The sequence below is a fragment of the Pseudomonas paraeruginosa PA7 genome (assembly GCF_000017205.1).
GTDB classification, from domain to species: domain Bacteria; phylum Pseudomonadota; class Gammaproteobacteria; order Pseudomonadales; family Pseudomonadaceae; genus Pseudomonas; species Pseudomonas paraeruginosa.
Map to the genome: position 1 here is coordinate 1 of NC_009656.1, position 57214 is coordinate 57214.

The 57214-nt window shown below is 65.5% G+C and carries 47 protein-coding genes and 3 pseudogenes (1 of these 50 cut by a window edge); 30 read left to right on the top strand and 20 right to left on the bottom strand.

Features of this window, described 5'->3' with window-relative positions; genetic code table 11:
- Positions 1-481: 481 nt before the first annotated feature.
- The 4 genes and pseudogenes from dnaA to gyrB all read left to right on the top strand — a co-directional run bounded on the left by dnaA (position 482) and on the right by gyrB (position 6694).
- A complete protein-coding gene (gene dnaA, locus PSPA7_RS00005; RefSeq protein ID WP_034080764.1) occupies positions 482-2026 on the top strand; it encodes a chromosomal replication initiator protein DnaA in 1545 nt (514 codons plus the stop codon).
- Positions 2027-2054: 28 nt separating this feature from the next.
- Positions 2055-3158: a DNA polymerase III subunit beta gene (gene dnaN, locus PSPA7_RS00010; protein WP_011979038.1), complete on the top strand. Its 1104-nt coding sequence runs from the start codon at positions 2055-2057 to the stop codon at positions 3156-3158.
- A gap of 9 nt (positions 3159-3167) precedes the next feature.
- Positions 3168-4270 (top strand): annotated as a pseudogene (gene recF / locus PSPA7_RS00015) (DNA replication/repair protein RecF).
- Between the two features lie 3 nt (positions 4271-4273).
- Entirely contained in the window at positions 4274-6694 is a 2421-nt protein-coding gene (gene gyrB, locus PSPA7_RS00020) for a DNA topoisomerase (ATP-hydrolyzing) subunit B (protein ID WP_011979039.1), read from the top strand.
- Positions 6695-7024: 330 nt separating this feature from the next.
- Here gyrB and PSPA7_RS00025 read toward each other — a convergent pair whose 3' ends face one another.
- Both PSPA7_RS00025 and gmhB read right to left on the bottom strand, forming a co-directional pair.
- Positions 7025-7798, bottom strand: coding sequence for a lysophospholipid acyltransferase family protein (locus tag PSPA7_RS00025; RefSeq protein ID WP_003150817.1), 774 nt, complete (start codon positions 7796-7798; stop codon positions 7025-7027).
- 11 nt (positions 7799-7809) lie between these two features.
- Positions 7810-8346, bottom strand: a complete 537-nt coding sequence (gene gmhB / locus PSPA7_RS00030) for a D-glycero-beta-D-manno-heptose 1,7-bisphosphate 7-phosphatase (protein WP_033997735.1) — start codon at positions 8344-8346, stop codon at positions 7810-7812.
- A 178-nt stretch (positions 8347-8524) separates the two neighbouring features.
- Here gmhB and PSPA7_RS32580 point away from each other — a divergent pair.
- Positions 8525-8635 (top strand): annotated as a pseudogene (locus tag PSPA7_RS32580) (hypothetical protein); the annotation flags it as partial.
- A gap of 55 nt (positions 8636-8690) precedes the next feature.
- Here PSPA7_RS32580 and glyS read toward each other — a convergent pair.
- Both glyS and glyQ read right to left on the bottom strand, forming a co-directional pair.
- On the bottom strand, positions 8691-10745 hold the full coding sequence (glyS, locus tag PSPA7_RS00035; RefSeq protein ID WP_033997702.1) for a glycine--tRNA ligase subunit beta: 2055 nt from the start codon (positions 10743-10745) through the stop codon (positions 8691-8693).
- The gene (gene glyQ, locus PSPA7_RS00040) at positions 10745-11692 is read right to left on the bottom strand and encodes a glycine--tRNA ligase subunit alpha (protein WP_011979042.1); all 948 of its coding nucleotides are present in this window, start codon (positions 11690-11692) and stop codon (positions 10745-10747) included. The genes glyS and glyQ overlap by 1 nt, the downstream gene beginning before the upstream one ends.
- Positions 11693-11796: 104 nt before the next feature.
- On the opposite strand from glyQ, the gene PSPA7_RS00045 reads away from it, so the two are divergent.
- The 4 genes from PSPA7_RS00045 (at position 11797) to PSPA7_RS00060 (ending at position 14655) form a co-directional block, all read left to right on the top strand.
- Positions 11797-12348, top strand: a complete 552-nt coding sequence (locus PSPA7_RS00045) for a DNA-3-methyladenine glycosylase I (RefSeq protein WP_003150821.1) — start codon at positions 11797-11799, stop codon at positions 12346-12348.
- Between the two features lie 276 nt (positions 12349-12624).
- Complete coding sequence (locus PSPA7_RS00050; RefSeq protein WP_003150822.1) at positions 12625-13512, top strand: lysophospholipid acyltransferase; 888 nt, start codon at positions 12625-12627, stop codon at positions 13510-13512.
- 76 nt (positions 13513-13588) lie between these two features.
- Positions 13589-13855 (top strand): PilZ domain-containing protein, encoded by a 267-nt coding sequence (locus PSPA7_RS00055; RefSeq protein WP_011979043.1) that lies wholly within the window; start codon positions 13589-13591, stop codon positions 13853-13855.
- Positions 13856-13998: 143 nt separating this feature from the next.
- Positions 13999-14655 (top strand): 7-cyano-7-deazaguanine/7-aminomethyl-7-deazaguanine transporter, encoded by a 657-nt coding sequence (locus PSPA7_RS00060; RefSeq protein ID WP_011979044.1) that lies wholly within the window; start codon positions 13999-14001, stop codon positions 14653-14655.
- 57 nt (positions 14656-14712) lie between these two features.
- Here the strand turns inward: PSPA7_RS00060 and PSPA7_RS00065 are convergent, their stop codons facing one another.
- The 7 genes from PSPA7_RS00065 to def form a co-directional block, all read right to left on the bottom strand.
- Positions 14713-14982 carry a hypothetical protein gene (locus tag PSPA7_RS00065; protein WP_011979045.1) on the bottom strand — a complete coding sequence of 90 codons (270 nt, stop codon included), beginning with the start codon at positions 14980-14982 and terminating at the stop codon, positions 14713-14715.
- A 305-nt stretch (positions 14983-15287) separates the two neighbouring features.
- Positions 15288-15602, bottom strand: coding sequence for a tetratricopeptide repeat protein (locus PSPA7_RS00070; RefSeq protein WP_003150831.1), 315 nt, complete (start codon positions 15600-15602; stop codon positions 15288-15290).
- Between the two features lie 54 nt (positions 15603-15656).
- On the bottom strand, positions 15657-17108 hold the full coding sequence (locus tag PSPA7_RS00075; protein WP_011979046.1) for a TrkH family potassium uptake protein: 1452 nt from the start codon (positions 17106-17108) through the stop codon (positions 15657-15659).
- A 136-nt stretch (positions 17109-17244) separates the two neighbouring features.
- Positions 17245-18618, bottom strand: a complete 1374-nt coding sequence (trkA, locus tag PSPA7_RS00080) for a Trk system potassium transporter TrkA (protein ID WP_011979047.1) — start codon at positions 18616-18618, stop codon at positions 17245-17247.
- 27 nt (positions 18619-18645) lie between these two features.
- A complete protein-coding gene (gene rsmB, locus PSPA7_RS00085; RefSeq protein WP_011979048.1) occupies positions 18646-19950 on the bottom strand; it encodes a 16S rRNA (cytosine(967)-C(5))-methyltransferase RsmB in 1305 nt (434 codons plus the stop codon).
- Complete coding sequence (gene fmt / locus PSPA7_RS00090; RefSeq protein ID WP_041025264.1) at positions 19947-20891, bottom strand: methionyl-tRNA formyltransferase; 945 nt, start codon at positions 20889-20891, stop codon at positions 19947-19949. The genes rsmB and fmt overlap by 4 nt, the downstream gene beginning before the upstream one ends.
- A 52-nt stretch (positions 20892-20943) precedes the next feature.
- Complete coding sequence (gene def / locus PSPA7_RS00095) at positions 20944-21450, bottom strand: peptide deformylase (protein WP_011979050.1); 507 nt, start codon at positions 21448-21450, stop codon at positions 20944-20946.
- Positions 21451-21588: 138 nt separating this feature from the next.
- On the opposite strand from def, the gene PSPA7_RS00100 reads away from it, so the two are divergent.
- The 3 genes from PSPA7_RS00100 (at position 21589) to tsaC (ending at position 24434) form a co-directional block, all read left to right on the top strand.
- Positions 21589-22614, top strand: coding sequence for a LysM peptidoglycan-binding domain-containing protein (locus tag PSPA7_RS00100; RefSeq protein ID WP_011979051.1), 1026 nt, complete (start codon positions 21589-21591; stop codon positions 22612-22614).
- 134 nt (positions 22615-22748) lie between these two features.
- Positions 22749-23837: a DNA-processing protein DprA gene (gene dprA / locus PSPA7_RS00105; RefSeq protein WP_011979052.1), complete on the top strand. Its 1089-nt coding sequence runs from the start codon at positions 22749-22751 to the stop codon at positions 23835-23837.
- Between the two features lie 39 nt (positions 23838-23876).
- Positions 23877-24434 (top strand): L-threonylcarbamoyladenylate synthase type 1 TsaC, encoded by a 558-nt coding sequence (gene tsaC, locus PSPA7_RS00110; RefSeq protein WP_011979053.1) that lies wholly within the window; start codon positions 23877-23879, stop codon positions 24432-24434.
- Between the two features lie 10 nt (positions 24435-24444).
- On the opposite strand, the gene PSPA7_RS00115 is transcribed toward tsaC, so the two are convergent.
- Complete coding sequence (locus PSPA7_RS00115; protein ID WP_011979054.1) at positions 24445-25422, bottom strand: NADPH:quinone reductase; 978 nt, start codon at positions 25420-25422, stop codon at positions 24445-24447.
- Positions 25423-25613: 191 nt separating this feature from the next.
- On the opposite strand from PSPA7_RS00115, the gene hemF reads away from it, so the two are divergent.
- From hemF to PSPA7_RS00140, 5 genes are all read left to right on the top strand, one after another.
- Positions 25614-26531, top strand: a complete 918-nt coding sequence (hemF, locus tag PSPA7_RS00120; protein WP_011979055.1) for an oxygen-dependent coproporphyrinogen oxidase — start codon at positions 25614-25616, stop codon at positions 26529-26531.
- A gap of 57 nt (positions 26532-26588) precedes the next feature.
- Complete coding sequence (gene aroE / locus PSPA7_RS00125; RefSeq protein ID WP_003156232.1) at positions 26589-27413, top strand: shikimate dehydrogenase; 825 nt, start codon at positions 26589-26591, stop codon at positions 27411-27413.
- A 111-nt stretch (positions 27414-27524) separates the two neighbouring features.
- Positions 27525-28511 (top strand): phospholipase C/P1 nuclease family protein, encoded by a 987-nt coding sequence (locus tag PSPA7_RS00130; RefSeq protein ID WP_011979056.1) that lies wholly within the window; start codon positions 27525-27527, stop codon positions 28509-28511.
- The gene (locus PSPA7_RS00135) at positions 28492-29778 is read left to right on the top strand and encodes a peptidylprolyl isomerase (protein ID WP_011979057.1); all 1287 of its coding nucleotides are present in this window, start codon (positions 28492-28494) and stop codon (positions 29776-29778) included. The genes PSPA7_RS00130 and PSPA7_RS00135 overlap by 20 nt, the downstream gene beginning before the upstream one ends.
- Entirely contained in the window at positions 29775-30377 is a 603-nt protein-coding gene (locus PSPA7_RS00140; RefSeq protein ID WP_011979058.1) for a hypothetical protein, read from the top strand. Before PSPA7_RS00135 ends, PSPA7_RS00140 begins: the two co-directional genes overlap by 4 nt.
- A gap of 3 nt (positions 30378-30380) precedes the next feature.
- On the opposite strand, the gene PSPA7_RS00145 is transcribed toward PSPA7_RS00140, so the two are convergent.
- The 3 genes from PSPA7_RS00145 to betC are packed head-to-tail and all read right to left on the bottom strand — an operon-like array spanning position 30381 to position 34391.
- Positions 30381-31934 (bottom strand): SulP family inorganic anion transporter, encoded by a 1554-nt coding sequence (locus tag PSPA7_RS00145; RefSeq protein WP_011979059.1) that lies wholly within the window; start codon positions 31932-31934, stop codon positions 30381-30383.
- 4 nt (positions 31935-31938) lie between these two features.
- On the bottom strand, positions 31939-32862 hold the full coding sequence (locus PSPA7_RS00150) for a choline ABC transporter substrate-binding protein (protein ID WP_011979060.1): 924 nt from the start codon (positions 32860-32862) through the stop codon (positions 31939-31941).
- 17 nt (positions 32863-32879) lie between these two features.
- Positions 32880-34391, bottom strand: a complete 1512-nt coding sequence (gene betC / locus PSPA7_RS00155; RefSeq protein WP_003157288.1) for a choline-sulfatase — start codon at positions 34389-34391, stop codon at positions 32880-32882.
- An 80-nt stretch (positions 34392-34471) separates the two neighbouring features.
- Between betC and PSPA7_RS00160 the strand changes: the two genes are divergently transcribed.
- Entirely contained in the window at positions 34472-35419 is a 948-nt protein-coding gene (locus PSPA7_RS00160; RefSeq protein WP_079262146.1) for a choline sulfate utilization transcriptional regulator, read from the top strand.
- A 10-nt stretch (positions 35420-35429) separates the two neighbouring features.
- On the top strand, positions 35430-35807 hold the full coding sequence (locus PSPA7_RS00165; protein ID WP_011979062.1) for a DOPA 4,5-dioxygenase family protein: 378 nt from the start codon (positions 35430-35432) through the stop codon (positions 35805-35807).
- On the opposite strand, the gene PSPA7_RS00170 is transcribed toward PSPA7_RS00165, so the two are convergent.
- The 4 genes from PSPA7_RS00170 to trpB form a co-directional block, all read right to left on the bottom strand.
- Positions 35786-36151 (bottom strand): Hpt domain-containing protein, encoded by a 366-nt coding sequence (locus PSPA7_RS00170; protein WP_011979063.1) that lies wholly within the window; start codon positions 36149-36151, stop codon positions 35786-35788. The two genes, PSPA7_RS00165 and PSPA7_RS00170, sit on opposite strands and share 22 nt — an antisense overlap.
- 7 nt (positions 36152-36158) lie before the next feature.
- Positions 36159-36782 carry a response regulator transcription factor gene (locus PSPA7_RS00175; RefSeq protein WP_003111192.1) on the bottom strand — a complete coding sequence of 208 codons (624 nt, stop codon included), beginning with the start codon at positions 36780-36782 and terminating at the stop codon, positions 36159-36161.
- Positions 36783-36966: 184 nt separating this feature from the next.
- The gene (gene trpA, locus PSPA7_RS00180; RefSeq protein ID WP_003157285.1) at positions 36967-37773 is read right to left on the bottom strand and encodes a tryptophan synthase subunit alpha; all 807 of its coding nucleotides are present in this window, start codon (positions 37771-37773) and stop codon (positions 36967-36969) included.
- Positions 37770-38978, bottom strand: a complete 1209-nt coding sequence (gene trpB / locus PSPA7_RS00185) for a tryptophan synthase subunit beta (protein ID WP_011979064.1) — start codon at positions 38976-38978, stop codon at positions 37770-37772. Before trpB ends, trpA begins: the two co-directional genes overlap by 4 nt.
- A 103-nt stretch (positions 38979-39081) precedes the next feature.
- On the opposite strand from trpB, the gene PSPA7_RS00190 reads away from it, so the two are divergent.
- The 11 genes and pseudogenes from PSPA7_RS00190 (at position 39082) to PSPA7_RS30535 (ending at position 56701) form a co-directional block, all read left to right on the top strand.
- On the top strand, positions 39082-39969 hold the full coding sequence (locus PSPA7_RS00190) for a LysR family transcriptional regulator (RefSeq protein ID WP_034080798.1): 888 nt from the start codon (positions 39082-39084) through the stop codon (positions 39967-39969).
- 101 nt (positions 39970-40070) lie between these two features.
- Positions 40071-40286, top strand: a complete 216-nt coding sequence (locus PSPA7_RS00195; protein WP_003157334.1) for a dodecin — start codon at positions 40071-40073, stop codon at positions 40284-40286.
- 111 nt (positions 40287-40397) lie between these two features.
- Positions 40398-40625 (top strand): DUF1161 domain-containing protein, encoded by a 228-nt coding sequence (locus PSPA7_RS00200; RefSeq protein WP_011979066.1) that lies wholly within the window; start codon positions 40398-40400, stop codon positions 40623-40625.
- Positions 40626-40917: 292 nt separating this feature from the next.
- A complete protein-coding gene (locus tag PSPA7_RS00205) occupies positions 40918-42606 on the top strand; it encodes a ShlB/FhaC/HecB family hemolysin secretion/activation protein (RefSeq protein ID WP_011979067.1) in 1689 nt (562 codons plus the stop codon).
- A gap of 112 nt (positions 42607-42718) precedes the next feature.
- Positions 42719-53214: pseudogene (gene tpsA2, locus PSPA7_RS32305) on the top strand (two-partner secretion system putative hemagglutinin TpsA2).
- Positions 53215-53223: 9 nt separating this feature from the next.
- Positions 53224-53757 carry a hypothetical protein gene (locus tag PSPA7_RS32310; protein ID WP_187152829.1) on the top strand — a complete coding sequence of 178 codons (534 nt, stop codon included), beginning with the start codon at positions 53224-53226 and terminating at the stop codon, positions 53755-53757.
- 214 nt (positions 53758-53971) lie between these two features.
- Positions 53972-54355, top strand: a complete 384-nt coding sequence (locus tag PSPA7_RS30525) for a CDI toxin immunity protein (protein WP_011979071.1) — start codon at positions 53972-53974, stop codon at positions 54353-54355.
- 217 nt (positions 54356-54572) lie between these two features.
- Positions 54573-54860, top strand: a complete 288-nt coding sequence (locus PSPA7_RS33125; protein WP_501037564.1) for a tRNase toxin domain-containing protein — start codon at positions 54573-54575, stop codon at positions 54858-54860.
- Positions 54861-54862: 2 nt separating this feature from the next.
- Complete coding sequence (locus tag PSPA7_RS31880; protein ID WP_123809540.1) at positions 54863-55075, top strand: hypothetical protein; 213 nt, start codon at positions 54863-54865, stop codon at positions 55073-55075.
- Positions 55076-55568: 493 nt separating this feature from the next.
- Entirely contained in the window at positions 55569-56261 is a 693-nt protein-coding gene (locus PSPA7_RS00215; RefSeq protein WP_041025265.1) for a transposase, read from the top strand.
- Between the two features lie 122 nt (positions 56262-56383).
- Positions 56384-56701 carry a MafI2 family immunity protein gene (locus PSPA7_RS30535; protein ID WP_071535402.1) on the top strand — a complete coding sequence of 106 codons (318 nt, stop codon included), beginning with the start codon at positions 56384-56386 and terminating at the stop codon, positions 56699-56701.
- A 446-nt stretch (positions 56702-57147) separates the two neighbouring features.
- Here the strand turns inward: PSPA7_RS30535 and PSPA7_RS00220 are convergent, their stop codons facing one another.
- A protein-coding gene (locus tag PSPA7_RS00220; RefSeq protein ID WP_003154008.1) for an MgtC/SapB family protein crosses the window boundary here: on the bottom strand, positions 57148-57214 show its 3' portion. The gene runs 1187 nt beyond the window's last position; the window shows 67 of its 1254 coding nt (coding positions 1188-1254); its start codon lies off the right edge, out of view — the gene reads right to left on this strand; its stop codon occupies positions 57148-57150.

A 57214-nucleotide genomic window follows, 5' to 3' on the forward strand; every position in this document is an offset into this window, starting at 1 on the left:
TTAAAGAGACCGGCGATTCTAGTGAAATCGAACGGGCAGGTCAATTTCCAACCAGCGACCACGTAATAGATAGATACAGGGAAGTCATTTTTCTTTTAAAGGATAGAAGCGGTTATTGCTCTTGGTTGGACCGGTTTCTGTGTATAACTCATTGAAAGCCATTAGGGGCGGGCATTTCCCATGGGCAAAAGGTTGTCGAGAAACGGTGGCGAGGCTGTTTCGATCCTGCGCGAAGCCTGGGGATGGATGTCCTGGTTATCCACAGGGCTTTTTTCCACATGCCGATCACCAGGGATGTACCCCCAGCGGCACAAGGGTTATCCACACAGTTCAGGATGACCGTCCGTCGGTCGGCCTGCTTTTATTAAGGTCTTGATTTGCTTGGGTGCTCGGCGCATCGGCATGTGGATAAGTCCGGCCCATACGGCTACAATAGGCGCTTCTTTCGTTGTGCCGCCTTTCCAATCTTTGGGGGATATCCGTGTCCGTGGAACTCTGGCAGCAGTGCGTGGATCTTCTCCGCGATGAGCTGCCGTCCCAACAATTCAACACCTGGATCCGTCCCTTGCAGGTCGAAGCCGAAGGCGACGAATTGCGTGTGTATGCACCCAACCGTTTCGTCCTCGATTGGGTGAACGAGAAGTACCTCGGTCGCCTCCTGGAACTGCTCGGTGAACGCGGCGAGGGGCAATTGCCCGCGCTTTCCTTATTAATAGGCAGCAAGCGCAGCCGCACCCCGCGTGCCGCCATCGTGCCATCGCAATCCCACGTGGCGCCCCCGCCTCCGGTCGCACCGCCGCCTGCGCCGGTACAGCCGGTGTCTGCCGCACCGGTCGTGGTTCCTCGCGAAGAGCTGCCGCCTGTGGCGGCGGTTTCCAGCGTCACGGCCGACTCCTACGAGGCGGAAGAACCGAGCATCGATCCGCTGGCCGTAGCCATGCCGGCTGGCGCCGCGCCGGCAATACGCACCGAGCGCAACGTCCAGGTCGAAGGCGCGCTGAAGCACACCAGCTACCTGAACCGCACCTTCACCTTCGAGAACTTCGTCGAGGGCAAGTCCAACCAACTGGCCCGTGCCGCGGCCTGGCAGGTGGCGGACAACCTCAAGCATGGCTACAACCCGCTGTTCCTCTATGGTGGGGTCGGCCTGGGCAAGACCCACCTGATGCATGCTGTAGGTAACCATCTGCTGAAGAAGAATCCGAACGCCAAGGTCGTCTACCTGCATTCGGAGCGCTTCGTCGCGGACATGGTCAAGGCCCTGCAGCTCAACGCCATCAACGAATTCAAGCGCTTCTACCGCTCGGTGGACGCGCTGCTGATCGACGATATCCAGTTCTTCGCCCGTAAGGAGCGCTCCCAGGAAGAGTTCTTCCACACCTTCAACGCCCTTCTCGAAGGCGGCCAGCAGGTGATCCTCACCAGCGACCGCTATCCGAAGGAAATCGAAGGCTTGGAAGAGCGGCTGAAATCCCGCTTCGGCTGGGGCCTGACGGTGGCCGTCGAGCCGCCGGAACTGGAAACCCGTGTCGCGATCCTGATGAAGAAGGCCGAGCAGGCCAAGATCGAACTGCCGCACGATGCGGCGTTCTTCATCGCCCAGCGCATCCGTTCCAACGTGCGCGAACTGGAAGGCGCGCTGAAGCGGGTGATCGCCCACTCGCACTTCATGGGTCGGCCGATCACCATCGAGCTGATCCGCGAGTCGCTGAAGGACCTGCTGGCCCTGCAGGACAAGCTGGTCAGCATCGACAACATCCAGCGCACCGTCGCCGAGTACTACAAGATCAAGATCTCCGATCTGTTGTCCAAGCGGCGTTCGCGTTCGGTGGCGCGTCCGCGCCAGGTGGCCATGGCGCTCTCCAAGGAGCTGACCAACCACAGCCTGCCGGAGATCGGCGTAGCCTTCGGCGGTCGGGATCACACCACCGTGTTGCACGCCTGTCGTAAGATCGCTCAACTTAGGGAATCCGACGCGGATATCCGCGAGGACTACAAGAACCTGCTGCGTACCCTGACTACCTGACGCAGCCCACGAGGCAAGGGACTAGACCATGCATTTCACCATTCAACGCGAAGCCCTGTTGAAACCGCTGCAACTGGTCGCCGGCGTCGTGGAACGCCGCCAGACATTGCCGGTTCTCTCCAACGTCCTGCTGGTGGTCGAAGGCCAGCAGCTGTCGCTGACCGGTACCGACCTCGAGGTCGAGCTGGTCGGTCGCGTGGTACTGGAGGATGCCGCCGAGCCCGGCGAGATCACCGTACCGGCGCGCAAGCTGATGGACATCTGCAAGAGCCTGCCCAGCGATGTGCTGATCGACATCCGTGTCGAAGAGCAGAAGCTCCTGGTGAAGGCCGGCCGCAGCCGTTTTACCCTCTCCACCCTGCCGGCCAACGACTTCCCCACCGTCGAGGAAGGCCCCGGTTCGCTGAACTTCAGCATCGCCCAGAGCAAGCTGCGTCGCCTGATCGATCGCACCAGCTTCGCCATGGCGCAGCAGGATGTGCGCTACTACCTCAACGGCATGCTCCTGGAAGTGAACGGTGGCGCCCTGCGCTCCGTCGCCACCGATGGGCACCGCCTGGCCATGTGCTCGCTGGACGCGCAGATCCCGTCGCAGGACCGCCACCAGGTGATCGTCCCGCGCAAGGGCATCCTCGAACTGGCGCGCCTGCTCACCGAGCAGGATGGCGAGGTCGGCATCGTCCTCGGCCAGCACCACATTCGCGCCACCACCGGCGAGTTCACCTTCACCTCGAAGCTGGTGGACGGCAAGTTCCCGGACTACGAGCGTGTGCTGCCGCGTGGCGGCGACAAACTGGTGATCGGTGATCGCCAGCAATTGCGCGAGGCCTTCAGCCGTACCGCGATCCTCTCCAACGAGAAGTACCGCGGTATTCGCCTGCAGCTGTCCAACGGTCTGCTGAAGATCCAGGCGAACAACCCGGAACAGGAAGAGGCCGAGGAAGAAGTGCAGGTCGAGTACAACGGCGGGAACCTGGAGATTGGCTTCAACGTCAGCTACCTGCTCGACGTGCTGGGTGTGATCGGTACCGAACAGGTCCGCTTCATTCTCTCCGACTCCAACAGCAGCGCCCTGGTCCACGAGGCCGACAATGACGATTCCGCCTACGTCGTCATGCCGATGCGCCTCTAATCACGCTGAATGTCCCTGACCCGCGTTTCGGTCACCGCGGTGCGCAACCTGCACCCGGTGACCCTCTCCCCCTCCCCCCGCATCAACATCCTTTACGGCGACAACGGCAGCGGCAAGACCAGCGTGCTCGAAGCGATCCACCTGCTGGGCCTGGCGCGCTCGTTCCGCAGCGCTCGCCTGCAGCCGGTGATCCAGTACGAGGAAGCGGCCTGCACTGTATTCGGCCAAGTGATGTTGGCCAATGGCATAGCCAGCAATCTCGGGATTTCCCGTGAACGCCAGGGCGAGTTCACCATCCGCATCGATGGGCAGAACGCCCGAAGTGCTGCTCAGTTGGCGGAAACCCTTCCATTGCAACTGATCAATCCGGACAGCTTTCGCCTTCTCGAGGGCGCGCCGAAAATTCGTCGGCAGTTCCTCGATTGGGGAGTGTTCCACGTGGAACCTCGCTTCCTGCCCGTCTGGCAACGCTTGCAGAAGGCGTTGCGCCAGCGGAACTCCTGGCTCCGGCATGGTAAACTGGACCCCGCGTCGCAAGCGGCCTGGGACCGGGAGTTGAGCCTGGCCAGCGATGAGATCGATGCCTACCGCAGAAGCTATATCCAGGCGCTGAAACCGGTGTTCGAGGAAACCCTCGCCGAGCTGGTTTCGCTGGATGACCTGACCCTGAGCTACTACCGAGGCTGGGACAAGGACCGGGACCTCCAGGACGTCCTGGCCTCCAGCCTGTTGCGCGACCAGCAGATGGGCCACACCCAGGCGGGACCGCAGCGTGCGGATCTTCGCATACGGTTGGCGGGTCATAACGCAGCCGAGATTCTCTCGCGCGGACAGCAGAAGCTGGTGGTATGCGCCCTGCGCATCGCCCAGGGGCATCTGATCAATCGCGCCAAGCGCGGACAGTGCGTCTACCTGGTGGACGACCTGCCCTCGGAACTGGATGAGCAGCATCGAATGGCTCTTTGCCGCTTGCTTGAAGATTTGGGTTGCCAGGTATTCATCACCTGCGTGGACCCGCAACTATTGAAAGACGGCTGGCGCACGGATACGCCGGTAGCCATGTTCCACGTGGAACATGGAAAAGTCTCTCAGACCACGACCATCGGGAGTGAAGCATGAGCGAGAACAACACGTACGACTCTTCCAGCATCAAGGTGCTGAAGGGGCTGGATGCCGTACGCAAGCGCCCCGGCATGTACATCGGCGACACCGACGATGGCACCGGTCTGCACCACATGGTGTTCGAGGTGGTGGACAACTCCATCGACGAAGCGCTGGCCGGCTATTGCAGCGAAATCAGCATCACCATCCATACGGACGAGTCGATCACCGTCCGTGACAACGGGCGCGGCATTCCGGTGGATATCCACAAGGAAGAAGGGGTTTCTGCGGCGGAAGTGATCATGACCGTCCTCCACGCCGGCGGCAAGTTCGACGACAACACCTACAAGGTGTCCGGCGGCCTGCACGGTGTGGGCGTCTCGGTGGTGAACGCGCTGTCCCATGAATTGCGCCTGACCATCCGTCGCCACAACAAGGTCTGGGAACAGGTCTACCACCACGGCGTGCCGCAATTCCCGCTGCGCGAGGTGGGCGAAACCGACGGCTCCGGTACCGAGGTGCACTTCAAGCCGTCGCCGGAGACCTTCAGCAACATCCATTTCAGCTGGGACATCCTGGCCAAGCGGATCCGCGAATTGTCCTTCCTCAATTCCGGCGTCGGCATCCTGTTGCGTGACGAACGCACCGGCAAGGAAGAGCTGTTCAAGTACGAGGGCGGCCTGAAGGCCTTCGTCGAGTACCTGAACACCAACAAGTCCGCGGTGAACCAGGTCTTCCACTTCAATGTCCAGCGCGAAGAAGACGGCGTGGGCGTGGAAGTCGCCCTGCAGTGGAACGACAGCTTCAACGAGAACATCCTCTGCTTCACCAACAACATCCCGCAGCGTGACGGCGGCACCCACCTGGCCGGCTTCCGCTCGGCGCTGACGCGTAACCTGAACAACTACATCGAGGCCGAGGGCCTGGCGAAGAAATTCAAGATCGCCACCACCGGCGACGACGCCCGCGAAGGCCTCACCGCGATCATCTCGGTGAAGGTGCCGGATCCGAAATTCAGCTCGCAGACCAAGGACAAGCTGGTCTCCTCCGAGGTGAAGACCGCGGTGGAACAGGAAATGGGCAAGTACTTCGCCGACTTCCTGCTGGAGAACCCCAACGAAGCCAAGGCCGTGGTCGGCAAGATGATCGATGCCGCGCGGGCCCGCGAGGCGGCGCGCAAGGCGCGCGAGATGACCCGCCGCAAGGGCGCGCTGGACATCGCCGGCCTGCCCGGCAAGCTGGCAGACTGCCAGGAGAAGGACCCGGCGCTCTCCGAACTGTACATCGTGGAGGGTGACTCCGCGGGCGGCTCCGCCAAGCAGGGCCGCAACCGCCGGACCCAGGCGATCCTGCCGCTCAAGGGCAAGATCCTCAACGTCGAGAAGGCGCGCTTCGACAAGATGCTCTCTTCCCAGGAGGTCGGCACGCTGATCACCGCCCTGGGTTGCGGCATCGGTCGCGAGGAGTACAACATCGACAAGCTGCGCTACCACAACATCATCATCATGACCGATGCTGACGTCGACGGTTCGCACATCCGTACCCTGCTGCTGACCTTCTTCTTCCGCCAGATGCCCGAGCTGATCGAGCGCGGCTACGTGTACATCGCCCAGCCGCCGCTGTACAAGGTCAAGCGTGGCAAGCAGGAACAGTACATCAAGGACGACCAGGCCATGGAAGAATACATGACCCAGTCGGCCCTGGAAGACGCCAGCCTGCACGTCAACGAGCACGCCCCGGGCCTGGCCGGCGCGGCGCTGGAGAAGCTGGTCAACGAGTACCGCGGGGTGATCGCCACCCTCAAGCGCCTCTCGCGCCTGTACCCGCAGGAGCTGACCGAGCACTTCATCTACCTGCCCACCGTGTCGGTGGATGACCTGGCCAACGAGTCGGTGATGCAGGGCTGGCTGGAGAAATTCCAGGCGCGCCTGAGCGCCGCCGAGAAGTCCGGCCTGACCTACAAGGCCAGCCTGCGCGAAGACCGCGAGCGCCACCTGTGGCTGCCCGAGGTGGAACTGGTGGCTCACGGGCTGTCCAGTTACGTCACCTTCAACCGTGACTTCTTCGCCAGCAACGACTACCGCTCGGTGTCGCTGCTCGGCGACCAGTTGAACAGCCTGCTGGAGGACGGCGCCTACGTGCAGAAGGGCGAGCGCAAGCGGCCGATCAGCGCCTTCAAGGACGGCCTGGACTGGCTGATGGCCGAAGGCACCAAGCGCCACAGCATCCAGCGATACAAGGGACTGGGCGAGATGAACCCGGAACAGTTGTGGGAAACCACCATGGACCCGAACGTCCGCCGCATGCTCAAGGTCACCATCGAGGACGCCATCGCTGCCGACCAGATCTTCAACACCCTGATGGGCGATGCCGTGGAGCCGCGTCGCGACTTCATCGAAAGCAACGCGCTGGCGGTGTCGAACCTGGACGTGTGATAGGTCGATAGGCCAATCCTCAGGAAACCCCAACCCCGGCCTGGCGCCGGGGTTTTCTTTTTTGGTCGGGTAACCGGATACAGGCCCGTGCCTGCCTTGCCGAAGTGTGATCGAGTCCGCCAGCTACCCGCCGGCATTGGCGCCCTGGACCCAGGTGTCCGGGCGGGCGTTCCACCGGTCTGGGGCTGCGGGACACGCCAGCCGGTTCGCTCGGTCGTTGCCAGCCGGCCTGTGCTTGGGTCTCGCGTGAAAACAGGAAGCCCCGCTATGGCGGGGCTCCTTTTATCGAATCGGCGCACAGGAGGCCTTGCAGGGGCCTTTGCGGCGGCCTCACGAAACCACAGACGGCTCCGGATGGCTGACCCGCTGCTGGGTGGGGCTGATCTCGGCCATGGTCTCGCTGACCCAGGCCTCGGCGCGCTGGTTGAGCTCGGCGATGGCGCGCGGGCCTTCGCCTTCGGCGTGCATAGCCGGGCCGATCACCACCTGGATGGTGCCCGGGTACTTGGCCCATCCGGCCTTGGGCCAAAACTGCCCGGCGTTGTGGGCGATCGGCAGTACCGGCAGCCCGGCGTTGACCGCCAGGGCGGTGCCGCCGCGGGAGAACTTGCCCATCTGCCCCACCGGAATGCGCGTACCCTCCGGGAAGATCAGTACCCAGGCGCCTTTCTTCAGGCACTCGTCGCCCTGCTTGGCCAGTTGCTTGAGGGCCAGCTTGGGTTGGCTGCGGTCGATGGCGATGGGCTTGAGCAGGGCCAGGGCCCAGCCGAAGAACGGCACGTAGAGCAACTCGCGCTTGAGCACCTGGCTGAGCGGTTCGAAGAAGCCGGAGAGGAAGAAGGTTTCCCAGGTGCTCTGGTGCTTGGAGAGGATCACGCAGGGTTGCTCGGGTACGTTCTCCAGGCCGCGTACCTCGTAGCGGATGCCGGCGACCACGCGGGTCAGCCAGATCGCGAAGCGGCACCAGCTCCGCACCACGAAGCGGTAGCGGGCGCGAAACGGCAGGAACGGCGCGATGAAGAAGCTGAGGGTGCCCCAGACGAACGCGCTGGAGGACAGCAGCAGGTAAAAGAGGACGGTTCTGATGGCCTGCACTGTCGACATGTATTCTGACCTTACTGAAGTAATGCGCTGGCGACTGCCGCCAGATCGTCGAATATCAGGGTGCCCTCTGGCAAGGGCTTGCCCAGCGTACGTACACCTTTTCCGGTCTTTACCAACACCGGCTGACAATCGACGGCCCGCGCCGCCTCCAGGTCACCGATGCTGTCGCCGACGAACCAGATGCCCGACAGGTCGACCCCGTAGTGCTCGCCGATCTGCCGCAGCATGCCCGGCTTCGGCTTGCGGCAGTCGCAGCCGTCGTCCGGTCCATGCGGACAATAGACGATGAGGCCGAGTTCGCCGCCCTGCTTCGCGACCAGTTCGCGCAAGCGTGCGTGCATCGCCTCGAGCACCGCCAGTTCGTAATAGCCGCGGGCGATGCCGGACTGGTTGGTGGCCACCGCGACGGTCCAGCCGGCCTTGCTCAGGCGGGCGATGGCTTCGATCGAGCTGGGGATGGGGATCCACTCGTCGAGGGTCTTGATGTAGTCGTCGGAGTCGAGGTTGATGACTCCATCGCGGTCGAGAATCAGCAGGGAACGGGACATCGATGCGCAGTTGGCCATGAACGGAAAGGGTCGATTCTACCTCAGCCAGCCGGAGCATCGCGGATGGAACGACGAGCCATCGCCAGGAGTTCTACAGCCGCGACCAGGGCTCGCGGGTGATGCCCCCCTGCCCTGGCTGAAGGCACTGCCACAGCCGCCAGCTCGCCATCCTCGATGGACAGGTGCGGACCGGCGTGACTCAGGCAACAGCCGCTGCAGCCGTGAGTACGGCGGCAGCCTGTCGGCCGAGGAGAAGCGCGCGTTGCTGGAATACCTGAAGGTCCTGTAACGAAAAAAGGCCCGGCGTCGCGAGGACGCCGGGCCTTTCTTCGAGGCGAACGGGCTCAGCCGAGCAGCGAAATGTCCGCCACCCCGAGGAACAGTCCACGCAGCTTGGCCAGCAGCGCGTAGCGGTTGGCGCGCACGCTGCTGTCATCGACGTTGACCATCACGTCGGCGAAGAACGCATCCACCGGCTCGCGCAGGGCCGCCAGGCGAGCCAGTGCCGCGCGGTAGTCGCGCGCCGCGGCCAACGGAGCGACTTCGCTCTCGGCGTTCGCCACGGCGCTGCCCAGGGCCTTCTCCGCGGCTTCTACCAGCAGGCTGGCATCCACGCTCGCCGGAACCTCATCCTCCGACTTGGCGAGGATATTCGACACCCGCTTGTTCGCCGCAGCCAGGGCCTCGGCTTCCGGCAACTGGCGGAAAGCCTGGACGGCCTGCACGCGCTGGTCGAAGTCCAGCGGCGAACTCGGCTTGAGCGCGCGCACCGACTGGTACACGGCCACGTCCACGCCTTCGTCCTCGTAGCGCGCACGCAGGCGGTCGAACACGAAATCCAGCACCTGCTCGGCCAGGCCGGCAGCCTTGACCTTGTCGCCGTACTGCTCGACGGCGGCGTGGACTGCGGCTACCAGGTCCAGATCGAGCTGTTTTTCGATCAGGATGCGCAGCACGCCCAGCGCGGCGCGGCGCAGCGCGTAGGGATCCTTGCTGCCGGTGGGGAGCATACCGATGCCGAAGATGCCGACCAGGGTGTCGAGCTTGTCGGCCACCGCCACGGCGGCGCCGGTCAGGGTCGAGGGCAGCTCGGCGCCGGCGCCGCGCGGCATGTACTGCTCGTTCAGGGCCAGGGCCACGTCTTCCGGCTCACCGCCGTGGGTGGCGTAATAATAGCCGGCGATGCCCTGCATCTCGGGGAACTCGCCGACCATCTCGGTGGCCAGGTCGCACTTGGACAGGATGCCGGCACGCGCGGCATTCTGCGCGTCGCCGCCGATGCGTTCGGCGATGTAGGCGGCCAGGCCGGAAACCCGCCGGGCCTTGTCGAACACGGTGCCGAGCTGGGCCTGGAACACCACGTTCTGCAGGCGCTCGTTGAAGCTTTCCAATGGCTGCTTCTTGTCCTGCTTGAAGAAGAACTCGGCGTCGGTGAGACGCGGGCGAACCACCTTCTCGTTGCCGCTGACGATGTTCTCCGGCGCCTTGCTCTCGACGTTGGCGACGGTGATGAAGCGCGGCAGCAGCTTGCCGTTGGCGTCCAGCAGGCAGAAGTACTTCTGGTTGTCCTGCATGGTGGTGATCAGGGCTTCCTGCGGGACCTCGAGGAAACGTTCCTCGAAGGAGCAGACCAGCGGCACCGGCCACTCGACCAGCGCGGTCACCTCGTCGAGCAGGCTCGGTGGCACGATGGCGCTGCCCTGCTGCTCGGCGGCCAGTTCGGCCACACGCTTGGCGATCAGCTCGCGGCGCTCGGCGAAATCGGCCAGCACATGGGCGCCGCGCAGATCTTCCAGATACGCGGCCGGGCTGGAGATGCGCACGTTGTCCGGGTTGTGGAAACGGTGGCCGCGGGATTCGCGGCCGGCTTTCTGGGCGAGGATCTCGCAGTCGACCACTTCGTCGCCGAACAGCATCACCAGCCACTGGGTCGGGCGCACGAATTCGTCGCGACGGGCGGCCCAGCGCATGCGCTTGGGAATCGGCAGCTCGTTCAGCGAGGTCTCGACGATGCCCGGCAGCAGTCCGGCGGCCGGCTGGCCGGCGATGGTCTGGCTGAAGCGCAGCTTCGGACCGCTCTTGTCGATCTGCTCCAGGTCCACGCCGCACTTCTTGGCGAAGCCCAGGGCGGCCTGGGTCGGCTTGCCGCTGGCGTCGAAGGCGGCCTGCAGCGGCGGTCCGTCGAGGTTGACGGTCCGGTCCGGCTGCTGCACGGCGAGTTGCTCGATCAGCACGGCGAGACGGCGCGGCGCCGCATAGAAGCGCGCAGCGGAGTAGCTGAGGCCGGCGGCCTTGAGGCCCTTCTCGATGCCGTTGAGGAAGGCTTCGCCGAGGCTGTTGAGGGCTTTTGGCGGCAACTCTTCGGTGCCCAGTTCGACCAGGAAATCCTTGGCGCTCATCATTCGGCCTCCTTCAGCTTGGCCAGTACTTCGTCACGCAGTTCGGGGGTGGCCATGGGGAAGCCGAGGCGCGCGCGGGCCTGCAGGTAGCTCTGCGCCACGGCACGGGCCAGGGTGCGCACGCGGAGGATGTAGCGCTGGCGCTCGGTGACCGAGATGGCGCGGCGCGCATCCAGCAGGTTGAAGGTGTGCGAGGCCTTGAGAACCATCTCGTAGGTCGGCAGCGGAAGTTCCAGTTCGATCAGGCGGTTGGCTTCGCTTTCGTAGAAGTCGAACAGCTCGAACAGCTTCGGCACGTTGGCATGCTCGAAGTTGAAGGTGGACTGCTCCACTTCGTTCTGGTGGAACACGTCGCCGTAGGTGACCTTGCCGAACGGACCGTCGGTCCAGATCAGGTCGTAGACCGAGTCCACACCCTGCAGGTACATGGCCAGGCGTTCCAGGCCGTAGGTGATCTCGCCGGTGACGGGGTAGCACTCGATGCCGCCGACCTGCTGGAAGTAGGTGAACTGGGTGACTTCCATGCCGTTCAGCCAGATTTCCCAGCCCAGGCCCCAGGCGCCGAGGGTCGGCGATTCCCAGTTGTCTTCGACGAAGCGGATGTCGTGGACCAGCGGGTCGATGCCGATGGCTTTCAGCGAGCCGAGGTAGAGTTCCTGGAAGTTCTCCGGGTTTGGCTTGAGGACCACCTGGAACTGGTAGTAGTGCTGCAGGCGGTTGGGGTTCTCGCCATAGCGGCCGTCGGTGGGACGGCGGCTCGGCTGGACGTAGGCGGCGTTCCAGGTCTCCGGGCCGATGGCGCGGAGGAAAGTCGCGGTGTGGAAGGTGCCGGCGCCCACTTCCATGTCGTAGGGCTGCAGCACCACGCAGCCCTGCTCGGCCCAGTAGTTCTGCAGGGCGAGAATCAGGTCTTGGAAGGTGCGCACGGCGGGCGTAGTCTGGCTCACGAAATTCACCTGTGCTGAGGCTTCGATACAAAACGCGGAAGTATACCCGATTCCCTTGCCGCCTCGCCCGTTCCCCCGATCCCCTGGAAATCACGGAAAGCCTTATGCCACGCTGCTTCTGGTGCAACGATGATCCCCTCTACATGGCCTATCACGACGAGGAGTGGGGCGTGCCGCAGCGCGATCCCGACGCGCTGTTCGAGTTGCTCCTGCTGGAGGGCTTCCAGGCCGGGCTGTCATGGATCACCGTACTGAAGAAGCGCGAGCGCTATCGCGAGGTGTTGTTCGGCTTCGACGTGCAACGGGTGGCACAGATGAGCGATGCGGAGATCGATGAGCTGATGCTAGACCCCGGTATCATCCGCAACCGCTCGAAACTCAACGCCGCCCGGCAGAATGCCCAGGCCTGGCTGGAGCTGGATGACCCGGCGGGATTCCTCTGGTCGTTCGTCGGCGGCCAGCCGAAGATCAATCATTTTGCCGGGCGCGCCGAGGTGCCGGCGATCACCCCGGAAGCCGAGGCCATGAGCAAGGCGTTGCGCAAGGCTGGCTTCAACTTCGTCGGGCCGACCATCTGCTACGCATTCATGCAGGCCAGCGGCATGGTCATGGACCACACCCGGGATTGCGACCGCTACGCCCAGCTTGCCGGTTAGTCCGGCTTGCGCAGGCGGAATGGCTGCCCTCGCCTGTCGCCAGGGCTTCGAGGAAGCACGGCCCCTCCTCTACCTTTAAGGCTGCGCCGCCGACGCCGACAACAGCCAATGCGCCGAGGAGGAATCCGACAGCGGCGCCCCGCTCCGGCGTTGGAAGGTTCCACGTGGAACATCCGTGCGCTGGGGAAGCAACACACGCGCCGCTGCCTTTGGCTGTGCCGCCCTCGCCTCGCTCCTGACGTACAATGCACGTTCGAGTCGAGCGAGGAGTATTTCGTGGAGAAATTCAAAGGTGCCCTGGTGGTGGGTGCCCTGCGCCTGTTCGCATTGTTGCCCTGGCGCGCCGTACAGGGCGTCGGGGCCGGTATTGGCTGGCTGATGTGGAAGCTGCCGAACCGGTCACGGGAGGTCGTTAGGATCAACCTGTCCAAGTGCTTCCCGGAACTGTCCGAGGCTGAGCTGGAGAAGCTGGTCGGGCAGAGCCTGATGGACATCGGCAAGACGCTCACCGAAAGCGCCTGCGCCTGGATCTGGCCGCCGGAGAAGTCGCTGAAGTACATCCGTGAAGTCGAGGGCATGGAGGTGCTGGAAGAGGCCCTGGCGTCCGGCGACGGCCTGGTAGGCATCACCAGTCACCTGGGCAACTGGGAAGTGCTCAACCACTTCTATTGCTCCTATGCCAAGCCGATCATTTTCTATCGTCCGCCGAAGCTGAAGGCGGTGGACGAACTGTTGAAGAAGCAGCGCGTCCAGCTGGGCAATCGGGTTGCACCCTCGACCCCGGAAGGCATCCTCAGCGTGATCAAGGAAGTGAAGAGAGGCGGTTGCGTGGGTATTCCCGCCGACCCGGAACCGGCGCGCACTGCCGGTCTCTTCGTGCCCTACCTCGGCACCACGGCGTTGATCAGCAAGTTCGTCCCGCAGCTGCTATCGCGTGGCAAGGCGCGCGGGGTGTTCTTCCATGCGGTACGCCTGCCCGATGGCAGCGGCTACAAGGTGATCCTCGAAGCGGCGCCGGCGGACATGTACGACAAGGACCTGGATGTCTCGGTGGCCGCCATGAGCCGCGAACTGGCCAAGTATGTACGGGCCTATCCGAGCCAGTACATGTGGAGCATGAAGCGCTTCAAGAACCGCCCGGACGGCGAGAAGAAGTGGTACTGAAAAAAGGCGTCGGAAGACGCCTTTTTCATATCCGGGTACTATGCTCAACCTCTCCCGCTGGTCCCCGAGGGACTCGATGGATAACCAACGACAACACCCACGAACCCCTATCAAATGCCGGATTCGGATCAGCCACCCGCAACTGGGCGAGCTGATGGCTCAGACTCGCGATCTCTCCGATACCGGTGTCTACGTGAAGCATCCCGACCTTCTTCGACTGGACGTCGGCAGCATCGTTACGGGCCAGGTGCAGGATTTGCCCATTGAGGCGCCGGTATTGCGCATGGAAGTGGTGCGCATCGACGCCGAGGGCGTCGGCCTGCGCTTCCTCGCCGATCAATGAAACCCGAGTTCCACGTGGAACCACGGTCCTGCCATCGATCAGCGAACGGGCGAATCCGCCGCCCGTTATCGGCTAGAATGCGCGCCGCTCGGCATGGGGCCGGGCATGGGTTCCCTCACCCCAGCGCGTAAAAAGGACAGTACATGTCAGCCTCCTCCCCGACGGCCTGGCGCGGCACCCTGGCCGGCCTGATCGTCTTTCATATATTCATCATCATTGCCAGCAACTACCTGGTGCAGCTACCTGTGACCCTGTTCGGCTGGCACACCACTTGGGGCGCGTTCAGCTTCCCTTTCATCTTCCTGGCCACCGATCTCACCGTCCGCCTGATGGGCAAGGGCCCTGCCCGGCTGGTGATCGCCCGGGTGATGCTCCCGGCGCTGATCGCCTCCTACCTGGTCTCGGTGTTGTTCCAGGAGGCTGCGTTCCGCGGCCTCTCCGCCCTGCTGGAATTCAACACATTCGTAGCGCGGATATCCCTGGCGAGTTTCCTCGCCTACGTCCTCGGCCAGGTCCTCGACATCCAGGTGTTCGATCGCCTGCGTCGATCACGGCACTGGTGGACCGCCCCAGTAGCCTCGACCATCCTCGGCAACCTGCTGGATACCTTCACCTTCTTCTTCGTCGCGTTCTGGCGTAGCGACAACCCGTTCATGGCGCAGCACTGGGTGGAAATCGCCACGGTGGACTACGGTGTGAAGCTGAGCATCAGCCTGCTGCTGTTCGTGCCGCTCTACGGCATGTTGCTTAATGGCATCCTGAAGATGCTGCCGGGACGGCCGCGGACCGACGACGCCTGATGCGCATCCAGACTGATGAAGAGGCGCAGCGGAGGTAGCCGCTGCGCCTTTTTTCGTTCAGGGGGCGACGTTGCGCGCGGCCATGTGCAGTGTCAGCGCGTCGGACGCCAGCGTGTGCAGGATGTCTGTCGCGCGGCCGATCGACAGGTCGCCGCCGGTACGCGTACGGAATCGCTCCAGGGCCTGCAGGAGGCCGACAAGTCCTTTCAGGCGTTCCTGAGCGGTCTCGAACAGGGCGTCGCTGGAGGCGTTCCGATAGATGTAGAGGAGCGCCTGGTCCGGTTCGAAGTGGAGCTGCGGAGGAGCGTAACGGGTGTGTTTCGACATGGGTGACTCCGAAAGAAGCGAGGGATGTCCGGCGTCGCATGCGGGACTGCTTTTCGGCGGTTGGCGATGCGACAGGTCGAAACTAGGCGGTTGCCCGAGGCATCTCAATGGGGGACGGGCCGTTCCGGACACAGGCTACGGCGCTGGCGGAACGAGCCTACGGAGAGAGGGAAAAGGTCCGCATGGAAGTGCTGTCATGTCAATTTCCCTCACGCCCATATGGGTTCCGCGAGGTTGGCGGATGACCCTTTGCGCCATCCGCCCTACGTAAGATCGAGATCGCGCCCAGGGTTACGAATGGTTCGTCAGGGCTTCGCCTTGTCCAGCTTGCGCAGGAACACCGCCATTTCCTTTTCGGCCTGCTTGTCGCCGTGCGCCGTGGCCGCCTTCAACCCTTGCTCCCAGGCCCGCCTTGCGCCATCGAGGTCGCCGCCGGCCTGGCGCGCCTTGCCCAGCAGCTTCCAGCCGGCGGAGTACCCGGGGTCCTGTTCCACGCAGCTTTGCAGATGCTCTGCGGCGCGTTCGGCGTTGCCCGCATCCAGGTAGCCCTTTCCGAGGCCGAAGCGCAGCAGCGCGTTGTCCACGCCCTTGGCCAGCATCTTTTCCAGACCTTCGATCATCGTCCTGCCCTCTTCCGTCGATGCCGGCCATTCTGCCTGTCTCCGCCCGGGGCGTCAGTAGCGCCAGAATGCCGGGGTGAACAGGATCAGCAGCGAGAACACCTCCAGGCGGCCGAGCATCATGGCGAAGGCCAGCACCAGCTTGGCGCTGTCCGGCAGGCCGCCATAGTGCGCGGCAGCCTCGCCGAGGGCCGGGCCGAGGTTGTTCAGGCATGACGAAAGGCTGGAGAAGGCGGTCAGCAGGTCTACGCCCAGGGCCAGCAGCACCAGCATCAGCACGACGAAGGTGACCAGGTAGATCGAGCAGAACCCCCACACCGACTCCACCACCCGGTCGGGAATCGGCCGGCGTCCGAGCTTGACCAGGAACACCCCGCTGGGGTGCAGCAGGCGCATGAATTCACGCATGCCCTGGCGGTACACCAGGAGGATGCGCATCACCTTCATGCCGCCGCCGGTGGAGCCGGCGCAGGCACCGATGAAGGTGGTGTAGAGCAGCAGATGCGGGAGGAAGGTCGGCCAGGTGGCGAAGTCGGCCAGGCCGAAGCCGGTGGTGGTGCCGATCGAGACCACCATGAAGGCGGCGTAGCGGATCGCCTGCAACGGCTGTTCGTAGTGGCGCTGGGCGACCAGCGCCAGCGCTGTGACCAGGAATACCGCGAGCAGGATCGATAGGTAGGCGCGGCACTCCGGATCGCGCAGGTAGTGGGCCAGGCTGCGGCGGCGCCAGGCGAGGAAATGCAGGCCGAAATTGATCCCCGAGACGACCAGGAAGAACATGCAGATCGCTTCTATCAGCGGGCTGTCGAAGTAGCCGATGCTCGCGTCGTGGGTGGAGAAGCCGCCGATGGCGATGGTCGAGAAACTGTGCCCGACGGCGTCGAACAGGCTCATTCCGGCAGCCCAGTAGGCCAGCGCGCAGGCCAGGGTCAGGCCGCAGTAGATCAGCCAGAGGGTCTTGGCGGTGTCGGCGATGCGCGGCGAGAGCTTCTGCTCCTTCAGCGGACCCGGCATCTCCGCGCGGTACAGCTGCATGCCGCCGATACCGAGCATCGGCATGATCGCCACCGCCAGCACCACGATGCCCATGCCGCCGAACCATTGCAGTTGCTGGCGATAGTAGAGGATCGCCCGCGGCAGCCGGTCGAGCCCGGTGAGCACCGTGGCGCCGGTGGTGCTGATGCCGGAGATCGCCTCGAACAGGGCGTCGGTGAGGCTCATGTGCGGGGTTTCGGAGAACATGAAGGGAATCGCGCCGAAGCTGCCGAGGACGACCCAGAACAGCGCGGTGATCAGGTAGCCCTCGCGGATGCGCAGCTCTTCCTGTACGCCGCGCACCGGCCACCAGATGCAGGCGCCTGTGGCGAGGGTGATGACGAAGGCCAGCAGGAACGGCTGCCAGACCGGCTCGGCATAGAACAGGGCGACCAGTAGCGGCGGAATCTGCGCGCTGCTGAAGAGCATCAGCAGGACGCCGAGGATGCGGAAAATGGAGGCGTAGTGCATGGGGGCTGGAGGCTTCGGGTAAAACCGTCCAGAGTGGCGATGGTGCTCGCCAAAGGCATTCGGACTTATCTGAAAAGCTGGCGGGAAAAGGCTGAAACGCTCCGCCGACGCCCGCTGAGGCGCCGGCGGAAATCCCTCAGAAGAACGTCAGGCCGGCCTGGAACAGCCGTTCGACATCGCGGATGTACTTCTTGTCGACCAGGAACAGCAGCACATGGTCGTCACTCTCGATGCGCGTGTCGCCGTGGGCGATCAGCACTTCCTCGTCGCGCACCAGGGCACCGATGGTGGTGCCCGGCGGTAGCTTGATCTCGTTGATCGAGCGGCCGATCACCTTGCTCGACTTGGCGTCGCCATGGGCCACCACTTCGATGGCCTCGGCCGCGCCACGGCGCAGCGAATGCACGCTCTCGATGTCTCCGCGGCGGACGTGCGCCAGCAGGGTACCGATGGTCGCCAGTTGCGGGCTGATGGCGATGTCGATCTCGCCGCCCTGCACCAGGTCGACGTAGGCCGGGTTGTTGATCAGGGTCATCACCTTGCTCGCGCCGAGCCGCTTGGCCAGCAGCGAGGACATGATGTTGGCCTCGTCGTCGTTGGTCAGGGCGAGGAATACGTCGGTCTCGCCGATGTTCTCCTCCAGCAGCAGGTCGCGGTCGGATGCGCTGCCGTTGAGCACGATGGTGCTGTCGAGGGTGTCTGACAGGTGCCGGCAGCGCAGCGGGCTGCGTTCGATGATCTTCACCTGGTAGCGGCTCTCGATGGCTTCGGCCAGGCGTTCGCCGACGTTGCCGCCACCGGCGATGATGATCCGCTTGTAGCTGTCGTCGAGTCGGCGCATCTCGCCCATCACCGCGCGGATGTGGGCCTTGGCGGCGATGAAGAAGACCTCGTCGTCGGCCTCGATCACCGTGTCGCCCTGGGGAATGATCGGCCGGTTGCGGCGGTAGATCGCGGCGACGCGGGTGTCCACGTTCGGCATGTGCTCGCGCAGCTGGCGCAGTTCCTGCCCCACCAGCGGGCCGCCGTAGTAGGCCTTGATGCCTACCAGCTGGGCCTTGCCCTCGGCGAAGTCGATCACCTGCAGCGCGCCCGGATGCTCGATCAGGCGCTTGATGTAGTTGGTGACCACCTGCTCCGGGCTGATCAGCACGTCCACCGGGATCGCATCGTTGTCGAACAGGCCGGTACGGGTCAGGTAGGCCGGTTCGCGGACGCGGGCGATCTTGGTCGGGGTGTTGAACAGGGTGTAGGCGACCTGGCAGGCGACCATGTTGGTCTCGTCGCTGTTGGTCACCGCCACCAGCATGTCGGCGTCGTCGGCGCCGGCCTGGCGCAGCACCGTGGGGAACGAGGCCTTGCCTTGCACGGTGCGGATGTCGAGGCGGTCGCCGAGGTCGCGCAGGCGATCGCCGTCGGTGTCGACCACGGTAATGTCGTTGGCTTCGCTGGCAAGGTGCTCGGCCAGTGTGCCGCCGACCTGGCCGGCACCGAGGATGATGATTTTCATGGCGGGAAACGGCTCGTCAGGTTTCGATCAACGGGCGGATATCTTGATCAGCTTGGCATAGTAGAAGCCATCGTGGCCGTCCACCTGCGGTAGCAGCTGGCGTCCATGGGCCTGTTTCATGCCCCATGGACCTGGCAGGTCCAGTTCGCGGGCACCTGGGGTGCGGGCGAGGAAGGCGGCGATACCGTCGCTGTTTTCCGAAGGCATCACCGAGCAGGTGGCGTAGACCAGCACGCCGCCGACCTCCAGGGTCGGCCACAGGGCGTCGAGCAGCTCGCCTTGCAGCTGCGCCAGGGCGGCGATGTCGTCCGGCTTGCGCGCCAGCTTGATGTCAGGGTGGCGACGGATCACACCGGTGGCCGAACAAGGGGCGTCGAGGAGGATGCGCTGGAACGGCTGGCCATCCCACCACTCCCCCGTCGCCCGCGCGTCGGCGGCGACCAGGCGGGCCTCGAGGCCCAGGCGCTGGAGGTTTTCCCGGACCCGCAGCAGGCGGCTCTGTTCGAGATCGACGGCGACCACTTCGCCCAGTTCCGGCTGGATTTCCAGCAGATGGCAGGTCTTGCCGCCAGGGGCGCAGCAGGCATCGAGGACGCGCTGCCCGGGTGCGCTTTCAAGGAGTTCGGCAGCCAGTTGCGCGGCTTCGTCCTGGACGCTCACGCGGCCCTCGGCGAAGCCCGGCAGCTCGCGTACGTCGCGCGGCGCGGCGAGCTGGATGCCGTCGCGGCTGTAGTCGCAGGCGCGGGCCTCGATCCCGGCTTCGGCGAGTTCGGCCAGGTAGGTATCGCGCTCGCCGTGGCGGCGGTTGACCCGCAGGGTCATCGGCGGGTGCGCGTTGTTCGCCGCGCAAAGCGCCTCGAGCTGTTCCGGCCAGGCCTGCTGCAAGGCCTTCAGCAGCCAGCGCGGGTGGCCCAGGCGCGCCGACGGGTCGCGGTCGACCTCGGCCAGCAGTGTCTCGCCTTCGCGCTGGGCGCGGCGCAGCACGGCATTGAGTACGCCCTTGGCCCAGCCCTTCTTCAGCTTGTCGGCGCAACCGACGGTCTCGCCGATCGCCGCGTGCGGCGGTACCCGCGTGTAGAGCAGCTGGTACAGGCCGATCAGCAGCAGGGCGTGGATATCGTTGTCGGCGGCCTTGAACGGCTTCTGCAACAGGCGGGCGGCCAGCGCCTGAAGGCGCGGCTGCCAGCGCGCCGCGCCGAAGGCCAGCTCCTGGGTCAGGCCGCGGTCGCGCGGGGCGACCTTGTCCAGTTGCGCCGGCAGCGCGCCGGACAGCGAGGCGCGTCCGGCGAGCACCGCCGCCAGCGCCTGGCAGGCGGCGAGACGCGGGTTCATTGGCCGAGTACCTGGCCGGCGGCGAACTGCTCGCGGCGGCTGTTGTACAGGTCGGCGAAGGCCAGCGGCTTGCCGCCTGGCAGTTGTAGCCTGGTCAGGCGCAGGGCGCCTTCGCCACAGGCCACCAGGAGGCCGTCGCGGCTGGCTTCGAGGATGCTCCCGGGGGTGCCGCTGCCGTGCCCCAGGCTGGCGCCGAGGACCTTCAGCGACGCCCCGGCGAGGCTGCTGTGGCAGACCGGCCAGGGCGTGAAGGCGCGTACCTGGCGCTCCAGTTCGACGGCCGGGCGGCTCCAGTCCAGGCGCGCCTCGTCCTTGTTCAGCTTGTGCGCGTAGGTGGCCAGGGCGTCGTCCTGCACCTCGCCGCGCAAGGTTCCGGCGGCGAGTCCGGCGATGGCTTCGACCACCGCTTTCGGGCCGAGCGCGGCGAGGCGGTCGTGCAGGCTGCCGCCGGAATCATCGGCGGCAATCGGCGTGGCCACCTTGAGCAGCATCGGCCCGGTGTCCAGTCCGGCTTCCATCTGCATCACGGTGACCCCGCTCTGCGCGTCGCCGGCTTCCACCGCGCGCTGGATCGGCGCCGCGCCGCGCCAGCGCGGCAGCAGCGAGGCATGGCTATTGATGCAGCCCAGGCGTGGGATGTCGAGCACCGCCTGGGGCAGGATCAGGCCATAGGCGACCACCACCATCAGGTCCGGGCGCAGCGCCGCCAGTTCCGCCTGGGCATCGGCGCTGCGCAGGCTAGGCGGCTGGATGACCGGCAGGCCGTGTTCCAGGGCCAGGCTCTTCACCGCGCTGGGCATCAGTTTCTGCCCGCGACCGGCCGGGCGGTCCGGCTGGGTGTAGACGGCGACGAGCTGGTGCGGGGTGTCGAGCAGGGCCTTGAGGTGCTCGGCGGCGAATTCCGGGGTTCCGGCGAAGACGATGCGCAATGCTTGGCTCATGCGGGGCTCGCTAAAAGAAAAAGGCTTGCCGGGGCAAGCCTTTGGGGATGGGTCACGCCTGCTGTCGATGCTGCTTTTCCAGCTTCTTGCGGATGCGGTCGCGCTTGAGGGTGGACAGGTAATCGACGAACAGCCTGCCGTTGAGGTGATCGCACTCGTGTTGGATGCATACCGCCAGCAGGCCTTCGGCGACTTCCTCGAACGGCTTGCCGTCGCGGTCCAGGGCCTTGATCCGAACCTTCTGCGGACGGTCCACGTTCTCGTAGAAACCGGGCACCGACAGGCAGCCTTCCTGGTACTGGTCCATTTCCTCGGTCAGCGGCTCGAACTCGGGGTTGATGAACACCCGCGGCTCGGACTTGTCCTCGCTGAGGTCCATGACCACGATGCGCTTGTGCACGTTGACCTGGGTCGCGGCGAGGCCGATGCCCGGGGCTTCGTACATGGTTTCGAACATGTCGTCGATCAGCTGGCGCACCGCGTCGTCGACCACCTCCACCGGTTTGGCGATGGTCCGCAGGCGCGGATCGGGGAATTCGAGAATGTTCAGGATGGCCATATGCGTTTGTGATGCACTTGTGGAATCGATTGAAAATCCGCTGCTAAGATGGCGCGCAGCTTGAAAACGGCTTCAGACCGCGTCTCTCGCGGGCTTCGGGCGTTTCGCGTATGTCGACATGATAAAGGGATTCACTGCATGAGGAAATCACTAGTCGCCCTTCTGCTCCTTGCCGCGAGCGGTCTGGCGCAGGCCCAGGTCGACCTCAGGGAAGGGCATCCGGACCGCTACACGGTGGTCAGGGGCGATACCCTGTGGGACATCTCGGGGAAATTCCTCCGCCAGCCGTGGAAGTGGCCGCAGCTCTGGCACGCCAACCCGCAGATCCAGAATCCCCACCTGATCTACCCCGGCGACACCCTCAGCCTGGTCTACATCGATGGCCAGCCGCGCCTGGTGCTGAACCGTGGAGAGTCGCGCGGCACCATCAAGCTTTCGCCGAAGATCCGCAGCACGCCGATCGCCGAGGCGATCCCGACCATCCCGCTGGACAAGATCAACAGCTTCCTGCTGGCCAATCGCATCGTCGATGACGAGAAGACCTTCACCGCTGCGCCGTACATCGTCGCCGGCAACGCCGAGCGGATCGTCAGCGGTACCGGCGACCGCGTCTACGCCCGCGGCAAGTTCGCCGACGGCCAGCCGGCCTATGGCATCTTCCGCCAGGGCAAGGTCTACGTCGATCCGAAGACCAAGGAAGTCCTCGGCATCAACGCCGACGACATCGGCGGCGGCGAGGTGGTGGCCACCGAGGGCGACGTCGCCACCCTGGCGCTGACCCGCACCACCCAGGAAGTGCGCCTGGGCGACCGCCTGTTCCCCACCGAGGAGCGTGCGGTGAACTCCACCTTCATGCCCGGCGAGCCGAGCCGCGAGGTGAAGGGCGAGATCATCGACGTGCCGCGCGGCGTGACCCAGATCGGCCAGTTCGACGTGGTGACCCTGAACCGTGGGCTGCGCGACGGCCTCGCCGAAGGCAACGTGCTGGCCATCTACAAGGTCGGCGAGACGGTGCGCGATCGCGTCACCGGGGAGTCGGTGAAGATCCCCGACGAGCGCGCCGGCCTGCTGATGGTGTTCCGCACCTACCAGAAGCTGAGCTACGCCCTGGTGCTGATGGCCAGCAGGCCCCTCTCGGTCACCGACAGGGTGCAGAACCCCTGAGTCGAAACCCCCGCCCCGGCGGGGGTTTCGCTTTTTTGGGGGAAGGAAAATTCATACGACGGTTTCCAGGAGGGATGCCAGAGCCTTCCCCTCTTCCTGTCAGCGATGGACCTGCCTGCTATGGATGAGTCGCAATGAACAACCTTTCCCACGCCGAGCTGGACGCCCGGCTGCGCCTGCATGGCCTGCCCGAACTGGGGCCGATCCGCTTCCTGCGCCTGATCGAGGCCTTCGGCTCGGCCTCCTCCGCCCTCGCCGCGCCGGCTGGCGCCTGGCACACCCTGGGGCTGCCCGCCGAGGCCGCCGCTGCCAGGCGCAGCGCCGAGGTGCGCGAGCGGGCGGCGGATGCCCTGCGCTGGCTCGAAGCGCCGCGCCGGCACCTGCTGATGTGGGATGACCCGGCCTACCCCGCGCTGCTCGGCGAGGTGAGCGACGCCCCGCCGCTGCTGTTCGTCGAAGGCGCGCCGACGGCGCTCGAAAGGCCGCAGCTGGCGATGGTCGGCAGCCGCCGCGCCAGCCCCGCCGGCCTGGGCTGCGCACGGAGTTTCGCGCGCAGCCTGGCACGAGGCGGCTTCGCCATCACCAGCGGACTGGCGCTGGGCATCGACGGCGCCGCCCATGAAGGCGCGCTGGAGGTCGGCGGCGTGACCCTGGCGGTGCTCGGCACCGGCCTGCGCACCCTCTATCCGCGTCGCCACGCGGCGCTGGCGCGGCGCATCGTCGAGGGTGGCGGCGCGCTGGTCTCGGAGTTGCCGCTGGACAGTCCGCCGCTACCCGCCAACTTTCCCCGGCGCAACCGGATCATCAGCGGTCTCTCGCTGGGCGTGCTGGTGGTCGAGGCGAGCCCCGCCAGCGGCTCGCTGATCACCGCGCGGCTGGCGGCGGAACAGGGCCGCGAGGTCTATGCCATCCCCGGTTCGATCCACCATCCGGGCGCGCGTGGCTGTCATCAGCTGATCCGCGACGGCGCGCTGCTGGTGGAGAGCGTCGAGCACGTCCTGGAGGCCTTGCGCGGCTGGACGCAGGCGGGGCCAGCGGAGGCGCCTGTAGCGTCGCTGGACCATCCCTTGCTGGAGTTGCTGCGCGTCGCGCCATACAGCAGCGAAGGCCTGGCCGCCGCCAGCGGCTGGGCGCTGCCCGAGGTGCTGGCGGCGCTCACCGAGCTGGAGCTGGACGGGCGGGTCGCCTGCGAGGCCGGCACCTGGGTGCATCGCTCCGGCTGACACCGTACACTTCGCGCACCTGTCCGCTGGAGTGAGTCGATGATCAGCAGCTTTCGTGCGCAATGCGCCGCCCGGGTCGTCCGCGAGGGCGGCGTGATCGCCTATCCCACCGAGGCGGTATGGGGGCTGGGCTGCGATCCGTGGAACGAGGACGCGGTATACCGCCTGCTGGCGCTGAAGGCTCGGCCGGTGGAAAAGGGCCTGATCGTGGTGGCGGCGCACATCCACCAGCTCGACTTCCTGCTCGAAGACCTGCCGGACGTCTGGCTGGAGCGCCTGGCCGGCACCTGGCCGGGGCCCAACACCTGGCTGGTGCCGCACCAGGATCGCCTGCCGGAATGGGTCACCGGCGTCCATGACAGCGTCGCCGTGCGAGTCACCGACCACCCGCTGGTACAGGAGCTGTGCTACCTCACCGGGCCACTGATCTCCACCTCGGCCAATCCGGCTGGGCGCCCCGCGGCGCGCACCCGGTTGCGGGTCGAGCAGTATTTCCACGACGAACTGGACGGCGTCCTCGGCGGCGCCCTCGGCGGACGGCGCAACCCCAGCCTGATCCGCGACCTGGTGACCGGGCAGGTCATCCGCCCGGCCTGAGGCCGCCGTCTCAGGGTAGCAGGACAGTCGAGCCGGTGGTCCGGCGCGCGGCCAGCTCGGTATGCGCCTGGGCCGCGTCGACCAGGGCGAAGCGTTGGTTGATCTCGATGCGGATGGCGCCGCGCTCGACCAGCCCGAACAGTTCGTCGGCCATCGCCTGGAGTTTTTCCGGGGTGTTCGCGTAGCTGCCCAGGGTCGGCCGGGTCACGTACAGCGAGCCCTTCTGCGAGAGAACGCCCAGGTTGACTCCGGTCACCGGCCCCGAGGCGTTGCCGAAGCTCACCAGCAGGCCGCGTGGCGCCACGCAGTCCAGCGAGGTCTCCCAGGTGTCCTTGCCCACCGAGTCGTAGACCACCGGGCATTTCTTCCCGTCGGTCAGCTCGAGCACCCGCTTGGCCACGTTCTCATGACTGTAGTCGATGGTCTCCCAGGCGCCGTGTTGCCTGGCCAGGCGAGCCTTTTCCGGCGAACTGACGGTGCCGATCAGTTTCACTCCCAGGGCTTTTGCCCACTGGCAGGCGAACAGCCCGACACCGCCGGCGGCGGCATGGAAGAGGATGGTCTCGCCGCTCTGCAGTTCGTAGGTCTGGCGCAGCAGGTACTGGGTGGTGAGGCCCTTGAGCATCATCGCGGCGGCCTGCTCGAAATCGATGGCCTCGGGCAGGCGCACCAGGTTGTCCTCGGCCAGCACGTGCAGCTCGCTGTAGGCACCCAGCGGGCCGGTGGCATAGGCGACGCGGTCACCGACCTGGAAGCGGGTCACCGCGCTGCCCACCGCCTCGACCTCGCCGGCGCCTTCGCTGCCCAGCCCCGAGGGCAGGCCGGGCGCCGGATAGAGGCCGCTGCGGTAGTAGGTGTCGATGAAGTTCAGGCCGATCGCGCGGTTGCGCACGCGGACTTCCCGGGGACCCGGTTCGGCGGGCTGGTAGTCGCGGTATTCGAGGACTTCGGGGCTGCCATAGGCAGCGAACTGGACGCGCTTGGCCATGCTGGAACTCCTGTTCGGGTCGGGGCTCGGGTGGTCGCGCCGGACCGGCGAGCATTGGGGAACGGCTTTCATCCAAGCCTTCCGCTTGACGGCCGTCAAGCGCCGGCCACCCATCCAGGGTGATATGCTTGCCCCCTCGTTTCGTCGCCAGCCCGCGCCCTGCGCGGCCTCCCCGCTCCAAGGTGAATTCCGTGACCGACCGTATCGCCGCTGTCAAAACCTATCTGCTCGACCTGCAAGACCGCATCTGCGCCGCCCTCGAGGCGGAAGACGGCAAGGCCCGCTTCGCCGAGGATGCCTGGGAGCGTCCGGCCGGCGGCGGCGGACGCACGCGGGTGATCGGCGACGGCGCGCTGATCGAGAAAGGCGGGGTGAACTTCTCCCACGTGTTCGGCGACAGCCTGCCGCCCTCGGCCAGCGCCCACCGCCCGGAACTCGCCGGGCGCGGTTTCCAGGCGCTGGGCGTGTCGCTGGTGATCCACCCGGAGAACCCCCACGTACCGACCTCCCACGCCAACGTGCGCTTCTTCTGCGCCGAGAAGGCAGGCGAGGAGCCGGTCTGGTGGTTCGGCGGCGGCTTCGACCTGACCCCCTACTATGCGAGCGAGGAAGACTGCGTGCATTGGCACCGGGTCGCCCGCGACGCCTGCGCGCCGTTCGGCGCGGACGTCTACCCGCGCTACAAGGAATGGTGCGACCGCTACTTCCACCTCAAGCACCGCAACGAACCGCGCGGTATCGGCGGGCTGTTCTTCGACGACCTCAACCAGTGGGACTTCGATACCTGCTTCGCCTTCATCCGCGCCATCGGTGACGCCTACATCGACGCCTATCTGCCGATCGTCCAGCGTCGCAAGCACACCCCGTTCGACGAGCGGCAACGCGAGTTCCAGGCCTATCGCCGGGGCCGCTACGTCGAGTTCAACCTGGTGTTCGACCGTGGCACCCTGTTCGGCCTGCAGTCCGGCGGCCGTACCGAGTCGATCCTCATGTCGCTGCCGCCGCAGGTACGCTGGGGCTATGACTGGAAACCCGAGCCGGGCAGCGAGGAAGCGCGCCTGACCGAGTACTTCCTCACCGACCGCGACTGGCTCGCCGGCCAGCCCTGACCCGACCGCCGGGACGAGACCATCCGTCCCGCTCCTCTTCCGGCAAAGGACCGACCCATGGACCGCTATTGTGTCTTCGGCAACCCCATCGGCCACAGCAAGTCGCCGCTGATCCACCGCCTGTTCGCCGAGCAGACCGGCCAGGCGCTGGCCTACGAGGCGCAACTGGCGCCGCTGGACGACTTCGCCGGGTTTGCCCGGCGCTTCTTCGAGCAGGGCAAGGGCGCCAACGTCACCGTGCCGTTCAAGGAGGAAGCCTATCGGCTGGTGGACGAACTGAGCGAGCGGGCCACCCGCGCCGGCGCGGTGAACACCCTGGTCCGCCTGGACGGCGGCCGCCTGCGCGGCGACAACACCGACGGTGCCGGCCTGCTGCGCGACCTCACGGTCAACGCCGGGGTCCAGCTGCGTGACCGGCGCGTGCTCCTGCTCGGCGCCGGTGGCGCGGTACGCGGCGTGCTCGCGCCGTTCCTCGGCGAGCGGCCGGCGCAGTTGCTGGTGGCCAACCGCACGGCGGAGAAGGCCGTGGCCCTGGCCGGCGAATTCGCCGACCTCGGCGCGGTGCGCGGCTGCGGTTTCGCCGACGTCGAGGGCCCCTTCGACCTGATCGTCAACGGCACCTCGGCCAGTCTCGCCGGCGACGTGCCGCCGCTGGCGGAAAGCGTGATCGAGCGCGGCCGTACCGTCTGCTACGACATGATGTACGCCAAGGAGGCGACCGCCTTCAACCGCTGGGCCGCCGAGCGCGGGGCGGCGCGAACCCTGGACGGCCTGGGCATGCTGGTCGAGCAGGCCGCCGAGGCGTTCTTCCTCTGGCGCGGCGTGCGGCCGGCCTCGGCGCCGGTGCTGGAGACGCTGCGACGGCAATTGGCAACTGGCTGAGTGGCCAGTGGCTATTTGAGACTTGAGTCTCAAAACAGCGCTCTTCTGACATGTAGGAATCACGAAACCCGGTTAACACTTCAGGCTTCTCTCACTCTCCGAGCGCTGCCGATGAAAACCCTCACCCGCCTGGCTGCCGGTCTCTGCATCTGCGCCATCGCCGGCCAGGCCAACGCCTGGTCGCAACCGACCCACAAGAACATCGTCAAGGACGCCCTGGCTTTCATGAACTCCTCCTACGCCACCGAGGAGATGCGCCAGGCCTACCAGTTCTATGTGAGCGCCGCCGGCGGCGAGGCGCAGGCCGGGGAGATCCTCGGCCAGGCGGCGTTCGACGTGGACGACTTCAAGGACACCCGCCTCGGTGGCTGGTGGGTCGGCTACGAACACGCGCCGCTGTGGGGCGCGGCTTCGGGCATCGTCAACTACACCTCGTACTGGCACTTCCTCAACCTGGCCCGCGACGGCGACTCCCACGGCAACCCCCACGGCGGCTACGACTACCGCTACCACAAGGTCGACGGCGGCATCGCCGACGTCGACTGGTACGCCATGGTCTACCTCTACAACCGCGAGCTGAAGCGCGAGGACTTCGACACCACCGAGGCGCATTACCGCCAGGGCACCCGCTCCGACTGGCAGGAGCACTACGGCGACTTCCAGACCGCCGCCTTCCAGCCGATCGACAACCTCGCCAGCTACTGGTTCGACCAGTTCCGCGCCGCGCCCTCGCTGCAGACCATCGGCTACGCCCTGCACGCTACCGGCGACGTGGCCCAGCCGCACCACGTATGGATCACCTCGGCCAACGGCCATTCCAGCTGGGAAGGCTGGGTCGACGATCACTACGCCAGCGAGAAGCTCAACGACCCGGCGGCGGTGGCCAACCTGGTGGGGCGCTACGATCCGAGCAAGAGTATCCGTGACCTGCTCACCCAGACCGGCCAGGTCGCCTACGCGCATCCCGAACCGCTCTACGACACCAGCTACGAGACGCGTCTGCGGGTGGCGAAGGAACTGATACCCGAGTCCATCGCGCTGACCGTCACCGTGCTGACCAAGGGAGCCAACAGCTTCAATGCGCAAACCGCTCTCTGATCGCCGCCCTGGCTGGCGTCGCGCGATCTGCGGCGTCGCGCTCGCCCTGCTGGCATGCGCCGCCCAGGCTGTTCCCGGCGAAGTGCCGCGGGACCTGACAATCGACGGCGAGGTGCTGCCCGGGAAAAGCATCGACCTGCTGGAGCGGGCCCTGTCGCGGGTCAAGTTCAACACCGACCCGCGGCAGTTGCGCCGCGGGTTGGTGGAGAACCGTCTGCTGGCGCGCGAGGTCGAGGGCCAGCTCACTGCGCAGAACCGCGCCGACCTCGACGCCAGTGTCGAGATCGAGGCCGGCAACCTGCTCGAACAGCTGTACGGCAAGCGTTACCGCGAGGATCTCGGGCCGTTCCTGCGGCAGCCGCAACCGCTGAGCGCGGAACGCCTGCGCCAGGTGCTGGCGCCGGCTTCGCGTGGCCTGGTGGAAAACAGCCTGGTGCTGGGCGAGGCCCAGCGCCGCGAGGCGGCCGGGGTCGAGCTGATCGGCTGGCAGTTCCCCGGCCAGCCGGCGCGGACCCTCGACCTGCTGTCGCTATACGAGGGCGACAACGTCCAGGGCCAGGTGGAGCTGCAGCAGGGCAACCTCGCCTATCTGGCGCGCCAGGTGCAGACCCGCCTCCGCCGCGACTATCTCTGGTACCGCCTGGCCCGGGACGGCTTCGGCCCCGCCGAGCAACGCGGCCTGAAGACCCTGGTGCGGGATCGGCTGGTGCGCCAGCGCTACCTGCACCAGATCGGCCTCTACAGCGATTTCCACCATGAGTCCGATGTGTTGCGCCAGCTCGCCGCCAAGGTCAGCGACCAGGACGCCGAGGCCTATTACCGGCGCAATCTGGAACGCTACCGCAACGTCGCGCAGGTCCAGGCGGTGCATATCCGTCTGGCCGACCAGGCGAGCGCGGACCGGGTCTATGCCGAATTGCAGAAAGGCCTGGCCTTCGACGAGGCGGTGCGCCGCCATTCCCTGGCTGACGACAGGGACCGCGATCCGCCCGGCGATCTCGGCCTGATCCGCCCACAGGACGGCCAGCTCGACCTGCTGCGCAAGACCGCGCTGATCCAGAAGGCCGACACGCTTTCCCAGCCGATGCGCATCGACGGTGCGTTCGAGATCGTCCGGGTGCGCAGCCGCGAGGATCGCCAGCTGCCGCTGAGCGACCGCAGCGTGCGCTTCGAGGTGAACCAGGCGGTGGCCCGCGAACGACTGGCCGCGCAGTTCGAGACGCAACTGCGTGGCCTGCTGGCCGGCGCCCGGGTGGAAGGGCTGTGAAGCGCTGGCTCGGCGTGGCCCTGGGCTGCAGCGGGCTGGCGATGGCCCTGGCCTGCGCCGGGGTGTTGTGGATGCCATCCGCCGAAACGGTCGCTTCCCCGTCCGCTCCCCCGACAGCCGGGACGGCCATGGCGGCCGCCGCCGTCGAGGACCCGCCGCCGGTTGAGCGGGCACGGACGCCAGCGGCGGTCCGGCACGTCGTCGGGCAGCCGTCGGCGCCGGGACTGGACCGCGAGCAGGCGATCCTGTTCATGCAAATGCTGCGCGACGAGGGCGACCCGCGCAGCCCGCCGCTCGGCGGCCTGCAACCGCGCCAAGGCGCGTCGGCGGAGGCGCTGGCCGATCCGAAGCGGTACCAGGCCTTCGAGGAACGCCAGACCCGCGAACTGGTGCAGGCCTATACCAGCGGCGTGCAGCAGATCCCGGAAATCCGCGCGCGCATCGAGGCGGCCGAACAGGGTGGCGAGCGTAGCGCCGAGGACATCGACGAGGCTCGTGCCGCCCTCGGGCAACTGGAGATGATGCGCGACAAGCTGCAGCGCGAATCGCCGCAGCTGCTGCCCGGCGACAGCGCGCCGCCGGCGCCGGCCGTGCCCTGAACTTCAGCCTTCGTAATGCAGGCGGGAGTCTTCGTCGGCCTGCCGGCCCAGCGCTTCGCGCACCTGCGGGCGGGCGTGGCGCAACACCAGGCGGCGTCCCTCGGCGTGCAGGCGGCGGGCTTCCTGCTGGAGCAGCACGGCGCCGGCGAAGTCGATGAAATTCACCTGGCGCGCGTCCAGCACCAGCCGTGGCTTGTCGCTCTGGCGCATGAGGCGTTGCAGGTAGTCGCAGGCGCCGAAGAAGATCGAGCCTTCGATGCGCAGCACCTCCTCCTCGTCGTTGCGCTGGCGCAGTACGCGCGGTGTCGAGGTACGCCGGAGATAGAAGAACAGCGACGCCAGCACTCCCGCGTAGATGGCGTTCTGCAGCGGCAATAGCAGCGTGGCCAGGCTGGTGAGCCCGGCCACCAGGCATTCGCCGCGGCCGCTGCGGTAGAGCGCGCGGAGCGCCGGGCGGTCGACCAGGCCCCAGGCGATCAGCAGGATGCCCGCCGCCATCGCCGGCAACGGTAGATGCTCGATCAGGCGCGCACCGAGCACGGCCAGCAAGGCCACCCAGAGCGCCGAAAACACACCCGCCAGCGGGGAGCGCGCACCGGCTTCCAGATTGAGCCCGGAGCGGGTGAAGGATCCCGCCGACAGGCTCGCCGACAGCCAGGGCCCGAACAGGTTCGACAGGCCCTGGGCGCGAACCTCCTGGTTGGCATCGAACGCGTCTCCCTGGCGCGCGGCCAGGGCGCGGGCGATCGACAGGCTGGTGACCAGCCCGAGCATGCCGCAGGCCACCGCCGCGGGCAGCAGGTCGAGGATCGCTCGCGCTTCGAAGACCGGCGGACTCCAGGCCGGCAGTGCGCTGGAGAGAGCCTGCACATGGGCTACCGAGGCGAAGGTTGCGGGCAGCGCCCAGACCAGCGTGGCACCGCCCAGCAAGCCAAGCGGCAAGGCTGGCCAGCGTGGCCGCAGGCGCCTGACCAGCAGGCTGAGCGCGAAGCTGAAACCGCCGACCAGCAGCGACGGGCCGTCGATTTCGGCGACGCGTCGCAGCAGCCGCCAGCCGTTTCCTGGCACTGCGCCCTCGCCGTTCGCGGGCAGGCCGAACAGATAAGGCAACTGGCCGAGGACGATCAGCAGCGCCGCGCCAAGGGTGAAGCCGAGCATCACCGAGTGCGAGACGAAATTGACCAGCGAGCCGATGCGCAGGAGACCGAGCAGGCACTGGAAGGCACCGGCGAGAAAGGTCAGCAGCAGCACCGCCTGGATGTACTCGGCGCTGCCCACTGGCGCCAGCGGCGCCACCGAACTGAACAGCAGCACCGAGATCGCCGCGGTGGGGCCGCTCACCAGGTAGCGCGACGAGCCCCACAGGCAGGCGATCGCCACCGGCAGCATCGCCGCATACAGGCCATACGCCGCCGGCAGGCCGGCGATCAGCGCATAGGCCATCGATTGCGGCAGCGCCAGGACCGCGCCATTCAGGCCGACCCAGGCTTCCCGGCCGAGGTCGCCGCGACGCAGGCCCGGCAGCCAGGCGAGGAACGGCAGCAGGCGCGAGCGCATGCCGCTACAACCGGTCGCGCACCGCCGCCAGGGCGTCGCCGCCGTCGCGCGCGGTGACCCCTCGCAGCCAGGCGTCGAGCACTTGCGGATGCGCCTTGAGCCAGGCGCGGGCGGCCGTGGCCGGTGTCGCCGAGCCTTGCAGCGCGTCGCTCATCATCTGGTTCTCCATGTCCAGCGCGAAGCGCAGGTTGGCCAGCAGCCGCGCCGGGTTCGGGCATTGCGCGGCGTAGCCCTTGCGGGCCAGGGTGTAGACCTGCCCGCGCTCGCCGAAGTACTGCTCGCCACCGTCGAGATAGCGCAGCTCATGGCGAAGGTTCATCGGATGCGGGGTCCAGCCGAGGAACACCAGCCAGCGCTGGCGCTTCTCGGCGCGAGCCAGCTCGGCGAGCATCGCCTGCTCGCTGGAGGCCACCAGCTTCCAGTCGCCGAGGCCGAACCGGTTGGCGTCGATCATCTTCTGGATCGACTGGTTGGCCGGCGCGCCGGAGCCGATCCCGTAGAGTTTGCGATCGAAGCGTTGCGCTTGCCTGGCGAGGTCCTCGAAGCGATGGATACCGGCATCCCAGACGTAGCGTGGCACCGCCAGGGTGAAGCGAGTGCCGTCGAGGTTGCGCCCCAGGCGCTCGACCTGGCCGCTGGCGACGAACCGCTCATGGTAGTCCTGGTGCGCCGGCATCCAGCCGCCGAGGAAGGCGTCCACCTGGCCATCGCGCAGGCCGCCGTAGATGATCGGCACCGACAGGGTCTCGATCTTCACCCGGTAGCCCAGGCTTTCCAGGAGGAAGGCGGCGCTGGCATTGGTCACCGCGATATCGCTCCAGCCCGGATCGGCGAGCCTGACGTGGGCGCAGGCGGCGTCTTCGGCATGCAGCGGGGTACTGCCCAGGAGCAGCGTGGCGGCCAGCAGGCGAGTGGGGAGCCGGTTCATGTGAGGTGTCCTCGTGCTCAGGGTTGCGGGAAGCGCGCGCGGCGCTCGAGGTCGTCGAGGTCGATATGGTTGCGCATGTATTGCTGGCTGGCGTCGACCCACGGCTGATGGTCCCAGCTGGTCAACCGGCCGCGCGTCAGCGCCTCGGCTACCAGGCGCCGGCGGCGCTGGCTGTCGAGCACGGCGCGGGTGAGCGCGGGGATGTCCCAGCGCCGCCGTGCCTCATCGAGGAACGCCTCGAATGCTCCGCGATGGGCCGGGCTGGCGGCGAGGTTCTCGCGCTCCTGGGGGTCGTTGCGCAGGTCGTAGAGCAGGCAGGGGTCCTGCTCTGAATAGATGAACTTGTAGTCGCCGCGACGGATCATCATCAGCGGGCCGAGGGTGCCCTCGGCGGTGTATTCGCCGATCACCTCGTCATGCCCGCTGCCGTCACGCAGGTGCGGCAGCAGCGAGCGTCCGTCCAGCGGCAGGCGCGCGTCGACCTGGCCGCCGGCCAGTTCCACCAGGGTCGGCAGCAGGTCGACGGTGGATACCGAGGCGCCGATCCGGCGCGCCGCGAAGCGACCTGGCGCGTGGACCAGCAGCGGCACGCGCGCGGCCATCTCGAACCAGTGCATCTTGTACCAGAGGCCGCGCTCGCCGAGCATGTCGCCATGGTCGCCGGAGAACACCAGGATGGTGTCGTCGGCCAGCCCGCATTCCTCCAGCGTCGCCAGCAGCGCGCCGACCTGCGCGTCGACGTAGCTGCAGGCGCCGAAGTAGGCGCGCCGGGCGGCGCGGATGCGCTCCTCGGGCAACGGCTTGTCCCACAGGTCGATGACCTTCAGCAGGCGTTGCGAATGAGGGTCCTGCTCTTCCTGGGCGAAGCTCTGGCGCGGCAGCGGGATGTCCTCGTCGCGGTAGAGGTTCCAGTAGCTCGCCGGGATGCAGTAGGGATCGTGCGGGTGGGTCATCGACACGGTCAGGCAGAATGGCTGGCCGGCGTGCTGGCGAACATGGTCGTAGAGGTACTGGCGGGCCTTGAACACCGCCTCCTCGTCGAAGTCCAGCTGGTTGGTGCGCACGCAGGGACCGGCCTGCAGGACCGAGGACATGTTGTGGTACCAGCTCGGGCGCACCTCCGGCTCGTCCCAGTTCACCGCCCAGCCGTAGTCGGCCGGATAGATATCGCTGGTCAGGCGCTCCTCGTAGCCATGCAGCTGGTCGGGGCCGCAGAAGTGCATCTTGCCCGACAGCGCCGTGCGATAACCGAGGCGACGCAGGTAGTGGGCGTAGGTCGGGGTATCGGCGGCGAAGTCGGCGGCGTTGTCCCAGGCGCCGATGCGGCTGGGCAACCGGCCGCTGACCAGGGTGAAGCGCGAGGGCGCGCAGAGCGGACTGTTGCAGTAGGCCGAATCGAATACCACCGCCCGTTCGGCGAGGCGCGACAGGTTGGGCATGCGTAGCACCGAGCGGGGATCGTGAAACGGCAGCAGCGGCGCGGCCATCTGGTCGGCCATGATGAACAGTATGTTCGGCGGGGTCTTCATCGAGCGGCTTATCCCATGCGATCAGGTTATGCGATAGTGCTGGACCGATCATCGACGCGTCGAAAATCCAGGTAAACCGCATGGGCCGGGATGCGTTGGATAAGCCAGGCTTATGGGAGATCCGCCACATGCCGCTGTCGCTCGACCTGCTCCGGGTGTTCGAGTCCGCCGCCCGCCAGCTCAGCTTCACCGCGGCCGCCGAGGAGCTGGGCAGCACCCAGCCGGCGGTGAGCCAGCAGATCAAGCGGCTGGAACAGGAGCTGCAGACCGAACTGTTCCAGCGCGTGCACCGGGGCATTCTGCTCACCGATGCCGGCCTGCTCCTGCTGCGCCACGTGGCGCCCGCGCTGGAGTCGGTCGAGGCCGGCATCGCCGCGCTGGGCGCGCGGCAGCGCCACGAGGTGCTGCAGGTGGCCACCGACTACGCCTTCGCCGCCTATTGGCTGATGCCGCGCCTGCCGCGCTTCCACCTGGCCCATCCGCACCTGGACGTCAGCCTGGTCACCAGCGAGCGCGGCCTGGCCGGCCCGCGCGGAGATATCGACGTGGCGATCCTGTTCGGCGACGGACGCTCGAAGCATGGCGAAACGCACCGGCTGTTCCGCGAGGAAGTGTTCCCGGTGTGCAGCCCGCGACTGCTCGAAGGATTGCCGCTGCCGCTGGCCAAGGAACACCTGGCGCGGCTGCCGATGCTGCACCTGAAACCGGCGCAGCACAGCCGCTGGTTCGACTGGCCGGCCCTGTTCGAGGCGCTGGCGATCGACCGGCAGCCGATTCCGGCGGTGCTCAGCTTCGACAACTACACCTTGCTGATCCAGGCCGCCATCGCCGGCCAGGGCGTGGCCATCGGCTGGCGTCACCTGGTGGACGACCTGCTGGAACAGGGCCTGCTCTGCCGGCCGATCAGCGAGAGCTGCCTGTCCCGATACGGGTACTATGCACTGTTGCCGGAGCGCAAGCGGCGCCAGCGGCTGGTCGACGCCTTCGTCGGCTGGCTGCGGGCGGAGCTGCAGGCCGGCGGAGCTTGAGGAGGTCGGCATGAACGAGTTTTCCACCCCGCGGATCCAGGGCTTCCACGCTCACGTGTACTTCGATGCGCAGAGCATCGAGCGCGCCCGTGCGCTCTGCGAGGAAGCGGCGCGGCGATTTCCGCTGAAGATGGGACGGGTCCACCAGCGGCCGGTGGGGCCGCATCCGGACTGGAGCTGCCAGCTGGCGTTCACTCCCGAGCTGTTCGGCGAGCTGATCCCCTGGCTGGCCATCCATCGCCAGGACCTTGTGGTGTTCGTCCACCCGGTCACCGGCAACGACCTGGTCGATCACCGCGACCGCGCCATGTGGATGGGCGCCATTCGCCCGCTGGACCTGTCGATCCTCGACGAAGGCGCGGAGAGCTACGACTTCCGCGCGCCCTGAGGCTCGGTCAGCGTCATCCAGTCGTGCAGCTCGCATTGCAGGTCGCCGAGGGCGGTCACCAGCTCGTCGACGGCGTCGGCCAGGTTGCTCACCGAGGTTTCGCCGCAGGCGATCTCCAGGTGGTGGCAGGCGCGCTCCACCGCGTGGGCATGGATCAGCGAAGCCATGCCGGCCAGGCGGTGGGCCAGCTCGTTGAGTTCCTGGATCTGCTCGCGCTCCTGGGCGCGGCGCAGCTTGCGGGTGTCTTCGCTGTTGCTGGTCATCAGCTGCGCGACGAGCAGGCGGCTGATCTCCGGTTGGTTGGCGCGGTCGCCCAGCGCGGCGGTCAGGTCGAACGTTCGCATGGGGACCTCAGATCAGCTCGTGGCGGCGGGCGAAGTCGATCAGGCCGGCCAGGGAATGGGCGTTGAGTTTCAGCATGATGCGTGACTTGTAGGTGCTCACGGTCTTCTCGCTGAGGAACAGCTGCTGGGCGATGGCCTTGTTGGTATTGCCGTTGGCCAGGTACTGCAGCACGGTCATTTCGCGGTCGGAGAGGCTTTCCAGCATGCGCGCCTCGTTGTCCCGGCTCTGCTGGTTGATGCTGCGCAACGCCCCGGTGGGGAAATGGATGTAACCGGCGAGAACGGCCTTGGCGGCGAGCAGCAGTTCGGATAGATTCTCCCGCTTGCTGACGAAGCCCATGGCGCCGGCCTGCAGGCAGCGCGGGGCGAACTGGGCCGGATTCTGGCGGGTCAGGACCAGCACCTTGGTGTCCAGCTTCAGCGACTTCAGGCGGGCGATCACCTCGAGGCCATCGATCTTCGGGATGCCGATATCGAGGATGGCCAGGTCGGGGGATTTCTTGCGGGCTACCTGCAGGGCCTCGGCACCGTTGTCGGCTTCGCCGACGATGGTGAAACCGTCGCGCTCGAACAGCAAGCGCACGGCCAGGCGGATAGCGGGATGATCATCGACGATCAGCACCTTACTCATGCGAACCTTCTTTGAATGCGTTGGCTATGGGGTAAAGGCGCTATTCAAGGCTTCGACAGAGTCGTCGGACAATAAGACATTTCTGAAAATTGAAGGAAAGTTTCCTCACCTTTCTGGCGGTGTCCGCCGAAAGGCCAGGCGCGACGAACCCTGTCTGCGCCTGGCCGATGCCGGCGGCGGCGGGTCAACGCGCGTTGCGCACGCCTTCCGCCAGTTCGCCGCAGAGGGCGAGGACATCCTTGACCGCCCGGGCGGTATCGCCGGCCTTGGCGATCCGCTCGATCAGCGCCGAGCCGACCACCACGCCGTCGGCCAGCCGGGCGACCGCCGCGGCATGTTCGGCGCTGCGGATGCCGAAGCCGATGCCGATCGGCAGGTCGGTATGCCGGCGCAGCCGCGCCACCGCCTCCTCGACGTGTTCCAGGGTCGCCGCGTTGGCGCCGGTGACGCCGGCCACCGATACGTAGTAGACGAACCCGGAGCTGCCTTCGAGCACCGTCGGCAGGCGCTCGTCGCCGGTGGTCGGGGTGGTCAGGCGGATGAAGTCGATGCCCGCGGCCTGGGCCGGGTGGCAGAGGTCCTCGTTGTGCTCCGGTGGCAGGTCGACCACGATCAGGCCGTCCACGCCCGCCTCCTTCGCCTCGGTGACGAAGCGCTCGACGCCGTAGTGGTGGATCGGGTTGAAGTAGCCCATCAGCACCAGCGGGGTATCGCTGTCGCCGGCGCGGAATTCGCGGACCATGCGCAGCGTCTTCGCCAGGGTCTGGCCACCCTGCAGGGCGCGGATGTTGGCCAGCTGGATGGCCGGGCCGTCGGCCATCGGGTCGGTGAACGGCATGCCCAGCTCGATCACGTCGGCGCCGGCCGCCGGCAGGCCCTTGAGGATTTCCAGGGAGGCGTCGTAGTCCGGGTCGCCGGCGGTGACGAAGGTCACCAGGGCGGCGCGGTTGTCTTGCTTGAGCTGGGCGAAGCGGGTCTGCAGGCGGCTCATGCTTTGTGCTCCTGTTGCATGTGGTGCATGACGGTCTGCATGTCCTTGTCGCCGCGACCGGACAGGTTCACCACCATGATGTGGTCCCCGGGCAGGCCGGGGGCGCGCTTGAACGCCTCGGCCAGGGCGTGGGAACTCTCCAGCGCCGGGATGATGCCTTCGAGGCGGCAGCAGGTGTGGAAGGCGTCCAGCGCCTCGTCGTCGGTGATCGAGGTGTATTCGACCCGACCGACGTCGTGCAGCCAGGCGTGTTCGGGGCCGATGCCGGGGTAGTCGAGGCCGGCGGAGATGGAGTGCGCGTCGATGATCTGGCCGTCCGCGTCCTGCAGCAGGAAGGTGCGGTTGCCGTGCAGCACGCCGGGCACGCCGCCGTTCAGGCTGGCCGCGTGCTTGCCGGTATCGATGCCGTGGCCGGCGGCCTCCACGCCGACGATCCGCACACCGGCGTCGTCGAGGAACGGATGGAACAGGCCCATGGCGTTGGAGCCGCCGCCGATGCAGGCGACTAGCGAGTCGGGTAGGCGCCCTTCCTTCTCGGCCAGCTGTTCGCGGGTCTCCTTGCCGATCACCGCCTGGAAGTCGCGGACCATCGCCGGGTACGGATGCGGGCCGGCGACCGTGCCGATCAGGTAGAAAGTGCTGTCGACATTGGTCACCCAGTCGCGCAGCGCTTCGTTCATGGCGTCCTTCAGGGTGCCGGTGCCGGCGGTCACCGGGATCACCTCGGCGCCCAGCAGCTTCATGCGGAACACGTTGGCCTGCTGCCGGTCGATGTCGGTGGTACCCATGTAGATCACGCACTGCAGGCCGAAGCGCGCGGCCACCGTGGCGGTGGCCACGCCGTGCATGCCGGCGCCGGTCTCGGCGATGATGCGCTTCTTGCCCATGCGCCGGGCCAGGAGGATCTGGCCGATGCAGTTGTTGATCTTGTGCGCGCCGGTGTGGTTCAGCTCCTCGCGCTTGAGGTAGATCTTCGCCCCGCCGCAGTGCTCGGTCAGGCGCTCGGCGAAGTACAGCGGGCTCGGCCGGCCGACATAGTCGCGCTGGAAGTAGGCCAGTTCCTCCTGGAACGCCGGGTCGTCCTTGGCCTTCTCGTATTCGCGGGCCAGGTCGAGGATCAGCGGCATCAGGGTCTCGGCGACGTACTGGCCGCCGAAGCGGCCGAACAGGCCCTTGGCGTCGGGGCCGTTGCGATAGGCTGTCATGGAGGGCTCCAGGAAATGACGTATGGGCAGAATCTAATCTCCCCGCGACGTAAAAGAAACCGATAAGATTGCTCCAACCTGTCAGGAAAACTCACGCATGGCCATGAGTCGCGAACTGCCCTCCCTGAATGCCCTGCGTGCCTTCGAGGCCGCCGCCAGGCTGCACAGCATCAGCCTGGCCGCCGAGGAGCTGCACGTCACTCATGGGGCCGTGAGCCGGCAGGTGCGATTGCTCGAGGAGGCGCTCGGCGTGCCCCTGTTCGGCAAGGAAGGACGTGGCATAAAACTCACCGATGCCGGGCTTCGCCTGCGCGATGCCTGTGGCGACGCCTTCGAGCGCCTGCGCGGCGTCTGCGCCGAACTGCGCCGGCAGACCGCCGAGGCGCCGTTCGTCCTCGGCGTGCCCGGCAGCCTGCTGGCGCGCTGGTTCATCCCGCGCCTGGACCGGCTCAACCGCGCCCTCCCCGACCTGCGCCTGCAACTATCCACCAGCGAGGGCGAGCTAGATCCGCAACGGCCCGGCCTGGACGCCCTGCTCTGGTTCGCCGCGCCGCCCTGGCCGGCGGACATGCAGGTGTTCGAACTCGCCCCGGAACGCATGGGGCCGGTACTCAGCCCGCGCCTGGCGCGCGAAACCGGGCTTGCCGAGGCGCCCGCCGCACGATTGCTGGAAGAGCCGCTGCTGCATACCGCGTCGCGGCCGCAGGCCTGGCCGGCCTGGGCCGTGAGCCAGGGGCTGGCGCCCGAGGCGCTGCGCTATGGCCAGGGCTTCGAGCATCTCTATTACCTGCTGGAAGCCGCGGTGGCCGGGCTCGGCGTGGCCATCGCCCCGGAGGCGCTGGTGCGCGACGACCTCGCCGCGGGCCGGCTGGTGGCGCCCTGGGGCTTCATCGAGACCGACGCGCGCCTGGCCCTGTGGGTGCCGGCGCGATTGCACGATCCGCGCGCCGAGCGTCTGGCGCAATGGCTGCGCGAGTGCCTGGCGGACTGAGCGCTGGCGATTTGCTGCACTTTTCCCACTCGGCTAGTGTCCATTGGACAGGGGCGCCGTTCGGGCGCGAAGAAATCCAGGCATCGTCCAGGGAGACAGTCATGTCCAATCATCACACCTACAAGAAGATCGAGCTGGTCGGGTCGTCCAGGACCAGCATCGAGGACGCCATCAACAATGCCCTCGCCGAGGCGGCGAAGAGCATCCAGCACCTGGAATGGTTCGAGGTGGTGGATACCCGCGGGCATATCGAGAACGGCGCCGTCGGCCATTACCAGGTGACCCTGAAGGTCGGCTTCCGTATCGCCGACAGCTGATGGCGTGGCACTCTGAGGGCGGCGTGCCTCCATGGCCGGCGCGCTCGTCTCAACCTTGCCTCATGTGGCAAGCCTGACCCGTTCGGGTCTTCACCCATGCAACGAGGGAATGTGTTCATGAAGAAGTTGATGTTGGCAGTCGGCCTGTTTGCCGTGGCGGGCAGCGCATTCGCCGCCAAGCCCTGTGAGGAACTCAAAGCCGAGATCGATGCGAAGATCAAGGCCAATGGCGTTCCTGCCTATACCCTGGAAATCGTCGACAAGGGCAGCGTCACCGACAAGAAAGTGGTTGGTTCCTGCGACGGCGGCACCAAGGAGATCGTCTACCAGCGCGGTTGATTGCGGGGTTGCGACGAGCAGTATCCGGGGCCGGCTTTCCCATGGGAGCCGGCCCCTTTTCTTGTCCGCGAAAAGACCCCGCCTAGGTTGGGGAACGCTGCAGTTCGTCGAGAAAGCGCTCTGTCTAACGGATTAATCCAAAAGTCTATGTTAGGTTTTTCGCTCCAGAGGTGGCCCGTTGCCGCTACCTCGCTACGCCCGGCTCATGGACGACGGTTTTCGGAGCATTCCTACATATCCGCCCCCGCCACCGGGCCGATACTACGTCCTCTGCATTTCAAGGAACGAAATCGTGGCTATCCCTCGCCTGGCCCTTGTCCTCCTGTGCCTGCCGCTCATGGCCAGCGCCGCCCCCTTCACCTCTCCCGGCGACCGCGACCTGATCCGCGAGCGCCAGCAGCGCCTGCTGGACGAGCAGCGCAAGCGCCTGGAGGAACTCCAGCAACTGCCAGGTAACGAAGCGCCCTCGACGCCAGGCGGATCCGCTGGCGACGGCCGTTGTTTCGACATCCGTCGCATCGAGCTCGAAGGCGCCGAGCACCTGGCGCAGGGCGCCCGCGACGAATTGCTGGCCCCCTACCAGGGCAAATGCCTGGGCGTGGGCCAGCTCAACGCGTTGCTCAAGGCCGTCACCGACCATTACCTGGATCGAGGCTACGTCACCACCCGTGCCTACCTGCCGCAGCAGGACCTGGCCTCCGGGACGCTGCGGGTGATCGTCGTCGAAGGCCGCCTGGAAGGTCTCGACAGCTCCGCGCTGGCCAGCCCGCGCGAGCTGGCGATGAGTTTTCCCGGCAAGACCGGCGAACTGCTCGACCTGCGTGAGTTGGAGCAACTGGTCGACCAGCTGGGCCGCCTGCCCTCGCGCCAGGCGCAGCTGGAGCTGGTGCCCGGCAGCCAGGTCGGCGGCAGCCGGGTGCGTCTCAAGGGCGAGCGCGACAAGCCCTGGCGCGTCTCCGCCACGCGCAACAACGACGGCGACGTGAGCACCGGCGAGCAGCAGATGGGCCTCGGCCTGGACTGGGACAGCCCGCTGGGCCTGGCCGACCAGCTCAGCCTGCGCGCCAACCAGGACGCGGTGAGCGACCGCTGGCGCCATTCCGACAGCCAGAGCCTGTTCTACAGCCTGCCCTGGGGGTGGTGGACCTTCACCTACGGCTACAGCCAGAGCGACTACCGCACGCGCAACGAGACCAGCGGCTTCCCCTTCAAGCTCGACGGCGACAGCCGCAGCCACCAGTTCCGCGCCGAACGCGTGCTGCACCGCGACGGCGTGAGCAAGACCGCCATGAGCCTGGGGCTCAGCCACCAGCGCACCAACAACTATATCGAAGACACCCGCCTGGAAGACCAGAGCACACGGATCACCGAGACCCAGCTCGGCTTCAACCATGGCCGGCGGATCGGCAGCGGCTTCGTCAACCTCGACCTCGGCTGGCAGCAGGGCATCGGCGCCCTTGGCGCGCAGGGTCGCGGCCAGCCGCGGGGCGGCGATGCGCATGCGCGCTACGACAAGTACAGCCTGACCCTCAGCTACCTGCAGCCGTTCCAGCTGTGGGGCGAGCGCTTCAGCTTCGACAGCCTGGCCACCGGGCAGAGGAGCGAGGACGTGCTGTTCAGCCCGCAGCGCATCAGCCTCGGCGGCAACAGCTCGGTGCGCGGCTTCAAGGACCAGACCCTGACCGGCGACAGCGGTGGCTACTGGCGCAACCAGTTGCGCTGGCGGCGCGCGGTGCAGTGGGCGCCGCTGCGGCCCTGGCTGCAGGAATACGGCGTGGCCTTCGCCTACGACGTCGGCGTGATCCGCCACGACCGCTACAACGACGGCGCCAGCGGGCGCATGAGTGGCAACGCCATCGAACTGGATGCCCGCGGCCGCTATTTCGCCGCCAGCGTCGGCTTCGCCCGCTCGCTGGAGCGGCCGAGCGTCATCGAGCGGCGCGAGCACCCGATCTATTTCCGGGTCGACGCGTTCTTCTGAAGACGCGGCGACCTCCTGAACGCTTTAGGAAAGCGCCTTCGTTCATCGAGGCCCTTTCCCTGGACAACCTTGCTTAACCTCGCCGGGCCCCTACCCGCCAAGGAGTGACGATATGGACATCCGCAGCCCCCTGAACCAGTGCATCGCCCTGACCCTGGCCGGCATCCTGTTCCTCGACCCGATCGTCGCGGCGGCGGCGCAGTTGGCGGTGGACGCGGCGGCCGGCGGCAATACCAGCCTCGGCCAGGCGGGCAACGGCGTGCCCATCGTCAACATCGCCACGCCCAATGGCGCCGGGCTGTCGAACAACCATTTCCGCGACTACAACGTCGGCGCCAACGGGCTGATCCTCAACAACGCCACCGGCAAGACCCAGGGCACCCAGCTCGGCGGGATCATCCTCGGCAACCCGAACCTGCAGGGCCAGGCGGCGCAGGTGATCCTCAACCAGGTCACCGGCGGCAACCGCAGCACCCTGGCCGGCTACACCGAGGTGGCCGGGCAGTCGGCGCGGGTCATCGTCGCCAACCCGCACGGCATCACCTGCCAGGGCTGCGGCTTCATCAACACGCCGCGCGCCACCCTCACCACCGGCAAGCCGATCATGGACGGCCAGCGCCTGGAGCGCTTCCAGGTGGACGGCGGCGACATCGCCATCGAAGGCGCCGAACTGAACGTCAGCAACCTCGAACAGTTCGACCTGATCACCCGCAGCGCCACGCTCAACGCCAAGCTCTACGCGAAGAACCTGAACATCGTCACCGGCCGCAACGACGTCCAGGCCGACAGCCTGCAGGCCACTCCGCGCGCCGCCGACGGCAGCGAAAAGCCGCGACTGGCGATCGACAGCTCGGCGCTGGGCGGGATGTACGCCGGGGCGATCCGCCTGGTCGGCACCGAGCAGGGCGTGGGGGTGAAGCTGGCCGGCGACATGGCCGCCAGCGGCGGCGACATCCGCATTGACGCCAGCGGCAGGCTGAGCCTGGCCCAGGCCTCCAGCCAGGGCGACCTGAAGATCGCGGCCCAGGCCGTGGAGCTGAACGGCAAGACCTACGCCGGCGGTAGCGCCGAGATCCGCGGCGCGGAGGAGCTGGTCAACCGGCAGAGCCTGGCGGCGCGCGAGCGCATCGCGCTGGAGGCGGCGCATATCGACAATGCCGGGGTGATCGAGGCCGGCGTCGATCCGGACAACCGGCGCAACGCCCGCGGCGACCTCGGCCTGGACAGCCGCACCCTGCGCAACGCCGGCAGCCTGGTAGCCAGCCGCACGCTGGAGGCCAGGGCCAGCCAGGCGCTGGACAACCAGGGCGGCAGCTTGAAAGGCGCGACCACCCGGGTGGCCGCCGGAGACCTGGACAACCGTGGCGGCAAGTTGCTCGCCGAGGGCGAACTGCGGGTCGCGGCGGCGAACCTGGACAACCGCCGGGGCGGGCTGTTGCACAGTCGCGACCGCACCGTGGTCGCGGCGGCCGGCAAGCTCGACAACCGCGGCGGCCAGGTGATCGGCCTGAACGACCTGGAAGTCGGCGCGGGGACGCTCGACAACAGCCAGGAAGGCCTGCTCGGCAGCCAGCAGCGACCCGCGTCAGCGCCCAGGCGCTGGACAACCGGGCGGATGGCGAAATTTCCGGCAAGCGCGCCGAGGTGCGCCTCGGCAGCCTGGACAACCGTGGCGGCAAGCTGCTCGGCGACGACCTGCTGGTGGTCGCCAGCGGCGCCATCGACAACCGCCTCGGCCTGTTCTCGGCGGCCAACCGCCTCGACCTGCAGGCCGGCAGCCTGGACAACAGCGGCAAGGGTACGCTGGCCAGCCAGGGCGGGCTGGTCGCCAGCGTCGCCGGCCTGCTGGACAACCGCGACCAGGGCAACCTGCTCAGCCAGGGCGCGCAGCGCGTGACGGTGGGGCAGTTGGACAACCGAGCCGGCGGCCTGCTGTCGAGCCGCAGCGAGCTGAACGTCCACGGCGCCAGCCTGGACAACCGTGGTGGCATGCTGGTGGCCGACGCCGGCCTGGAAGCCACGGGAGGCGCCTTCGACAACGGCGATGGCGGCATCGCCAGCGGCAAGGGCGGGGTGCGCGTGGAGGTCGCCAGCCTGCGCAACGACCAGGGCGGCAAGCTGCTCAGCGATGGCCGCCTGGATCTCACGGCGAACGCCGTCGGCAACGCCGGAGGGCGTATCGCCGCCAAGGGCGACCTGCAGGCGACGCTCGGCAGCCTGGCCCAGCAAGGTGGCGAACTGGTCAGCGAAAAGACCCTGAAGGTCGCGGCCGACACGCTCGACAACAGCCAGTCCGGGCTGATCGCCGCGAACGGCGGCATCGCTATCGAGGCGCGGCAGGTCGACAACCGCGCCGGCGAGATTTCCAGCACCGCGAAGGTCGCCGTGAACGTCCGCGAGCAACTGGACAACCGCGCCGGCAAGGTCATCGGCGACGGCGGCCTGCGCCTCACCGTGCAGCGCCTGCTGAACCAGGCCAAGGGGGTGCTGGCCGGGCGCGACGGCCTGAGCCTGGACGGCGGCGAACTGTTCAACGGCGACGGCGGGCGGCTCGACAGCCAGAAAGGCCTGGGCGTGAGCCTGGACGGCGCGCTGGACAACCAGGGCGGCGCGCTGGTCAGCGAAGGCGCGCTGACGGCGCGATCCGCCAGCCTCGACAACCGTGGCGGCACCTTCTCCAGCGCCGGCCCGCTCACGCTGAGCAGCCGGGGCGCGCTGAACAACCAGGGCGGCAAGCTGCTCAGCGACGCCGGCGTGGCGCTGGACGGAGCCAGCCTCGACAACAGCCGCGCCGGGGTGATCAGCGCCAAGGGCGCGGTGGATATCCGCACCGGTGCGCTGGACAACAGCCAGAAGGGCACCATCGGCAGCAACGCCGGCATCACCCTGGCGGCCGCCCGGCTGGACAACGGCCAGCAGGGCCGGATCAGCGCCAAGGGCCTGCTCGACGCCAACCTGAAAGGCCTCGACCAGCGCGCAGGTGGCGCACTGGTCAGCGAAACCGGCATCACCCTCGACCTCAATGGCGGCGCGCTGGTCAACCGCGACGGCGGCCTGATCGCCACGCCCGGCGCGCTGCTGCTGCGCCAGCTCGGCGCGGTGGACAACGGCGCCGGCGGGGAAATCTCCAGCGACCGCGCCTTCACCCTCGCCGCCGCCAGCCTGGATAACCGCGGCGGGCGCCTGCTCAGCGCCGACAGCCTGGTCCTGCGCATCGCCCAGGCCCTGGACAACAGCCTGGCCGGGGTGATCTCCGGCGCCACCGGGCTGGACATTGAAGCCGGCAGTTTGGATAACAGCGCCAAGGGCACCCTGGCCAGCCGCGCCGGCATCGACCTGCGCGTCGCCGGCGCGCTGGACAACCACGCCGAAGGCACCGTTTCCGGCGCCCGCCTGACGCTCGCCAGCGCCTCGCTGGACAACAGCGGCAAGGGCCTGCTCTCCGGCAACGCCGGCCTGAGCGTCGCCACTGGCGCGCTGAACAACGCCCAGGGTGGCCAGCTGGTCAGCCAGGGCGCCCTCGATGTCAGCAGCGCCGACCTCGACAACCGTGGCGGCGCCCTCAGTGGCAAGCAGTCGCTGACGCTGGGCGCCGGCAACCTGGACAACCGCGGCGGCCTGCTCACCAGCGACGGCGAACTGGAACTGACGGCAGGGCGCGTCGATTCCGCCGACGGCGGCGAAATCTCCGCCAGGGGCGACCTGCGCCTGACCGTCGAGCGCCTGCTGCAACGCCAGGGCCGGCTGATCGGCGAGCGCGGCGTCCGTCTCGACCTGCAGGGCGGCGACCTGGACAACCAGGGCGGCCTGATCAGCGCCCGCGGCCCGCTGAGCATCGAGCGGCTGAACGTCCTCGACAACCGCCAGGGCGGCGAGATTTCCAGCCAGCAGGGCTTCGAGCTGCTGGCCAGTCGCATCGACAACGGCCAGAAGGGCCGCATCATCAGCGCCGGGAAGCTGCGCCTGGTCGCCGACCAGCTGGGCAATGCCGGTGACGGCCTGTTCTCCGGCTGGGAAGGCCTGGCGGTCGAGGGCGGCAGCCTGTACAACAGCGCCGGCGGCACCCTGTCGAGCAAGAACGGCGAGCTGGCGGTCAGCCTCGCCGGCGCGCTGGACAACCACGGCCAGGGTGCCCTGGTCAGCAAGGGGGCGCAGCGGATCGCCGCCGCCCGCCTGGCCAACGCCGGCGGCATCGTCTCCGGCGAAAGCGACGTGACCCTGAGCATCGCCGGGAAGCTGGACAACGGCCAGGGCGGGCTGATCTCGGCGCAGCGCGCGCTGACCTTCGACCGCGCCAGCGCGGTGCTGAACAACGCCGGCGGCCAGGTCAACGGCGGCAGCCTGCTGCTCACGGGTGCCAGCCTGGACAACAGCGGCGGCCAGCTGATCAGCCAGGGCCGGCTCGAGGCGCTCCTCGGCGGCGCCCTGGTCAATACCGGCGGCGCGCGCCTGGCCAGCGGCGGCGACCTGCTGCTGCGCAGCGCCAGCGTCGACAACCGCGGCGGCAAGCTGGTCAGCCAGGGGCTGCTGGAACTCTTCGCCCAGGGCCTGGACAACAGCGCCTCCGGCACCCTCGCCAGCCAGGCCGACATGACCCTGCGCCTGGGCCAGGGCGCCCTGCGCAACCAGCAGGACGGCCTGGTCTTCAGCCAGGCCGGCGCCCTCGACGTGCAGGCCGGCAGCCTGGACAACCGCCAGGGCACGCTCCAGGCCCAGGGCGACAACCGCCTGCGCCTCGACGCCGCACTGGACAACCGGGGCGGCCGTCTGGACAGCCGGGCCGGCAACCTCGACCTGCAGAGCGCCAGCCTCGACAACGGCGCCGGCGGCGTGCTCGACAGCGCCAAGGGCTGGCTGAAGCTGGTCACCGGGCTGTTCGACAACAGCGCCGGCATCACCCAGGCGCAGTCGCTGGAGATCCAGGCCCAGCAAGGCGTGCGCAACCAGAAGGGCCATCTCTCGGCGCTGGCCGGCGACAACCGCATCGTCACCGCCGACTTCGACAACCAGGGCGGCGGCCTCTACGCCAGCGGCCTGCTCAGTGTCAGCGGCCAGCGCTTCCTCAACCAGGGCGCGGCGGCGGGCCAGGGCGGCAAGGTCGGCGCCGGGCGCGTCGACTTCAGCCTGGCCGGCGCGCTGGCCAACCGCTTCGGCCAGCTGGAAAGCGAAGGCGACCTGCTCCTGCGCGCCGCCTCGATCGACAACAGTGACGGCAGCCTGCGCGCCCTGGGCCGCAGCGGCAGCACGCGGCTGGTCGCTGGCGAGCTGAACAACGCCTACGGCGCGCTGGAAAGCGCCAACCAGGACCTCGACCTGCAACTGGGCAGCCTGGCCAACGCCGACGGGCGCATCCTCCACACCGGCAACGGCACCTTCGGCCTGGATTCCGGGCAGGTGATCCGCGCCGGCGGCGAGCTGACCACCAATGGCCTGCTGGACATCCGCGCCAGCGAATGGACCAACAGCAGCGTGCTGCAGGCCGGACGCCTGAACCTGGACATCGGTACCTTCCGCCAGACCGCCGAGGGCAAGCTGCTGGCGGTGCAGTCCTTCACCGGCCGCGGCGGCGACTGGAGCAACGACGGCCTGCTGGCCAGCGACGGCAGCTTGCGCCTCGACCTGAGCGGCGGCTACCGTGGCAACGGCCGCGCCACCAGCCTCGGCGACTTCGCCCTGAACGCCGCCAGCCTCGACCTCGGCACCGCCGCCAGCCTCGCCGGCGGCGCCAATGTCACGCTCGGCGCCGGCAACCTGCTGGTCAACCGTGGGCGGATCACCGCCGCCGGCGACCTCGTCGCCAGCGCCGCGAGCCTGAACAACTACGGCACCCTGGGCGGCGGCGGCAACCTGCGATTGAACGCGCCCGCCCTGCTCAACGAGCGCGGGCTGCTGTTCAGCGGCGCCGACATGACCCTGCGCGCCCGCGACATCACCAACCTCTATGGAGATGTGTACAGCCTCGGCAGGCTGGATATCGCCCGCGACGATGCCGGCGGGCGCGCCGACAGCCTGCGCAACCTCTCCGGGGTGATCGAGAGCGACAAGGACTTCAGCCTGCGCGCCAGCCTGATCGAGAACCGTCGCGCCGTGCTGGAAAGCAAGTCGGGCCTGTACACCGCGAAGATGGAGCAGACCGCCTGCATCGAAGGGGTCAACGCCGGCGACTGCAGCGGCAAGCGCAATGCCATCTGGACCGTCACCCAACGCGACAAGACCGAGGTCACCGCCAGCAGCGCCATGGGCCAGCTGCTGGCCGGCGGCGACTTCGCCATCGACGGCGGCACCCTGAGCAACGTCTCCAGCCTGATCGGCGCCGGCGGCAACCTCACCGCCAACCTCGAAGTCCTCGACAACCAGGGCCTGGAAACCGGCGAGCTGGAAACCATCCGCGTGCTGCGCACCGCCCGTGGCGGCGATATCGGCGGCATCGACCAGAAGTCGCGCAACTTCACCGACCTCTACTGGTACCAGAGCGCCAACTTCGACCCGGCGCGCGCCGGCGAGATCCCCGCCGCGCTCAACGCGATCCTCAGCGACTGGTCCTTCGAGTACGAATTCCCGAGCAAGGGACCGACCCCGATCAGCACCGGCGACCAGTCCTACGCGGCGGTGATCCAGGCCGCCGGCAACGTCACGGTGAATGCCGGCAAGCGCATCAACAACAGCGTCATCCGTCCCGGCTACACCTTCGTCGGCAGCGGTCGCCAGGTCGGCGACAGCGCGGTGGGCGGCAGCGGGGTTTCGGTGGTCGTGCCGCTGACCTCGCAACTGCCGCCCGACCTGGCGCGGCGCCAGGTCAACCCGGTCACCCTGCCCGGTTTCAGCCTGCCGCAGGGCGACAATGGCCTGTTCCGCCTCAGCTCGCACTTCGCCGAGGACGGCAACGCCAGCGCCGCGCTCGGTGCCGGCGCCGACCGCACCCAGGGCGGCAGCGGCGTCTCGGTCGGCCAGCAGGGCGCCGGCAACGCCGCCGGTACCTGGCAGGGCCAGGGCGTGCGGGTCGACGGCCTGGCTGGCGCGGCCAACGTCCAGGGCCAGGGCGGCAGCGCGCTCGGCGGCAGCCTGCCGGGCGTCGCCCGGGTCCAGGGCGTGCCCGGCAACGCCACGCCGAGCGCCAGCCACAAGTACCTGATCGAGACCAACCCGGCGCTCACCGAGCTGAAGCAGTTCCTCAACTCGGACTACCTGCTCAGCGGCCTGGGCATGAACCCGGACGCTAGCAAGAAGCGTCTCGGCGACGGTCTCTACGAGCAGCGGCTGATCCGCGACGCGGTGGTGGCGCGCACCGGCCAGCGCTACATCGACGGGCTGAGCAGCGACGAGGCGTTGTTCCGCTACCTGATGGACAACGCCATCGCTTACAAGGACCAACTGCACCTGCAACTGGGTGTGGGCCTGAGCGCAGAGCAGATGGCGGCGCTGACGCACGATATCGTGTGGCTGGAAGAGGTCGAGGTGAACGGCGAGAAGGTCCTCGCGCCGGTGGTCTACCTGGCCCAGGCCGAGGGTCGGCTGGCACCCAACGGTGCGCTGATCCAGGGCCGCGACGTGAAGCTGGTGAGCGGCGGCGACCTGCATAACGTCGGCACCCTGCGCGCACAGAACGACCTCAGCGCGACAGCCGACAACCTCGACAACAGCGGCCTGATCGAGTCCGGCAAACGCCTTGACCTGCTCGCCGGCGACTCGATCCGCAACCGCCAGGGCGGGGTCATCGCCGGGCGCGACGTGAGCCTCACCGCGCTGACCGGCGACGTGATCAACGAACGCAGCGTGACCCGCTACGACAGCGCGCTCGACGGCCGCACCTGGGAACGCAGCTTCGCCGACAGCGCCGCGCGGGTGGAGGCGGCGAACAGCCTGAACGTCCAGGCCGGACGCGATATCGCCAACCTCGGCGGGGTGCTGCAGAGCCGCGGCGACCTCAGCCTCGACGCCGGACGCGACGTCACCGTCGCCGCCGTCGAGGACCGCCAGGGCCAGACCCGCTGGAGCACGTCGCGGCTACAGAGCGTGACCCAGCTCGGCGCCGAAGTCAGCGCCGGGCGGGACCTGAACGTCAGCGCCGGCCGCGACCTGACGGCGGTGGCCAGCACCCTCGAAGCGCGCCGCGACATCGCCCTCTCCGCCGGGCGCGACGTGACCCTGGCGGCGGCGGCGAACGAGGAGCATGCCTACAGCAAGACCAGGAAGGTCACCTACCAGGAAGACAAGGTCGCCCAGCAAGGCACCCGCGTGGATGCCGGCGGCGACCTGGCGATCAATGCCGGACAGGACCTGCGGCTGGTCGCGAGCCAGACCAGCGCCGGCGACGAAGCCTACCTGGTGGCCGGCGACAAGCTGGAGCTGCTGGCCGCCAACGACAGCAACTACTACCTGTACGACAAGAAGAAGAAAGGCGACTTCGGCCGCAAGGAAACCCAACGCGATGAAGTCACCGACGTCAAGGCGGTGGGCAGCCAGATCAGCAGCGGCGGCGACCTCACCCTGCTCAGCGGCGGCGACCAGACCTACCAGGGCGCGAAGCTGGAATCGGGCAACGACCTGGCTATCGTCAGCGGCGGCGCGGTGACCTTCGAGGCAGTGAAGGACCTGCACCAGGAAAGCCACGAGAAGAGCAAGGGCGACCTGGCGTGGCAGTCGTCGAAGGGCAAGGGCCAGACCGACGAAACCGTACGCCAGACCCAGATCGTGGCCCAGGGGAATCTGGCGATCAAGGCCGTGGAAGGGCTGAAGATCGACCTCAAGCATATCGACCAGAAGACCGTGAGCCAGACCATCGACGCGATGGTGCAGGCGGATCCGCAACTGGCGTGGCTGAAGGAGGCCGAGCAGCGCGGGGATGTGGACTGGCGCATGGTGCAGGAGGTGCACGATAGCTGGAAGTACAGCAACTCGGGCATGGGGCCGGCGACGCAGATCGCTGTCGCCATCGCGGCGGCAGCCATCGGTGGCATGGCGGCAGCGGGAGCGCTCAGTGGTGCAGGAGTGGGTGCCAGTAGCTTCGCCATGGGCGCAGGAGTTGGTGCGGCAGGAAGCCTGTCGGGCACGGCAGCGGTCAGCCTGATCAACAACAAGGGCGACCTCGGGAAGGTGCTGAAAGACAGCTTCAGTAGCGACAGTCTGAAGCAGATTGCTATTGCGAGCCTGACCGGGGGGCTGACGGCTGAGTACTTCGACGGGATTCTTCAGACCAAGACTGATCCGCTTACTGGAAAGGTCACGGTAGACCTCAGCAGCCTATCTGGTGTTGGTCGCTTCGCTGCCAATCAGGCGATGCAGAACGCTACATCCACTGTATTGAGCCAGGCCTTGGGCCAGGGCGGGAGCCTGAACGAGGCGCTGAAGAGCGCGCTCTACAACAGTTTCGCGGCGGCAGGTTTCAACTTCGTCGGCGATATCGGCCAGGAATACAGCCTGAAGCCAGGCGATCCGTCGATGGTGACCATGCACGCCCTGATGGGTGGCCTGGCGGCGCAGGTCAGCGGTGGCGATTTCGCCACGGGCGCCGCGGCAGCTGGCGCCAATGAAGCGCTGGTGGCCAAGCTAGACCAGGCCTTCAAGAGCTTGAGCCCTGAGAACCGTGAAGCCATGGTCACTATGGGGTCGCAATTGGTTGGTGTTCTGGCTACGGCGGTACGCGATCCTGATGCGACAGGCAAGGCTCTGGAAAGCGCTGCTTGGGTAGCGAAGAACTCGACGCAATACAACTTCCTGAACCATCAGGATGTGGCCGATCTGGATAATGCCTTGCAGAAATGCAAGTCCCAGGGAAATTGCCGTCAGGTAGAGGAAGAGTTCAAGGCGCGTAGCGACGAGAACCGGCGGAGGTTGAATGGCTGCGTGGCTGTGGGCAATTGCGCGGAGATTCGTGCGGAGATCGATGCGGGGTCTAGGGCTCTCAACGAGCTGGTGGCCCGGCAGGAAACAGCTAATCCGGGAGGAAGTGACAGCGATATAGCCTACGGTTTCCTGATGGGCCGAAACGTCGTCGACTGGACGACGGCTGGTCAGTTGCACCTGGAGCAGACCGCCAACCTCTGGTGGAACGGCAATCCACAGTGGCAGAAGGAAGTCGGTGCATACCTGGACCAGACGGGGTTCAATCCGTTCGGAATCGGCGTTCCGGCAATGGGCGGTGCCGCTGGCAAGGTATCGGCCAAGGCGCTCATGAATGCGCTGAAGGCGGGAGAGTTGCCCAAAGGAGAGGTGGCCCCAGGAAAGGCTAATCTGCCTACCATTGGGGCGTTGGCGGATGCTGAGGCGGGGATGCCTTATACGCATCCGGTGAAGCCTGCTGTAAAAAGCGTAGTGGATGATCTTGGGGGGGGTAGTTCTAAGATTACTGAGTTGCCTAAAGCAACCCGCAATAGCCCGAGGAATATCCAAACAGATCAGTCAGCATCGGATGCGATTAAGAATCTAGTATCTGCGGGATTCAAGAATACTCCAAGTAAAGACGGTACGGTCAATGTACTTACTAAAGGAGATAAAACATACACGTTCTACTCAAGATCAAAAACTACGGGGCTACCTTCTGCGGAACTAAAGATAGGTGGAAATAGTAAGAAAAATATTGCTGTAAAGATTCGTTTTGAAAATCCTTAGGGGTGTAATATGAATAGTTCCTGTCAGCATGTTTTATATGATTTGGTGGACTTTTCAAAGAAGCTTCCAGATAATGTTGTTAAGGTAAAGAAAGGGATGACATTTTTTGTTGAGAGATCGGCTCTATATAGTTTGAGTATTTTAAAATTGTTATTTTTTGTTAGCGTTAATAGTGGTGCGAAAAAAATATTTTTCTGCTTTTTGGTAGCCCAAAAAAATAAATTTGAGATCTCCTCGGTTTATGAAGTTGATCTGCTTGAAGTTAATTTTACTGAGATAGAGAATAGGCTGTGCTCTTTATATGAAGAGCATGTTTTAGTTGGAGAGGTAGGTAGAATAGTAGCTTTTTCAGATATGGTCTCATGGGTTCTGTATGAAGAGGTTTTAGAAGAGATAGGGGTTTTGGTTATGTTGGATGAAACGAAATCTGTATATTCAAATTTTGATTTTGGCGAGTTCGTTAGTAGAGATTTTATGATGGAGCAGGCTGATTTGGGTTTATACCGTAAAGAGTACGTAGATAAACTTATTTCTAATTATTAACATAAAGGAAGAATTTTTATTTTCCCTATCCTAACTTCTGAACACGGAGGCTCCAGCGCAGGCTCCAGCGCAGGCTCCGTCAAGGGGCGAGATGCCTAGGTAAGGGAGAATGGTTTAGCGAGTTATTTGCTTTGAGTGTTTCTGCGTGGCGCAGTTTCTGAAATTAGAGTAGAGAAAATAAATCTGACCACTTTTTTACGAAACAGGTAGGAAAATGACTTTATTTGAAGAGTGTAAAGAGGCGCTGAGAGCTGATTTCAATATAGTTGAGGGGCAAGCTCAGCAGGATGCCATTGATATTTTGTATAAATACCCCCTTGAGAAAGGAAACATTCTGTGGTCAGAAATGGAGTACTCAGACTATGAAAATATTGATGCTCTATTGGATGTAAACTCTATAAAAAATGCTGACGTATTCGTTTTTGCAGATGATGTAAACATTCCCATCTTTAGAACAAATCTGAAATTAATAGCTGAAAATATTTATGACGTTATAGCCTTATCGCCAAAATTATTTATTTTTAATAACAATATGATACTTGAAACTTTATTTCCTACTGAAATGTTCCGGTTAGGTATAAAGGCCATTAATCCGTAAAACAAATCCCGCTCTCAGTGGCAGGATTCTACTTTATACTCAGCTAATAAGAATAAAAAGAATAAAGGGGGCAGATTTATTTTCCCTACTCTAATTTTCTAAGCAAGGAGGCTCCAGCGCAGACGCCGTAAGGGGACTTCGCGATGCCTAGGTAAGGGCGCATGGTTTAGCGAGTTGCTTTGTGTGGTTCAGCGTGGGCGCAGTTGCTGAAATTAGAGTGGTAAAAATAAATCTGTCCCCTTTCGGCGGATTGACTGCTGCGGGTCGTGCACTTCAAAAGCATGGGGGGCGCGAAGGAAGCGCTTTCCCAGCAGCGAAAGGTAATCCTCTTTCAATTAATCAGCAGGGCCAGCACGTAGTTGACGATATCCTAACGACTCCGGGTAGCACTATGACTACTCGCCATTATGCGAGATTTGGTGAAGTAACTGAAGTTCGGGCACCTGATGGGCGCGGTCTTCGCTATGGTTCTGATGGTAAATTCATTGGATTCTTGGAACCTTGAAAATGAGCCTAAAAGTTGAATTAGCAAGTGTGCCGGATCGCGATGATTTGGTTGCGGAAATTTGGCAGGAGGACGAAATGGTGGCCGAGATACAGCGTGCTCCAGATGGGCGTTTCGTATTAGAGCTCTATCCTTCTCCCAACCAACAGCCTTGGTCGCTTGACTTCGAATGCTGGATGGCTGCTCTTTCTGAGGCGAAGAGACGTTTAGTTTAATGGTGAAAAAGGAACTGGGACTGCTGCTGAAGCGGCTATTCAAGTTCCTGGGCGTGTTCAGTCACGCGTTAACTTAATGACCGGTGACAAAAGTTCGGCTTGGGAGCACGTTGTAATTCGTCACTTAAATTCAGAGGTGAATGCAAGCCAATTCACTATAGGAAAAGCTGAGCTTCGTACTTTGCTACAAAGTAAAGAGGTGGTGAGTGCGCCTATAACGCGCACGTTAGAAAGTGCGCAAGGTATTCGATATATTCGAGAAGTGAATCTCAGTCGGCCTATTGGTATTGATAAATTCAGTGGTCAGCCTACCTCTACCATGACTGTTCTTACTGACAGGTTTGGTAACTTAATAACGACGCGGAACAATTTTTTCGTGAGGAACTATCTAAGTCATGCATAAAGGCATGCATAAAGGGGACATATTTATTTTCCCTACTCTAATTTTCTAAGCAGGGAGGCTCCAGTGCAGACGCCGTAAGGAGGCTCCGCGATGCCTAGGCAAGGGCGAGTGGTTTTACCGAATTATCCGCTTCACGTGGTCCAGCGGGGACACAATCGGCAAGTGGTATTCGCCGAGGATGAGGACTACCAGCGTTACCTCTCCGATCTACGGGACCTCAAGGATGCCTTTGGTATCAAGGTCTACGCATTTTGCCTGATGACCAACCATGTCCATCTGCTCTTGGCGCCTGGTGATTCGCTGTCTGGCTTGGCGCAACTGATGAAAACGCTGGCGGCGCGCACGACACGATATCGGAATCGCCTGGAGGGCCGTTCCGGAACGTTGTGGGAAAGTCGCTATAAATCGAGTGTCGTACAGAGCGATGCCTACCTGCTGGCGTGTTGCCGGTATATCGAACTGAACCCTGTTCGGGCGCGGATGGTGGACGATGTGGCGGCCTATCCCTGGTCAAGTTATGGGCTGCGGGCGAATTGGTTGAAGGAGCCAAACTGGTTGGATATGGATCCCTGCTTCATTGGGCTAGGTCAGACGGCCGAAGAGCGATATCGGCGATACGTAACGTTCGTGAAAGAGGCGATACCGGCCGAGGAATTGAAGCTGATTCGCGAGGCGGTTCAGCGTGGACAACTGACGGGCAATCAACGGTTCGTGGACGAGATCGAGCGGGTAGCCGGGGTGAGAATAGAGCGGCGTGGGCAAGGGCGACCGAGATTAGAGTAGGGAAAATAAATCTGTCCCCTTTTCTGTCGTGTTGGTATAACTGATCAGGCAACCCATGTATTTATTATCAAGGGCACAAAGAGTCCGAGTATTGTCCCTACAAATCCAAACTGGAGTCCCAAATGAGTAGCCGGCCAACGTTGGAAGAATGGAATTTTCAAGTGTTAATGCTCATTCAAGCGTTGGTAGGTGCGATATCTGCCAATTTTAGAATGATTGTATTGTTATGGGATGGCGATGAGTGGGTATTGAGATTTTATCTTGAAGAGAGCAGCGAAGAGGACGTTGAGGAGATTGAGGATGTTGTTTGCCAATATACGGCATATCAGGGCTCTAGTTTGAGATGCAGGTCTGAGTTGATCGTGGGGCATGAACGCCTTCCGGGACTTTCGGAGGTGGGCAGGGTTGTATACCGTCGCAGAGAATCTTTTGATATTTAGTTGGTGCAAAAGCGACAGGTGAGCATAAAGGGGATAGATTTATTTTCCCTAAACGAAATCTGTATATTCAAATTTTGATTTTGGCGAGTTCGTTAGTAGAGAGTTTATGATGGAGCAGGCTGATTTGGGTTTATACCGTAAAGAGTACGTAGATAAACTTATTTCTAATTATTAACATAAAGGAAGAATTTTTATTTTCCCTATCCTAACTTCTGAACACGGAGGCTCCAGCGCAGGCTCCGTCAAGGGGGCGAGATGCCTAGGTAAGGGAGAATGGTTTAGCGAGTTATTTGCTTTGAGTGGTTCAGCGTGGGCGCAGTCGCTGAAAATTAGAGTGGTAAAAATAAATCTGTCCCCTTTTCTTCGCCCTTTTCTTCCTTAAGCCTCGGGCTTCACAGCATGGCTCCGGAAAGGTCTGGTGGAGCGGTCCGAGTTTCCCCGGCGCCTCACAGCAGGATCAACAGCGCACCGACCAGCAGCCCCGCCAGGCTGAAGGGCAGCGTTAGCAGGGCC

Excerpts from the sequence above, each read along its gene's own strand:
- PSPA7_RS30535 (WP_071535402.1), top strand. The coding sequence starts at position 56,384 with ATGAGTAGCCGGCCAACGTTGGAAGAATGGAATTTTCAAGTGTTAATG.
- PSPA7_RS00045 (WP_003150821.1), top strand. The coding sequence starts at position 11,797 with ATGCCACGCTGCTTCTGGTGCAACGATGATCCCCTCTACATGGCCTAT.
- PSPA7_RS00115 (WP_011979054.1), bottom strand. The coding sequence starts at position 25,422 with ATGGCCAAGCGCGTCCAGTTCGCTGCCTATGGCAGCCCCGAAGTCCTC.
- PSPA7_RS00170 (WP_011979063.1), bottom strand. The coding sequence starts at position 36,151 with ATGCGAACGTTCGACCTGACCGCCGCGCTGGGCGACCGCGCCAACCAA.
- trpB (WP_011979064.1), bottom strand. The coding sequence starts at position 38,978 with ATGACAGCCTATCGCAACGGCCCCGACGCCAAGGGCCTGTTCGGCCGC.
- PSPA7_RS00065 (WP_011979045.1), bottom strand. The coding sequence starts at position 14,982 with ATGTCGAAACACACCCGTTACGCTCCTCCGCAGCTCCACTTCGAACCG.
- PSPA7_RS00175 (WP_003111192.1), bottom strand. The coding sequence starts at position 36,782 with ATGAGTAAGGTGCTGATCGTCGATGATCATCCCGCTATCCGCCTGGCC.
- PSPA7_RS00075 (WP_011979046.1), bottom strand. The coding sequence starts at position 17,108 with ATGCACTACGCCTCCATTTTCCGCATCCTCGGCGTCCTGCTGATGCTC.
- trpA (WP_003157285.1), bottom strand. The coding sequence starts at position 37,773 with ATGAGCCGCCTGCAGACCCGCTTCGCCCAGCTCAAGCAAGACAACCGC.
- PSPA7_RS30525 (WP_011979071.1), top strand. The coding sequence starts at position 53,972 with ATGACTTTATTTGAAGAGTGTAAAGAGGCGCTGAGAGCTGATTTCAAT.
- PSPA7_RS00165 (WP_011979062.1), top strand. The coding sequence starts at position 35,430 with ATGAACGAGTTTTCCACCCCGCGGATCCAGGGCTTCCACGCTCACGTG.
- gyrB (WP_011979039.1), top strand. The coding sequence starts at position 4,274 with ATGAGCGAGAACAACACGTACGACTCTTCCAGCATCAAGGTGCTGAAG.
- PSPA7_RS00100 (WP_011979051.1), top strand. The coding sequence starts at position 21,589 with ATGAGGAAATCACTAGTCGCCCTTCTGCTCCTTGCCGCGAGCGGTCTG.
- rsmB (WP_011979048.1), bottom strand. The coding sequence starts at position 19,950 with ATGAACCCGCGTCTCGCCGCCTGCCAGGCGCTGGCGGCGGTGCTCGCC.
- PSPA7_RS00195 (WP_003157334.1), top strand. The coding sequence starts at position 40,071 with ATGTCCAATCATCACACCTACAAGAAGATCGAGCTGGTCGGGTCGTCC.
- PSPA7_RS00135 (WP_011979057.1), top strand. The coding sequence starts at position 28,492 with ATGCGCAAACCGCTCTCTGATCGCCGCCCTGGCTGGCGTCGCGCGATC.
- glyS (WP_033997702.1), bottom strand. The coding sequence starts at position 10,745 with ATGAGCGCCAAGGATTTCCTGGTCGAACTGGGCACCGAAGAGTTGCCG.
- gmhB (WP_033997735.1), bottom strand. The coding sequence starts at position 8,346 with ATGTCCCGTTCCCTGCTGATTCTCGACCGCGATGGAGTCATCAACCTC.
- PSPA7_RS00070 (WP_003150831.1), bottom strand. The coding sequence starts at position 15,602 with ATGATCGAAGGTCTGGAAAAGATGCTGGCCAAGGGCGTGGACAACGCG.
- tsaC (WP_011979053.1), top strand. The coding sequence starts at position 23,877 with ATGATCAGCAGCTTTCGTGCGCAATGCGCCGCCCGGGTCGTCCGCGAG.
- betC (WP_003157288.1), bottom strand. The coding sequence starts at position 34,391 with ATGAAGACCCCGCCGAACATACTGTTCATCATGGCCGACCAGATGGCC.
- fmt (WP_041025264.1), bottom strand. The coding sequence starts at position 20,891 with ATGAGCCAAGCATTGCGCATCGTCTTCGCCGGAACCCCGGAATTCGCC.
- PSPA7_RS00150 (WP_011979060.1), bottom strand. The coding sequence starts at position 32,862 with ATGAACCGGCTCCCCACTCGCCTGCTGGCCGCCACGCTGCTCCTGGGC.
- PSPA7_RS00215 (WP_041025265.1), top strand. The coding sequence starts at position 55,569 with ATGCCTAGGCAAGGGCGAGTGGTTTTACCGAATTATCCGCTTCACGTG.
- PSPA7_RS00190 (WP_034080798.1), top strand. The coding sequence starts at position 39,082 with ATGAGTCGCGAACTGCCCTCCCTGAATGCCCTGCGTGCCTTCGAGGCC.
- dprA (WP_011979052.1), top strand. The coding sequence starts at position 22,749 with ATGAACAACCTTTCCCACGCCGAGCTGGACGCCCGGCTGCGCCTGCAT.
- PSPA7_RS31880 (WP_123809540.1), top strand. The coding sequence starts at position 54,863 with ATGAGCCTAAAAGTTGAATTAGCAAGTGTGCCGGATCGCGATGATTTG.
- PSPA7_RS32310 (WP_187152829.1), top strand. The coding sequence starts at position 53,224 with ATGAATAGTTCCTGTCAGCATGTTTTATATGATTTGGTGGACTTTTCA.
- trkA (WP_011979047.1), bottom strand. The coding sequence starts at position 18,618 with ATGAAAATCATCATCCTCGGTGCCGGCCAGGTCGGCGGCACACTGGCC.
- aroE (WP_003156232.1), top strand. The coding sequence starts at position 26,589 with ATGGACCGCTATTGTGTCTTCGGCAACCCCATCGGCCACAGCAAGTCG.
- PSPA7_RS00145 (WP_011979059.1), bottom strand. The coding sequence starts at position 31,934 with ATGCGCTCGCGCCTGCTGCCGTTCCTCGCCTGGCTGCCGGGCCTGCGT.
- PSPA7_RS00130 (WP_011979056.1), top strand. The coding sequence starts at position 27,525 with ATGAAAACCCTCACCCGCCTGGCTGCCGGTCTCTGCATCTGCGCCATC.
- PSPA7_RS00055 (WP_011979043.1), top strand. The coding sequence starts at position 13,589 with ATGGATAACCAACGACAACACCCACGAACCCCTATCAAATGCCGGATT.
- dnaN (WP_011979038.1), top strand. The coding sequence starts at position 2,055 with ATGCATTTCACCATTCAACGCGAAGCCCTGTTGAAACCGCTGCAACTG.
- PSPA7_RS00160 (WP_079262146.1), top strand. The coding sequence starts at position 34,472 with ATGGGCCGGGATGCGTTGGATAAGCCAGGCTTATGGGAGATCCGCCAC.
- PSPA7_RS00060 (WP_011979044.1), top strand. The coding sequence starts at position 13,999 with ATGTCAGCCTCCTCCCCGACGGCCTGGCGCGGCACCCTGGCCGGCCTG.
- def (WP_011979050.1), bottom strand. The coding sequence starts at position 21,450 with ATGGCCATCCTGAACATTCTCGAATTCCCCGATCCGCGCCTGCGGACC.
- PSPA7_RS00025 (WP_003150817.1), bottom strand. The coding sequence starts at position 7,798 with ATGTCGACAGTGCAGGCCATCAGAACCGTCCTCTTTTACCTGCTGCTG.